The following is a 57,671-nucleotide window of genomic DNA, read 5'->3' as shown; positions in this document are numbered from 1 at the left end:
ATATAACTCTTTGGTTTGGAATAAACGGTTTGGAAATCCCTGGAAGGAAATTTCCAAGGTTTTTCCAAACTCCACAAAGCTTATTTCACTGCAACACCAGATCATAACTTGGGTGCAAGATCCCTCTAGAATGCGTTTCTACCGTAAACTTACCCAAAATGCTTTAGATGCAAATTTTTTCCATTGCAAACTGACTTTTCTGGAAAATTCAGAGGACATTTCTAGAAAATGGATTAAAGAACAGTCAAAGGAAGCTGAAACAACAGACTTTGACTTGATGGATAAGCTTATCCGCGTATTTAAACAAATAACTTTGGGGCAGCTTTTACACTTTAATCATCAACCTCTGCAAACCGGTGAAGCCTTTAAGAAAGGATTGTTTGCATTTCTTTTACAGAAACAAGCGGAAAGGGACACTAAAGTACAGAATAGAGCTCTTTGGGTTTTGCAGAAATTTTCCCAAACAGACGTCACGGTTGAAAGTATACTTAGGTATCGCATTGTACATGAAAGTGGACCAAGCAAAATCAGCTCCTTGGTCAACTCTTATGCGGTAAGCCATTTTGCAAGGAGGCCATTTTTCCAACCTGAAAGTATTTCCATCAGTGCTAAAATGCTTTTTCATCCCCTAATTTCACAACAGACTGTGGTTGAAAAAAGACCTTTTGCAGAATGGAATAAAAGGACTCTAATCGCTTGGGGGCAACAAAATACTTCTGTAGTCTGTTTCAGGGCCCAAGAAACAGGTTGTATTCCAAAATCGGATGAAGGGGATTTTTCGAACCACATTTTCCTTGACTCTGCAGTATCTGTAAGGGCACGTTCACCTTTGGCATATATAGCTGAAGTAGATTCGTTCTTTAAGACAGATTATAAAGATGAACTAGCGTCATGCTTTTCAGAAAGTCATTCAACTGAGGTAGACGGAACGGAATCTGTTATTTCCTCTCAGTTTGCCTTTTTTAGGCGGAATATTTGTAAAGCCGTCAACAAGGCCGGAGAATCCATCTTCCTTTGCGGAGGATATAATATCGCAACAGCCTACTTCTCTGTCCTTCAAGGGGAATTCAGGGAAACTTATAAAAATGCAATTCAAGATAAATTGGATCTGCTTGAGAAAAATCGCTCTATAAGCTGCGAATGTCTTTTTAGAAATAAACCTCTTCGAAGCTATATAAAAGCCATTTTTCCCGCTTTTCTAGATGACAATTACATTAGAAAAGAAATAGCTTTTATCGAGGTGGTGAAAGATATGCTGCGTGCGGAATTCAAAAATAGCCTGCATTTTCTTAGAGGTGCGTATGGAATAGATCAAAGCCAGCTGGACAGATATATTACAGGTTATTTAAGCCCCCTTCCTAATGGTGTAATTATCCTCCACTCTCATACAGAGGCAATCCAAGTCCTGGAAATTGCCCTTAATGAAATAGCGCTCAATCCTCTCGAACGAGATCAAATGAGTGATTTCCTTGGATACGCAAAAAAATTCCAAGAGGATGAAGAGAGTGAATTAGATGAACTAGAAAAAGAGCTCACAGCTTTGAATTTTAATGTAATTCGTGTTCCGGGATACTATATTTCTAATGAGGAAGAAGTAAACTATTTCCCCGGTCATGCCGGTACACAAGCTGAAAAAGATTACTATGAATGTGAATGCTTTGATTGGGTGCCAGCAGAAGCTGTTCTTAGGGATGCCTTCACCCTCTATCTCAAAAAGCTTTGCCGCATCGATAAGATATTCTTCTTAAAAGATAAGGGCTTAACAAATTCCGTGAGAACATAGAAGACGAAGCTAGCCTCGTCTTCTCAATAATTCTTTGCTAAAGAAAACGCCAAAAATTGCCGTGGCCCCAGACTGTTTTGCCTAAATGATTGGCAGCGCGGATGACTCCTCTTTGGACGCTAACCCATCCCCAGTCGTCTCCACACATGACACCACCTTCTTTAACGTGCGGATACCAAGCTAAAATATCGTTATAGACGTTTGTTTCATCATGGGATGCATCGATATAAATAAAATCAGCCTGAACATTCATGGCTTTTGATGCTTCTAAGGACTCCATGCGGACCGGAATGATAACATTCGTCAGGTTTGCATGTTTTACATTGGAGAGGAATAGCTGGTAGAGGTAGGGCATCCTCGGATCACGCAAATGCAAAGGCTCATTAGGCGATCCGCGCCAGGTATCGATAGCATAGAGCTTCCCTCCTGCCGGCAGCCTTTCTGCGATAAAACGGGTAGAAGAGCCTAACCAAGCCCCCACTTCAATAGCGATCACAGGATTGTACAGGGACATCGTTGCTGCAATATAATCGCCATTCATAAACCAACCATGACCATCGAAGGGGAGGTCATTAGTAGAGGCATAAGGTTCCGGAATCTCCTCGGCAGTCAGTGAACCTAATACAACCATTAAACCTAAGAGATGTGCAAATAATTTCATTTTCAATACCTCGGTAATCGTTCGTTCAGTCATCTTAGGTAATAAAAATATTTTAAATCAACGAGCTTGACATAAGTGACTGGCAAGCTTACACTTTCCAACATGAAAAACGGTACATTTATCACATTCGAGGGGGGCGAAGGAGCCGGTAAAAGCTCTGTTATCGCCCATATTGCCGCGGCATTACGTCTGGAAGGCTTTGAAGTTCTGTGCACTCGCGAGCCGGGCGGCACTCCCTTAGGTGAGCAGATACGGCATTGGCTGCTTGACAACAAGCAAACCGTGCAAATAGGGGATACCTCAGAGTTATTTCTTTTTCTCGCTGCCCGTGCCCAGCACCTGGCCGAACTTATTCGTCCGGCCCTAAAACGGGGCTATATCGTTCTTTGCGACCGGTTCAACGACTCTACTATTGCTTATCAAGGTGCTGCTAGGGGGTTAGGAGTAGAATATGTTGAGAAACTTTGCCGCCTAGCCTGCCACGATACGCTGCCTGATATTACCCTACTTTTGGATGTACCGACTGAGGCAGGGCTGCAAAGAACACGTGCAGCATCAAAAGAAAATGCTAAGGCAGGCGAAGTCGACCGTATCGAATCAGAGAAAAAAGAATTCCACGAAAAAGTCCGCCAAGCTTTGCTTGCTTTGGCCGCAAAAGAACCGGACCGCTATCTCGTGATCGATGCAAGCCAAACACTGCACCACGTACAGCAGGAAGCTAAAGATAAAATATTCAAATCACTCTCTAGATATGTTTGACCACCTTATAGGCAACGCTCCCATAAAAAATTATCTGATAAGTCTGCTGGATACTCAGGAGGTGCCGCACGCACTCCTTTTTGCAGGCCCTTCAGGGATTGGTAAAAGCCAATTCGCTCAACAATTCGCCCTGGCTTTAATCCAAGGAGGGGGGGCTTCCGTCCATCCCGATATTCACGAGTACTATCCGGAAGGCAAAAGCGGCCTCCACAGTATGGAAACGATGCGCAGCTTCTGTGACGAAGTCACCCTTGCCCCATACAAGTCCCCTTGGAAGGTATTTATTATTCATCACGCCGAAAGAATGCAGTCTTACAGCGCTAACGCACTACTCAAAACCTTTGAAGAACCTACCCCGCGCACAGTCATCATTTTGGTGACCGAATCCCCCGAAAGCCTGATTCCTACCATCCTTTCCCGCTGCAGAACACTACCTTTCAAAGGTGTAAGCGTATCCGAACTCTCTGACTGGATCCAAAATAAATACTCCATGACGCCGCAAGATGCATTAACTGTCGCACGCCAAGCTAAAGGCTCTGTCGCGTATGCAATGCAGTTGGCAGAAAATGGAGAGAGCCTTTTTGAAGAGCATTTACTACCCGTCTTAATCCAAGGACGCTTTAGAACATATAGCGAATTAGTGAAGACCGCTCAATCTATCGCTTCGGAGATCGATGCCCTGAAAACAGAAACAGAAGAATCTTCCGCTGATAGCGACCTTTCCGCCGCGCAGCGTGCGCGCCTAGAAAAGTCTTTGGCAGGGACAGGAACCATGCTGTATCTACGCCAAGTGCAAAAATTCCTGGAGGCAATAAGCGGCTGGTACCGAGATATTGTCCTGTTGAAATGCGGCGGGGATCCGGAAGCCCTCTGGCATGCAAAATGCCAACAAGTGCTAGAAAAGAATGCACAGCAAAAACTTCCTATGCATTTAGACCATGTTTTGGCCGCAATTAAAGAGGCCCTTGTTTCTATTCAGAGAGCTTCGCCTCTTCAGAGTGTTTTAGAGACATTATTCCTTAGGCTTAAGCTTCTTTGATTTAATTGCCTTTGCGGTTTAAACTTGTGCGAAACGGAGAGATCTTATGAAAAATGCTAAACTTGTCATCATCGGCTCAGGTCCTGCAGGTTATACCGCAGCGATATATGCTGCCAGAGCCAACCTTGAACCTATCTTATATGAAGGGTTCCTTAACGGTCCTGCAGGCGGCCAGTTGATGACAACGACAGAAGTAGAAAATTACCCCGGTTTCCCTGAAGGGATTACGGGGCCAGAATTAATGAATAATTTTAGAATGCAGGCAGAGCGTTTCGGCACCAAATTCCTTACCGAAGATGTCGTCGCTGTAGATTTCTCGCAAAGGCCCTACAAAGTTATAGGACGCGAAACAGAAATGTTTGCTGAATCTGTCATTATTTCAACAGGTGCGAGAGCCCGCCGAATAGATATCCCCGGAACTTTGGATGGTGAATTCTGGCAGAGGGGTGTAACAGCTTGCGCAGTTTGTGATGGAGCTATACCCATCTTTAGAAATAGACCCCTCTTTGTCATTGGCGGCGGAGATTCTGCTGTGGAAGAAGCTACTTTCTTAACAAAATATGGCAGCCATGTATATATAGTGCATCGCCGCAACGAGTTGAGAGCGTCAAAAATCATGCAGGAAAGAGCATTGCACCATCCCAAAATTACTATCCTTTGGGATAGCGAGATCATGCGTGTGGAAGGGGATAGTATAGTCCGCAGCGTAATAATAAGGAACTTTGTTACAGAAGAGGAAAAAGAAATGGAAGCCGGCGGCGTGTTTTTTGCTGTAGGCCATACTCCAAACACATCTTTTCTAAATGGCCAGATCGATCTGCACGATAACGGATATATCCGCGTGAAACCAGGTTCTTGCAAAACGAATAAACCCCTGGTTTTTGCGTGCGGCGACGCTCAAGACTTTGAGTATCGTCAAGCTATTACCGCAGCAGGGACGGGTTGTATGGCTGCAATAGAAGTTGAACGTGCATTGGCTGCTGAAGGAATTCAATAATGTTTAAGTGGTGGTGGAGTTTTCTACTGATCTGGACCGCAACCCTGCAAGGATTAGATTATGCTCCTTGGTATAAAAGTCCTGTATTGGAACTAGATACTTACTTTGAATACCTCCACCAACACTATCAAAGGTTAGATGCCGATACCGATTGCCGTAATCATGGAGAAACCTCTCACTTCTTTACCTTTGGGGCCGACATCTCTCCTTGGATGCCTTGGAATGCACAGGCTGAATTCAGCCTTGCTGATACAACCGAGCAGCGTTCATTCTATGCAAAAGATTTTCAGCTGATGGGACGCTACCTACTGTTAGATGATGTGATCGGAGATCCCGTCAGCCTTTCCGCAGGAGTAACCTATATGCAGTTTTCCAAACCGGCACGAGAAGATGTTGGTGTATTCGCGCATGGAGCTATGGCAGGTGAAGCCCATCTAGCTGTGGGTAAAGAATTTGCGCCGAACCAATTTTGGCTAGCCCGGGGTTGGGCTTTAGGTGGAATAGGGGTAGGCGATAGAGGCGCACCCTGGCTACGTGCGGATGCAGCCTTTGAAACAAATTATTGCGACTTCTGGTCTAATGCCTTTGTAATAAATTCACAGTGGGGATTAGGACACAGCCTTCTCTGTCCGGAGGATTTCTCAGGATATGGCAAACTGCGATATCAATTTGTAGATATGGGATGGAAATCAGAATCACGCTTCTTTACGAGCACATTTAAAGTGGGTGTCCTTTACCGCGTATATGCCCGGAATTGCCCCAAAAATAATTTGCAACTATCATTTGCTCTTGAACGCACTCTTTACTAAGAGAGGTGAAGTTTTGAGTAGAAGAATTAATCTAACTTCTCGATGACAGCAACAGCTGTAGCATAATCTGCAGAGTGGCTTATGCTAAGGTGAACAGTGATATTATCACCTAGAATATTTTGTAACTTACCTGAAAGGCGCACAGCCGGACGGCCCAGTTCATCATTGTAGATATCCATATCTTGCCAGGAAATTCCATCACGCAACCCTGTTCCAGTCGCTTTTAAAATAGCTTCTTTAGCAGCAAATCTACCCGCGTAATTTCTTAGGTAGGCCTGATGCCTAGAACAATAGGCCCTTTCATTGGCAGTAAATACTTGGTTTAGAAAAGGATCGCCCTGTCTTTCGATAGCTTTTTCTATGCGAGCGATTTCAATGATGTCAGTTCCGACTCCAAGGATCATGAATAGTAACGTTTGGAATTATCCCCATCTTTTAGTGCGGGGATGGAAGCCGTTTCCAATGAAAGGTCATCTAGATCAACATCCAAGGCATTACAGAAAATCATTCTACCGGATGAGGTATGTTTGACAGAAAGAACTTGGGTGCGAATAGTGTCGCCAATAAATGCTGCGCCGCCATTGACTACAACCATGGTTCCATCGTCTAAGTAGCCAACCCCTTGGCGTGCTTCTTTTCCATAACGTTGGATTTTGATGCCCATGTATTCGCCGGTTTGCGTCAGAGGCTTCAATGCATTGGAGAGGGAATGGATATTTACAATGCGCAAGCCTTCGATATTTGCCTGCTGTACACGGTTAATATCAGCAGTTAGAATATTGCAGTCCAAATGGCGCGCCACACGTGCAAGGTGGGTGATCGGGTCTTTAATTTCATGGAAGTCAACATCGGTATAGCGAAGATTTAAATGGGGGAGAGCCTCCAACTTATCAATAACTTCTAAACTACGGCGTGCTCTAGTACGGACAATGTCATCCTCGTTATCTTCACATTGCTCTTGAAGTTCTTTTACGATGAAATTAGGCAACAAGACAAGATTGTCCAATAAACCCGACGCAGCTAAATCGATAAGGCGTGGATCATGTAAGACAGAAATATCTAAGAGTAGGTCTTTTTTTGCCGGTGTGGTGGGCTTGAACTTTAAAAAGGGGATAGAAATGTAAAGTTCCTGAGAGGCTTGGGCAGTTAAAATCACCGCAAAATAGCAGCTTGCGAGGTAGATGACGGCGTGAAGTACTGCTGTAATTTGTGGGGATAGAGCGAAGTTGGTTGATGTGAGTATTACACCTAGAAGGCCTTGAATGGTAGTACCCAAAAGGATACCGAACAGAAGACCGATGGTAAGGACATTATATCCTCTTAGGGTAGCCGTTTTCTTTACTAGGATTTCAAGCCCTATGAGCAAGAGGGCGAAAAAGAGTCCGCTGATCCCCCCTATTAAGATGTACGCTGGAAGTTCGTTAGATGAAGCAATGGATGCACTGACAGAAGATCCGATCAAAATGGATATAAATACCAGCGATGCTCTTAAAAATGGCAGGGAAATGTTCATTGTAGCTCTCAATATCAAATAACTATATTCCGAATATAAAGTATATATTTTTACTCTCTATTTTTGTCTAGTTAAAACCCAACTTACACATTAAATCTCAGTATTGGAGTCTTATTATTTGAACCCCGATGGATCATTTAAATCTAAACGAGATGCGCCATGACAGACTAAACCTGTTCTAGTGCAGGAGTGCAGTGACTTGTTACTGCACTCCTATACTAGGACGTTTCATTTCCCCTTGAACATGCTAAACCATGTCCAAGGCATTCAATAGCCACGGGTTAAAATTAAGCTCTAACATAACCATGGTGTGCGTATGAAAGATGCGAAGATTGAAAGTGCCCTAATAAATCATGCTTTGATTTTTCAGAATGTAAGGTTGAAGTATTAATTGTGGAGGCAGCTTTTCCATTAATGCTAAGCCCTATGACAGTGTCGAATATCTCTGAATGGAAGAATATGCAGCTTTCTTCATCCTGATAACGAAAACTGTTTGCGCCCACTTCTACATTTTTATCCGGTCTATGATATGTAAATGTATCGTGGCCTGGGGGGCACCAATAGAGTAAATTTTCATTATTTGTATTGTGGGCATTCTTGGCCACAATCACAATCCCATGATCGTTATAAGCAGCCAATAATATTTCTAGCTGCGGGTTTCCGGCTCTAAAATAGATACACTTCTCTTCAGGGTTATACACAGGTTGAGGTATGTGGCGCAGTATGGGTAAATACTCTTTTCCCTCTTGATACACAACATTACTGGGGTCCACATAGAAAACATCTTTCTCATCGCTGAATTTGATATGTGGTCCTTCAAATTCGATCAGTATTTCCGCAGAATCAAAACGAAGAGTAGTGCTTCGTGGAGTCAATGGGTTCCTCACCAAAGGTTTTTTATCAATATTCACTAAATGCAATTTAGTGGAGCCAGTCTCTAATATAGGAGTTGTGAGACGAAAGCCGATATTATTTATTAGCAGCACATTTTCTTCGAGTTTTAGCTTTCTATATCCAGTAGACTTTGGTCCTTCAAACACACTTGTGTTAGGTCCGTACACATTATTATAAAATGAATCGCACAAATCCAATAAGACTTTAAGGCACATCAAAATCCTTCCTTCTACAAATTTATAGGATAGAGACCTTTAAGGGGTCTCCATAGTCACAGTTTATGCAATAGATCCGTCTATTATTAGTAACTAATATAAATTCCGCACTTGGGAAATCTTAGCATATTTCATTAAAATACCTAACACTCAAGTTTTCCTGCGAAATTCTTTCACTTTCAAGGCTACTATTACGCCAAGTTCTTTCATTTTGGGAAAGGATTTGTTAATCTAAAGTGAAAAAAATGGAGACACCATGAAATTATCGCATAAACAACTGATCATTCTTTCCGGCACAATTTGGTTTCTAGTCGGTGTTTTTCTACTCAACATCGGATTGAAACTCCTTCTCAACCCATTGGCTGAACCATACCTCGCAAATAAGGAAGCATTTATGTCTTCTTTTGGGCAAATGATCGGGGGAAATGAAACTGCGGTGATAGTGACTATCGTTCTGGCTTTAGTCATAGGATTTATGAAAGGAAGGTTTGTTTTAGGCAAATCGGCAAGACAAGGCGTATCGAGGATATTAAGTTTTCCTAACCCTACATCCATAAGTAATGTATACGGCTATAAATATTACATTTTGCTCGGATTTATGATCGGGCTAGGCGTACTGATTAAAGTGTTGGATATTCCGACGGATATTCGTGGATGGATCGATACGGCCATCGGCGCAGCCCTTATCAATGGAGCGATGATTTATTATAATTATGCATGGCAATTGAAATCGCAAAAGTCTTAATACCCAACCAGAGGGTATTTCGCAAGAAGTCTATTTATGGATGACTAAGCAGATAGACTGCTTAGTCTCCCTGTCCCTGCTATTTATGGTAGGGTGAGCCGCGCGCGATCTCAAAAGCGCGATAAAGCTGCTCTAAAAGCAAAAGACGGATACATTGATGTGTAAATGTCATTTTTGAGAAGCTGACAAGAGAATTTGAAGTCTTAAGCACAGCAGGAAGTCCTTCAGGGCCTCCGATAACTATTCCTAGCCTTGCCCCGCCTTGTTCCATTTTCTTCATGAGCAGAGCAGAGAAATCCTCACTGGTATATTGTTCTCCGGCAGGATCCAAACACAGCAGTAAACGTTCTTTCTGTGTTATCTTAATCAACTGCGCATCATCTTTAGCCCATTCGGCAGAGAACTTCACATAAGGGGACAGTCTTTTGATGTATTCAGCGCAAGCTTCTTCGAGCCATTGTTCCTTGGTTTTACCTACGGAATAGAGCGTAATCTGCATTAATTTATCTTTGCTTTACGTCTTTCATGGCTTTCTGCATGCGTCTATTCTCATCACGACTCTTTATCGCATCTCTTTTGTCGACAAGTTTTTTTCCACGTGCTGTGGCAATACGCAGTTTTACAAGCCCCTTTTTCATATATAGAGCTAAAGGAACGACTGTCAGCCCCTTTTCTTGGGTCGCCCGCTGTAGTTTATCAATCTCACGAAAGTGCAGCAAGAGCTTGCGATCCCTCTTTTCTTCATGATTATGGACATTTCCGAATTTGTAGGGCGGTATGCTGAAGCCTACCAGCCACACTTCACCTTTAATTACGCGTACATAAGCTTCTTGCAAGCTTCCTCCGCCAATCTTAAGCGACTTGATTTCTGTTCCCTGCAACACAATCCCGGCCTCAAATTGTTCCAAGATCTCGAATTCGTGCAGTGCCTTACGATTCGTCATAAGGTCTTTATTTGCTTCGTTCATAAACTTACCTATTATTGCTAATAGTATAGCTTGATAGGCATTTATCCCCAACTATGTTAAAGTTCCTGCTGTCCTTTATCCCACGACAGCGTTCTAAACGTATTGCAAAAAATTCAAGAATGGTATATACTAATAGCTATGATTATCAATAAAGCTCTACCTACTACCTATTTAGTCCTAGTCGTCGTGCGCTAGCGCGCACTCTACCCCTCTTGCCTCCGCAACTTTCAAATCAACGTTAATCAAATAAAGGTAATAGACTAATGACTAGGACATCTATAGGTAAAACAATCACATTGAGCTTTGCTCTCTTCTCCATGTTTTTTGGAGCAGGCAATGTGGTTTTCCCTCTCGCTGTGGGACAGGTAACAGGCGCCTATATTTACTATGCACTCTTCGGCTTGTTTTTCACTGCTGTTTTAGTACCCTTCATCGGCCTTCATGCCGCCACCCTCTTAGATGGGTGCCATAAAAGTTTTTTCTCTCCCCTAGGTAGATACGGAGGTTTTCTTTTAGCCGCTGCCATCCTCTGTCTTTTAGGGCCCTTTGGCGTTATCCCTCGCTGCATAGCGCTTTCGCAGGAGACTTTTCATATGTACTTCCCTTATGGAAATGCCCTCACTTTTAATATTATTTCTTGTGTGCTTATTCTGATTCTTACACTGAAAAAAAATCGTATTGTCAGCCTATTGGGCAATCTTATGACCCCTATTCTTATCGGCGTACTTTATTGCATTATTTTTGTAGGCCTTTTCTATGTTCCCGATACAGCTCCTCTCCCAGCCATTTCAGCAGGAAAATCTTTCATGCTAGGACTGACTGAAGGCTATCAAACAATGGACCTTTTAGCCGGGCTTTTCTTCGCATCGTTTATTACGATATGGATGCGTGAACATATGCCTGCCCAAGCATCACCCACCGAAAAGAAGCAGTGGATGAAAATTTCTGCGATGTCAATCACCATTGCTGCAATCCTTATCGCCAGTGTTTATGTTGGATTTGGAATCCTGGCTGCGCGCTTTACCTATGCGCTGGAAGGTGTTCCTCAAGCGCAACTTTTGGGGACGATTGCAGGGGAAGTCCTCGGAATGAATGCAGGATTGATCGTTTGTGTTGCTGTCTGTTTGGCTTGTCTAACGACAGCAATTTCTCTGGCAGGCATCTTTGCAGAGTTTGTGCGTAAAGATGTAGCAAAAAATAAGATATCCTATGAAGCGGCTTTGGTATTCACCGTCGTCGTGACTTTCGGATTTTCTATGCTTGAATTCAATGGGATTGTAGCTTTCCTACAACCTATCCTTTCAGTGTGCTATCCAGGTCTTATCCTATTAACAGGGTATAACTTGTTTAGATACTATCGTAAGCCAAAAATGAGCCTTACTACCCAAGAAAGCGTTCTCTAGTAAGACAACTATCTTTTAAAACATTGTGTAGGATACCAGGACAGGCTTATTCTGGAGATAATTTGATTTTGCGAAGCAAAAGCGTTTTCTAGCATAGGACTTGTCACCGCATTCCTATGCTAGGACAGGCTTATTCTGTAAGGGCACTTCAAGCAAATGATTGGAGAGTTTTTAATTTTTCTCTTATGAAGTTGCGTATTACAATAGCTGCAACACTTACTGTGATCGCCACTGATATCACGGGGTGAGTAGGAGCAAAGAAAATAATAGCTACAGCAGAAACTACATATGCAGTTATGGATGCTTTACGATTGTTCAACCAGGTCCAGACGGACGTATTACTACTTCTCTGAATGGGTCTATCGCGAATAAGAGATAACTCTTCATGTTGGATATCTTCAATTTGCTGGGCGTGTTGCGGAAGTTCTACAGGTGCTTGAGTTTGAATGAAAATAGGTGCAGGAGCTTTTATAGATGGCTCTATAGCTTCTGGTGCTTTTCTGATTTGTTCATCAGTCGGAGGGATCATTGTCGTTATTTGAGGAATAGCCGGCTCTTTACCGTGGCTTTGTTCTGTGGAGCTAGAAGAAGGTGAAGCTGGGGAAGAATGATTTTCTTCGGCTGATGTTCTCGCTTTTTCTGTAGAAGAGGACGCAAGCACGGATGCTTCATTTTTGACATCTTTCAAAACGGCTAAGATAACATTCTCAGTCAAGCAGTAATTAGATATTCCAAGGGAGTTTGTAGTATCTTGTGGATCACCTATATCTCCGTTTTTATGCTGGTATCCAAAGCAGGCGGTGGTAGCATATTGATCCACAGGGAATTGCTGTTGAAAAGCTGATTTTGAGACGAAAGGCATGTTAGCTGTTTTAAATGTAGATTCCGTCTCCACATAATGTCCCACGATGATATGTCCCAGAACGTCATTATTTTCGCCTTTAAATTCCTTAAAGTCATTAGTAAGTTGAGTGAAGTCAGGAGTATCATTATCAAGATTAATCGTTTGAATATAAAGGTGAGTTTTCTGTGAAGTGTCTGTCAAAGAGCTTGGAGTGGAAGTAAAATTATATTTTACTGGGTATAAAACCTGATTGATAGTCATTTTACCAAAAAAGGTTTGAAAATGCTCTTGTGTTCTCTCAGAATTCTCTTTTGTAGCTAAAAATACATTTAAAGATAGTGGGGTTGTAGTCATTTACATTCCTTCTTTTAATTAATGTTGTTAATAATAAATAAAAGATTGTTATTAAACAATAACAATCTACATATTGTTCTCTAAATTTGAAATCCAGAGTCCAAAACTGGCATCTAAACCTTTGAAAGGTTATCTTGCGGAATGTCTAAAAAATTAGGAGCTGCATGCTGACCCGCTATAGGATGAATTTTATTTGTCTGTTTCTATTTTTCGTTTCTTTAAACGGAGCTGAGCCCTATGGATCTGCCCAAGCTGAGTTGATCGAGCATTTGCAGCAGCACATCAAATATTCATCTACTTCACCCAATACGGTGGGATATATTGTTATAGAAGATCATGCCGAGCAGATCTCGCAGTCTACCTATTTGTATGTAAAAAAAGCCTTGGATTATTACAAGAAGACTAAGCCCGCATTCATTATTCTTAAACTCAATACACCAGGGGGCCAGATCTACCCCGCGCAGCAGATCTCGTCTGCCTTAAGAGAGATGGACCTAGTAGAAAAAATTCCCATCGTTGCGTTTATTGATGATTGGGCTATGTCTGCAGGGGCTATGATTGCTTATTCTTCACGATTTATTGCTACAGTCTCTGATGGAAGTATGGGAGCAGCAGAGCCTGTCATCCAATCCTCGGAAGGGGAACTAAAAACTGCTTCCGAAAAAATTACATCCGCCATACGTACCGACTTTGCCAATAAGGCCCGCTATTTTGGACGCAACCCGGACATAGCGGAGGCAATGGTAGATAAGGATATTATTCTTGTTTGGCGTAATGGCAAAGTCGTTAGAGTAGATAACACGGATCAAATCAATTATAAAGGTGCGGACCCGGATGTTGTGATTTCACCCTACGGCAAGCTGCTGACGCTCGATGCAGAGCAAATGCTGAAATATGGTGTGGCGGACTTACTCCTTACGCCTAAAGCAATGCCGCCCATCAGCATATCAGAAATAGAACAGGGACGTTGGCCTGCAGATAAGTTACTGTTATTTCAGTACCCGTTTTTTAAGGAGATGCCCCAAACGACCATTGACGCATATGTCATGGACTGGAAAACCCGTTTTTTTGTTTGGATAACATCTCCGGTAGTATCCTCACTACTCTTTATGGCAATGCTGCTAGGTTTTTATATCGAAATGAATACACCGGGCTTTGGCCTGGCCGGTACTGTGGCAGTGACAAGTTTATTACTTGTCATTCTATCTACATTTTCCTTGGAGCTTGCGAATTGGTTGGAGTTGATCCTTGTCCTAACGGGAATCGGTTTTATTTTGGCGGAGGTTTTCCTAATACCTGCTGCAGGTTTGCTAGGTGTGATTGGCCTAATCCTGTTCCTTGCAGGTTTATTTGGCATGCTTATACCGGCGATAGATTTCAGAAATATCCACTTCGATTGGGATTCAAATACCTTTAACGCCGCAGGGCAGGCTTTTTTGGAACGTCTTACGTGGCTTTGCGGAGCATTTCTCTTAGCGCTGGCACTGATGGCGCTTTTCAGCAGGTATGTTGCCCCTAATGTGGTGTGGCTGAATCGCTTTGTATTAAAGGGGGGCGAACAGGATGCATCCGAGGGATATTTTTCAGGGCCGTCGAGTAAAACGTTGCCGCCTATAGGTACAGTCTGCAATGTCGTCAGTGCGTTGCGTCCTGCCGGGAAAGTGTCAATTCAGGATGATGTTTATCAGGCAATATCTTATGGTACATTTTTGAGTGAAGGTTCCCATGCGAAAATTGTTGGATACCAAGGGGGAACATTAGTGGTGGAAGAAGTTTATACCAAGGAAAATCCTTTATGAATCCGTTTATCTTGCTAGCGTTAGGATTAGTCCTGATCTTTTTCGAATTTTTTCTTCCGGGTGCAGTTTTAGGCATAGCCGGATCATTGTTCGTTATTGCTAGTTTGTTGATCTTTTCCTATGAGGCGTCCTCAGCGTGGGTTTTTGCCCTTTATTTTATTTTTGTGCTGGTCCTTATTTACCTCTTATTTAAGTTCGCTCTGTGGCGTATACGATCCACTAAAAAAGACAACTCTTTCTATTTAGGGACTGACCAGGAAGGATATAAGGCCGATGTTTTTAATACCGCAGTTGTGGGAAAAAGGGGGACTGCTACGACAGATCTAAGGCCGGCGGGGCGTATTCTCGTCGACGGAACAACTTACCAAGCTATTTCGCAGGGAGATTTCATCCCTAAAGACACTCAAATTATTGTGACAGGGGGCGAAGGCCCTACACTTATCGTCAAAATTTACCATTCCAAGGATACATCCTATGAAATTCCTTCTTCTTGATGCAGGTTCGGGTTATGAGATATATTTCTTTATCATCGTCATAGCAATAGCAGCGCTATTTTTTCTTAGTGTCGTCGGAAAATACATCAGCTTATGGTTTCAAGCTTTTGTATCGGGTACGCCGATATCCTTCTTTAATATTATTGGAATGAGTTTGCGTAAGATCCCTCCTAAGATCATCGTTAACGCGCGCATCATCTCCTTTAAAGCAGGCCTTAAAGATATTTCAGTGTCTGACCTGGAGACGCACTACCTTGCCGGCGGACATGTCAGCGAAGTCGTCTTGGCCCTAATTGCTGCTGACAAGGCCAATATCTCACTGGATTGGAAGAAAGCTACCGCTATAGACCTCGCAGGGCGTAACCTTTATGATGCTGTGCAAACGTCTGTCAATCCTAAAGTCATTGATTGCCCGGAAAAGGGGGGAGCTATTACAGGTGTCGCTAAGGATGGAATTCAGATCAATGTGAAAGCCCGCGTAACGGTCCGTACAAACATCGAGCAGCTTGTCGGTGGAGCGACGGAGGAAACGATTATCGCACGTGTAGGGGAGGGTATTGTAAGTGCCATTGGCGGAGCCGACACTCACTTGCAGGTTTTGGAGGCACCCCAGCGTATTTCAAAAGTTGTTCTAGATAAGGGATTGGATGCATCCACTGCCTTCCTTATTCTTTCCATTGATATTGTCGAGATGAACCTGGGCGAAAATATCGGTGCAAAATTACGTGCTGCTAAAGCGCAGTCCGAAATGTTGATTTTCCAAGCCGAGGCCGAGAAACGCCGGGCAATGGCGGTGGCGCAAGAGCAAGAAAATATTGCTAAAGTTAAGGATATGGATGCTAAACTTGTAGAAGCTAAAGCCGCAGTCCCCTTAGCAATGGCTGAAGCCTTGCGTTCCGGAAAATTGGGGGTTATGGACTACCAAAGGCTGATCAATATACAGGCAGATACAGATATGCGTGAGCGTTTAGCCGGACCGCAAGAACCTGAGAAAGGGCGCTAAAGATGGATATTTTCCAACTGGTGGGTTTTGGCATTGGTATTGTTTCGCTTATCTATATGTATAGAAAAAAGAAGCGTGACGAAAGGCTGAAGCAGGAAGATCCTAAGGCATGGGAACGGCAGCAGGAAGAACGGGGCAGCGACCTGAAAAAGCTACTGCGCACGATGGATTTGGATATTTTTGATGATGAAGAGGAAATGGAAGAAGAACATACTCCTTCTCAGAAGATCCTGCATACAGAATCTCCGAAGGCTGTGCCGAGGATGCAACAGCCTACGGTCAAGTCTGTAGCCTCTTTGCCACCGCCCAAGACAGCTCTTTTAATAAAGAGGCCTACACCTTATCAAACGAGAGCCCTAGTCAGAAATCCCCAACGTGTACGCGAGGGGATGATCTTGCGCGAAATTCTCTCGGCCCCTCGTTCTCTTAACCCTTATGATTTTCCAAACCCATGAAACTAGAAAATAAGTACGCACAGATTCTTGAAGAAGTGGACCTGACAGCTCGGACTGTAGGTCGTTCTCCGCAGGAGATCACGCTGATCGCGGTGTGCAAAAACCATACTGTCGAAGAAATTTCTGCAGTACATCAGGCCGGATGCCTTAATTTCGGTGAAAACCGTCTCCAAGAAGCATTGCCAAAGATGGATGCGTTACCGCAAGAGATCCAATGGCATCTTATCGGTACTTTGCAAAAAAATAAGGTTAACAAAGCCTTAGGGCGATTTGCCCTGATTCATTCTGTAGATTCCTTTGAGCTTGCGGAAAAAATTTCGGAAGCTAGTCAAAAGCAGGAACTTAGGACGAAGATTTTGATTCAGGTCAACACCTCTGGAGAATCGACGAAGCATGGATTCACACCGCAATCGTTTGCAGAAATCGTAGAGGAGCTAGCAGTCCTACCTCATTTAGATTTGGAAGGTCTGATGACGATGGCACCTTTGGATGCAACGGAGAAAGAAATTCACACGTATTTCAGCCGATTGCGCAAACTCAGAGATGAAACTCAACTTCGGTTAGGCGCATCGCATCATTTTCACCATCTCTCGATGGGTATGAGCCACGACTTTAAGATTGCTATCGAGGAGGGGGCCACTCTTTTACGTGTCGGTACCGCTATCTTTTCAGATCGGTAGTAAGGTTGGAGATTGTATAATTATTATTTTATTGACTTTAGCAGTATACTTATGTTACAATTAATGAAAAATACGATTTAATTATGTCATACTTCATAAGCTATTTGTGTTGTCTCTAGCCCCCTTCCCCAGCTTTCGTCAATAATCGTTTCAACAAAAAAAATATTTTCATAGGTAACAAACATGTGCGCAGCACACCCACGTAAGACGACTTGGTACAAACCCAATCTTTTTCTAGCGCTGGCAGTCTTGCTCGGCATCGTCGCCGGACTCTGGCCTACGCAAGCAACCACAGTAGCAGCAGAAACAATTTCAGATATTTTTATGAATCTTCTGAGACTTGTCAGCTTGCCCATTATTTTCCTCTCGATCGTCGCGACAGCTTCCAGCATGGAAAGTTTATCGGAGATGAAACTTCTCGGTGGAAAAACAGTCAAATACACTGTGTTGACGACTGTATTAGCTGCTACTCTAGCCCTTATCTTTTATGTCCTCATCGATCCTGTCCGCACGATTCCGGATAATATCATTCAAATGAGTGAAGCAGCCACGGAAGGGAAAGGATATCTTAAGCATTTAATGGGGGTTATACCGTCCAACTTTCTTAAGCCCTTTGTCGAAAATAATGTGATCGGCGTCCTCATTCTAGCGATCCTAATCAGCTTTGCAGTCATCAGCTTACCTCAAGAAAATAGACAAACTTTGCATAAATTTTTCCATAGTCTTTTTCTTGCAATTATGCAGCTAACTAAATGGATTGTGATGTTAATGCCCATCGCTATCTGGGGTTTTGTCGTCCTTTTTATCCAGGAACTAAGCAGCGGATTGGAGATGGAAAGCTTAATGCTTTACCTGCTCGTTGTGGTTTTGGCGAATGTTGTCCAAGCGACAGTCGTTTTACCTATCATACTAAAGATGAAAGGGATAAATCCACTTAAGTTAGCAAAAGCTATGTTTCCTGCTCTATCGCTCGCATTCTTCACTAAATCCTCCGGCGCCACATTACCTACCGCGATGCAGTGCGCTACTGAAAGAGCGGGAATTTCCCGTAAAGTGGCAAGCTTTAGCCTACCGCTTTGCACCTCCATTAATATGAATGGATGCGCAGCTTTTATCCTGACAACTGTCCTTTTTGTCTCCATGAGCCATGGGATGACATACACTCCGATTGAACTCGTGGGTTGGATTTTTATCGCGACAGTTGCTGCCGTTGGAAATGCCGGTGTTCCGATGGGATGCTACTTCCTGGCGACAGCTTTCCTTGCCGCTATGAATGTTCCTCTCTATATCATGGGGATCATCCTTCCCTTCTATACATTTATCGACATGTTGGAGACTTCCATCAATGTTTGGTCTGATGCCACCGTTACAGCTATCGTCGATAAAGAGCTCAAAACAGCGGAATTCACACCTTCCGATACAATTCCTAATAAGGAAGTCGTTGCAGCATTGCATTAATTGATCGCTCGGCTACAATAGGGGCATACTAAAATTTAAGTGTGCCCCTATGCGAGCCAATAAAAAAGCTATCGAATACCACCTTTTTAAAGCAGATAAACCCAAGCTCATCCAAGAGTTGGGGAAAGAAGCGCTACAACAAACTTTGTGGCAGATGCTGCTTATCCGTCATTTCGAAACTCGTGCTGAATCCGCTTATCAACAAGGCAAAATCGGCGGGTTTTTTCATGCCTATTCCGGTCAGGAAGCAATACAAACAGCAGCAGTCAATGCCATCGGAGTGAATAATTGGTGGGTCACCTCTTATCGCTGCCACGCCTTAGCTCTCTTATTAGGAGCTACTCCTAATGAATTAATGGCGGAACTTTATGGACGTACCACAGGTAATGCTCTTGGCCGCGGAGGTTCCATGCACCTCTATACCGAACGTTTACTCGGCGGTTTTGGGATTGTTACAGGACAAGTGCCTATTGCTACAGGCGCGGCTTTCACGATCAAATACAAAAAAATACCCGGCGAAGTCGCCGTTTGTTTTATGGGCGATGGCGCTGTGCCACAAGGTGCATTCCATGAGTCCTTAAACTTGGCCTCCCTGTGGGATTTACCGTGTATTTATGTCATAGAAAATAACCAGTGGGGGATGGGAACGGCTGTCGAACGTGCGAATAGTGTCGACCGCCTAGCCGAAGACAAAGCTCCGGGCTATAACATGAAGGCCTATACTTTAGATGGAATGGATTACTTGGACTGCTACGCCGGATTTAGACACATTGCGCAAGAAGTCCTCGCGACAAATCGTCCCGTCTTAGTGGAAGCAATCACTGAACGCTTCCGCGGCCACTCCATCTCAGACCCCGCCCTTTACAGGACAAAAGAATCTCTGAAAGTATGCATGGAACGCGATCCAATTATACTACTCGAGAAAGCACTGACAGAAGCAGGTATGCTGGATCCGGAAGAATTTAAGCAAAAAGACAAAGAAATAAAAGACCTAGTCGTCGCAGCGATGCAATTTGCCGATGAAAGCCCCTGGCCTTCTCCTGCAACACTAGAAGAAGATGTCTTTGCACCCTAATATTAAGGAAAGAACATTCATATGGGCACACAGACGATAGATTTTAGAGAAGCCTTGCGTCAAGCCATCGATGAAGAGATGGAACGGGATCCCAACGTCTTTATTTTGGGTGAGGAAGTAGGGGAGTACAACGGAGCTTACAAAGTTACCAAAGGCTTATTGGATAAATGGGGCCCTATGAGGGTCTTGGATACTCCCATTTCCGAACTGGGATTTGCAGGCTTAGGCATCGGAGCCGCCATGACAGGCTTGCGGCCAATTGTCGAATTCATGAGTTTTAACTTCTCTTTTGTCGCTGCAGATCAGATAATCTCCAATGCGATAAAAATGTATTACATGTCAGGCAACCGCTTCAAAGTGCCGATTGTCTTCCGCGGACCCAATGGAGCAGCAGCACAAGTTTCCAGCCAGCATTCCCACTGCGTAGAAGCGATTTATGGCAACCTGCCCGGATTGATTATCGTTGCACCCAGCAACGCTTATGACGCAAAAGGCCTGCTTAAATCGTCCATCCGCAATAACAATCCCGTCCTCTTTTTAGAATCGGAACTCCAATACAATGACAAAATGGATCTTCCGACGGAAGAATACTTGGTTCCGATTGGAAAAGCGAAAATCGTGATTCCTGGAACAGACCTAACGATTGTTTCCCACGGGAAAATGGCTGCAGTTGCACAATCCGCAGCAAAAGAGCTGAAAAAAATCGGCATCAGTTGCGAAGTCATCGACTTGCGTACAATTAAGCCGCTCGACATGCCCTTGATTGCAGCTTCAGTGCGGAAAACCGGCAAGTGCCTCTGCGTCGAAGAAGGGCATATCTTTACCGGGATCAGCGCCGAGGTAGGTTTCCAGATCCAAGAGCAATGCTTTGACTATCTGGATGCTCCTGTAGCCCGCGTGTGCCAGCGTGAAACGCCTATGCCTTATTCCAAGGAAATAGAAAAACATACCATTCCTAACGTAGAACGCATCGTGGAGCAAGCCCGACGCGTCGTTAATATTTAAAATCAGTCTATAGCAAGGGTTAACCATGCCTTTTACACTTACCATGCCAAAACTCTCCCCCACAATGGAACAAGGGACTATCGTCAAATGGCATAAAAAAGAGGGCGAATTCGTCGAAGCAGGAGACCTGCTTTTTGAAGTAGCAACCGATAAAGCAACGGTCGAGCATAATGCTCTCGATGCAGGGTGGTTACGTAAAGTAATCCTTCCGGAAAACTCTGAAGCCTCCGTCAACCAAGCCGTTGCCATCTTCACCGAAAATAAAGACGAGTCTATCGAAGGCTATAAGCCCGAAGGGGTCCAACCCCCGGCTGCTATACCTGCAGCACAGCAAAATGAACCCGCCGCTCCGACATCTTCAGGAGAGCCTGCCACTCCACAGCCACAGCAGCAGCAAACCGGTGGGGCAAGCACCTTCAAACAACCAGCCTTCGCTCCGGAGCCGCCCCTTGTAAACTACCAATTTGCTTTGCCTACTCAAGCTGTTGAAGGAAGAATTAAAGCATCTCCTCTAGCCCGATCGCTGGCAAAAGAGCAGAACCTCGACTTGTCTTCTATCAAAGGTTCCGGCCCCGGTGGAAGAATCATGAGAAAAGATTTGTCCGCAGCTCTGCCCAAATCAACCTTAGGGCCTTCTTTGCGTGAAGCTCCCAGCATTGCTCCCGGAACATACGTGGAAGAACCGCTCAATCCCGTACGTAAAGTGATCGCACAGCGTCTGCAAGAAGCTAAAACATTTATCCCACACTTCTATGTGACCCTTACCATCGATGCCGAGCCAATGGTGGCCCTGCGCGAACAGCTTGCACAGGCAAATGCCAAGGTCAGCTTTAATGATATCGTCGTACGTGGCAGCGCTCTGGCATTGCGCAACCATCCGGTCATCAATAGCGGTTTTAATACAGTCAACAACACGATTACCCGCTATCAAACCATTGACATCTCTATTGCAGTGAGTATCCCCGACGGTTTGATCACACCGGTCGTTCACCATGCCGACTACAAAAGTGTTAGCGAGCTTTCAGTCGAGATAAAGAACCTTGTCAAGAAAGCACGCGATGGAAAACTACAGCCTCAGGAATATAAAGGTGGCTCCTTACCATCTCCAACTTGGGGATGTTCGGCGTCAATGAATTCCAAGCAATCATCAACCCTCCCCAAGCAGCCATCCTTGCCGTTAGTGGGATCTTAGATACACCTGTGGTGAAAAAAGGAGCCGTGGTTGCCGGTAAAACGATGAATCTAACTCTTTCCGTCGATCATCGCGTCATTGATGGTGTTGCAGCAGCAGAATTCCTCAATACTCTTAAGAAGTATCTTGAAAATCCGGCTATTCTCCTTTTTTAAGCAGAAAGATATGGAATAAACGGTGGACAATAGGGCTGAAAATCACGCCCATAATAAATAGGAATAGTATGCCGCTAAATAGGGCATACGTTCCTGCAAAGATCTTCCCGCCATAGGTGACGGGGTTGTGAAGCGGCCCCATACCTGACAGCAGCATTGCAGCATTGACATAAGCATCTATCCAGTCCAAATGTTCGAAATGACGATATCCCCACATCCCCATAAAAAGAGATATTCCAATAATGACTAAAGCGAAAAGAAAATTGCGTAATACACGTAAAATGAAGTGGGCTTGAGGAAGAAGGGGCTGATGCGGTTTCTCGAACATTTCAACGGTTTCCCCTAGTTAAATATATTTATTAAATCTTAATGTTTCCTCAATTTTTAATATACATTCATTTTATATAATGAGATCATTAATAATTAAACTAACCAAAAAGGTTTTATCATGACAACCTGTAACAATGCTTATGCAGATCCACAGTACCAAGCTTATCAAGGCTATCCACAGTATTCAGAAAATCAAGGTGGAGTATATCCAGGATATGCAGATTTATCTAATCAAGGTAATAATCAACCCGCAGCACAGCCGGGTTATTATCAACTGAATGTTTTGCCGGCAAGCACTCTGAACCAACAAGAAATTCAGGATCAACTTGAAGACACACTAAATACATTAGATGTTTATCAGGGCAATCCTCAAGTACGTTTTCCACAGCGTATTCAGGTCCTTCAACCAGGTTTTTTTGATAAAGTTATTAAATTTTGTTCTGAAAACGGATTAGAGTTATTGTTCATCTTTGGTCATGTAGTCGCTAATCGCAATGGTGGCGGAACACAAATTCAGACAGGTGCATTCAGTAATAATTCTATTAGTGTAAATGATAACAACAGCGAAAATAATTCCGGTAAAATCCTTCTTGCAGGTGCTGCAGCAGGTGGGGGAATGTTCGCCTTGGGCGCTTTTTACCGTAAGTATACTAATTTAACTCAACAATTGAGTGTTGCATGCTCATTTAAATCTAGGCTGGCAGCGAATTGGGGAAGTTATACACACCAAAGCGACACATATGATAAAATAGTGAGGATTAACGATTTGTATATCAAATCCTTGGAAAATATCATAAGCAATCACCGCTTTGTTGTTGCTGTGGTCGCAGGTATTGCCTTCGGTGGTAGCGTTGCATTATTCGGTTATATTTTCGCAGCCAAAACAGCAGTTACATTTGGTGCTGCCTTAGGTGCAGGTGCTTCTCTTGCCGGATTATTCAAATTAGGATATGGCGATGATTCTGCACAGCATACTAGCAAAAATATTGGAACTATTAATAGGTTATATGAAGAGATTAAAGATACCCTTGCATTTTTGAGTCATCCGCAGCAATCCTACTATACTGTACCTGCAGCTTTTGCCTCTCCTCAACCACAATATCATCAACAACAATATCCACAACATGCGTATGGACAACCATATTATTCACAACAATATCAACATCAACAATAAGCTTAGCATAACTAACCCTATCCAAGGATAGGGTTAGTGTATTTATAAACTTATTTTAGCTTTCTTGAAGAATTTTCTGCTTAAGCTGTTTGAGCTCTTCTACAAACTCACTCATCTTACGTAAATAGACAGCATTTTTATTGTATTCTTGGATAGGCTGTACGGGAATACCACTATAATCACCGGTAGGCAGTGATTTACTCACTCCCGATTTCCCTGCAATACGTGTCTTGGGTCCTATCTTTAAATGCCCGGCGATGGCGACTTGGCCTGCGATAGTGCAGTGATCTCCGATCGTGGTAGAACCTGCAACGCCTGTTTGTGCCACAAGCAGCACATGTTTGCCTATTTCTACCCCGTGTCCGATCATCACAAGATTGTCTATTTTAGAGCCTGTCCCGATACGCGTGCATTTAAAGCGTGAGCGGTCAACGGTAGTATTGGCGCCGATTTCAACATCATCTTCAATAATGACATTGCCGATCTGTTCGAGTTTTGTGTGTTCACCTTGAGCCGAAGTTGTAAAGCCGAACCCGCAGGAACCGATGACAACACCTGGCTGAAGAACGACGTGATTGCCGATCTCGCATCCTTCGCGAATGGTAACGCGGGGATGGATTTTGCAGTTTTCACCAATAACTGTCTCCGGGCCAATATAGCATTGCGCTCCGATATAGGTTCCTTTGCCGATAATTGCTTTCTGGTCGATCACAGCATAAGGTCCAATGGTCACGTTTTCCCCAATGATAGCTTCTGAATGAATGACCGCAGTAGGGTGTATTCCATCAAATCCTGTAAGAGGGGGCCTGCTTTGGGCAACGGTTTCTGCCACTTTTTGGAAGGCACGGGATGGGTCGGGGTGGATGAGGAAGTTAAATTGAGAAAGCTCCTCGGGAACTTGGGAAACAAAGACTGCGCCTGCATGGGATTTTGCAAGCTGCCCGGCATAGCGGGGATTGGAAAAAAACGAAACATCCTCAGCAGTAGCATGATAAAGGTCTGCTACATTGAGGATGATGTGTTCGGGATTTCCTTTGAGGGTGCTACCCGTGAGCTCGCAGAGCTCACGGAGAGTAAAGGATTTCTTAGCCACCTGCTTTTCTTCCTTCGCTGGAGCCGTTCTTGAGTTGTTCTTCAAACATGCGATCAAGTTCACCTACAACGAGGTTGGTCACATCTGTGGAAGGAGCATAGAAGTAGACAGCTTCTTCATTCAGAATGAAGGTCAGGTTTTGTTTTTTAGCGACTTGCTCAGCAGCTTTGGCCACGATTTCAGTGATCATTTGCACGATCTTAGTGTTTGCTTGGCTTAGCGCTTGGTAATATTGCTGCTGTTGTCCGGAAAGTTCTTGGGAGGCAGCGCGGAATTTGTGTTTCAGCTCTGCTTCAGCTTCTTGGGAAAGGCTGTCTAAGTAGTCGGGGTCATTGAACTTCGCTGCAATTTCGTTGATTTCTTTTTCTTTCTTTTCCAATACAACATCCATCTGCTTCTTTAGGTTTTCAAAAGAAGCTTGTTCTCTTTTGCCTAACTTGGATTTTTCGACGCAGGATTTGAAGTTAACCACACCGATTTTTGGTGCAGGCGCTTCCGCTGCGTTGATAGAAGATGAAAGGGGCAATGCTAACACAAGTGTTGCAAGGACGATGCGGATATTTTTTCCTAACAGTTTCATTATATTCTCCCAATGAGAGGGTTTGAATTCTATTTTAAAACTTTCCACCGATTGTAAAGAAAAATCTCTTTACATCGCTACGGTTTCTTGCGTTAACAGGAAAACCGAGCCCTAAGGTCACAGGAGGCATACTTGCCATGACTTTGACGCGAGCGCCAAAACCTGCGGAGGCGTAAAGGTGGCCAAAAGCAAAGCGGCGTGAAGACAATTGTCCGAAGTCTGTAAAGGCAAACCCTTCAAACTTGGGTGAAAAGGGATGAGCGTACTCTAAGGAGTAGTATTGTAGCGAGAGACCGCCTGTAGGGTCGTTATCGGAGACCGGAGACCAATAATCATATTGAGTTTTTTCGTTTATGACCAGATTGATTTCCTTCCCATTTTCATCTTTGGTCTTTTGTGGTTTTCTTCGCAATTTATGGTGTGTTTTAAGTTTATGGGTGTGCCCCTGGTGTTTAGCAGTGCAATCTATGGCGTTATCCTGGTTTAAATCCACCTTAAATTGCGGACCTAGGAAGTAGGGTCTAAAGCCACGGACGATTTCATCGCCGCCCAAGAAAAAGCGCTCTTCGATAGGGACTTCGTCAGCATTTGTATGACCATAAGGAAGGATGAAACGGAAGTCGGCACGAAAGATCAGTCTTCCCAGGGGATCCAGGGGGCCGATAGGCAGGTAGTAGTTGTTGATATAGGCAGCACTCAAGAAGCTTTGCTTACCGCCCACACCCGCGCATTCGCCTTCAAGCTTGGATCGGAATCCTTCCGTAGGGAACTGGGGGTGGTTGGTACTGTCATACATCCAGGATGCACCGACGGCAGAGGTAAGACCGCTATTTTTAGCCTCGTGGATGAGTTCTTCTGACGCGCATGAATTTGTTTGAATGCTGGTATATCCGATACGATAGTGGACGCCTGTTTTAACAAACGCGTTAACGTCGTAGGTTGCATGCAGGGTTAAAGCGACCGTATTGATATTGTAATCATCGGATACGTAGCGGTTGTTGTTACCTTCCAAGTCAAAGCCGACGCTCCACAGAGTGTCATTATAAAAAGGTTTGGTCCAAGACAAAATGGCTTTGCGGCTTTTAGCGCCTACGGATATTGTCGTATGGGCATATTCGCCCCCGCCGCGCAGGCCGCGGCATTCGCCATGGAGCAAGTTGCATAGTCCGCGGTGATTGAAGTTTCTCTCCGTAATATTCAAGCCAATGAATAAGCTTTCCATAGTGCTATAGCCGCCGAAAGCGCTGATGTTGCCGGTGCTATCTTCTTCTACTTCGACATGAACGTTGCGGTAGTTGCTAGGGAGGATGCCATTTTCTTCAGGGCGGACGGCATAGACGTTGACGCGTTTGAAATACCCGATGTTGCGTAGTCTTTGTTCTGTTTTGCAGAGGCCTTCGCTGTCGAAGAGTTGACCCGGGATCAGTAGAACTTCGTTAAGTATGACGTTTGTATCTGTGACGCAGTTGCCGATGACTTTGATCATACCGACGCGGTATTGGCATGCTTCTTCGATGGTAAAGCGGATATCATAGACGTCTTCATCACAGCGCAGGCTGGATTCGAAGTTGACGAAAGCATCGATATAGCCTTTACGTCCATAAACGCGGGTTAAGCGTTGGACGGCGTCATGGATGTCTTCAGGAGCGTAAGGGTCGCCGGAGCATAGGCCGATGACTTCGCGAACAATGTCATTGTCAAAAACGGTATTGCCTTTGAAAGATACGCTGCCGATTGTGTAGGGATCGCCTTTTAGGGCTGTGATGCGGAGGATGATCTTGTTGGAGCAGTTGAGTTCATTCATTTCGATGTTGACATCGGCGTCCGCATACCCTCTATTTTGCAGATAGTTGAGGATGATCATTTTATCATGCTGGATAGCTTCTTCGTGATAGATGCCTTCACCTGTGAGCCAGCCGCTCAATAAGAAGTATCTTTTGGTGACCATCATGGCCGAGAGTTCTTCTTTTTCGCATTTAGTGAAGTTGCAGAAGACGATGTCTTTGATGCGTCCGGAGCGTCCTTCACAGATTTTAACGGTGATATCGACTTGATTGGTGCAGTCATCAAAGCTTACTTCATAATCTAGCTGGGATTCGAAGTATCCCTTCTTTATGTAGTAGGCTTGAAGTTTATGGAAGGCTTTGTTGAATGCCTGCCTGTCGAAGGGAGTGCAGGCGTTAATAGCTAGTTCGCTTTTTAAGTCGGCTGAGGAGATGTTGCAGTTGCCTTCCCAGGAAATAGAGCGGATGAGGGGCTTAGGCCATACTTTAATGACAATACCTAGATTGTTATCGCCGCAGGGAGTTAGTGTCGGTTCAATGCGGTCATATTCGGCCGAGAGCAATTTAAGGTCGCAGTCAAAGTTCAATTGCATGAAGGTGTCACCGGCGCGCGTCTTTAATTTGCCGGACATCGCCTTGGTATCTTTGACATCTTTTCCGGAAGGGGAGACGATAATGACTTCTAAAGTATCCACAAAACAGTTTTCATACTGTAATGGGGCAGCAATAACCGGTATAAAATAACCGCAGATCAAAACTATTAAGCTTACTATATATCTTGAATAACTATTACACATAAGAAACACTCCAAGCGAGAGGGTTACATCATAGGTAATGATCCCCAATATTGCAAGCAGTAGAGATAGAAATAGTAATTTTTTTTAGAAGAAAAGGTCTTTGCTCTAGAAGTGGTTTCTTCCTGCTAGGGCACGGGCAAGGGTGCTTCCGTCGATAAAATCGAAAGCGCTGCCCATGGGCAAGCCGAAAGCTAAACGCGATAATTTGACCCCTTGCGGGGCTAAGCGGTCTTTTAGATAGAGGGCAGTGGTGTCGCCTTCTAAAGTGGCATCGAGCGCAAGGATAATCTCTTCGATTCCCTGGCTTTGGATCCTATCGCAGAGCATATTAATACGCAGCTGGGTAGAATCAATGCCTTCGATAGGGTTGAGCAGTCCTCCTAAGACGTGGTACATGCCGCGGAAGGTTCCCGTTTCTTCAATGGAAAAAGCATCTTTGGGCTCTGCAATCACACAGATAAGTTTTGACGCGTTCCGTTCAGCCGAGCAGTAAGGGCACGCTTCAACATCGCAAAGGCATCCGCAGAGATCGCATTGGCGGATGTGCTGGTCCATACTGTCGATGACTTGGGCAAATTCTTTTTGTTTTTGATTTGACCATGTCAACATATGAAAGGCAAAACGTTCCGCTGTGCGTCTTCCTACACCGGGAAGGCGGTTTAATACCGCGATCATTTTATTCAAATGTTTAGGGTAGCTCATGCCATTGAGTATAGCCGAATGGCGAGTTAATCCCTATCTGAAAAAAAAGCAAAACACTACTTCCTTCTTAAGCAACTCTTTGATATCCTAATTCTTTTAAAATGTAGTGTTTGGGAGAAAATTGGGCATGTCAAAGCCAAGGGGCGCTCGCATTATAGGACTAGGGGCATATCTTCCGGAAAAAGTCATGAGCAATGCCGACTTCGAGAAGATCGTCGATACTTCCGATGAATGGATCTATTCACGGACGGGTATTCGCCAGCGCAGGATTGCTGCTGAAAATGAATTTCCCTCCACAATGGGTACCGAAGCTGCAAAAGCGGCCCTTCTTAACGCAAAGCTCTCTCCTGATGACATTGACCTGATCCTTGTTGCCACGATGAGCGGCGACTACCCCTCCCCCAGCACTGCTGCTCTAGTCCAGCACCAGCTCAAAGCAGGCAAAGCTGCAGCAATGGATATTCAAGCCGCATGCACCGGATTTGTCTATGCTCTGGCTACAGCTAAAGCTTACATAGAATCGGGCATGGCTAAAAATATCCTTGTCATCGCGGCCGAAAAAATGATGCCTTTAATGGACTATGCCGACCGCACCACATGCGTCCTTTTTGGTGACGGCGCCTCCGCAGCAGTTGTCTCTTCCGCTGGTCCCGGCCTTTCTATCGGTCCTGTGGTCATGGGATCCGACGGCAGCCTGGCCGACCTAGTCATCATCAAAGGGGGAGGATCCCGCCACCCTGCGACCAACAAAACACTGGAAGAAGGGCTGCAATACTTCCGCATGAACGGCAAAGAAGTCTACAAATTCGCCATCCGCAAAGCTGCCAGTATAGCCCAAGAGTGTTTGACTGCTGCCGGCATCTCTGCGCAAGAGCTATCTTGGGTGGTCCCTCACCAAGCCAACCAACGCATGATGGATGCTATCGCCAAAGAAATCCACTTACCTGAATCCAAAGTCTACTCTGTCATCGAAAAGTATGGCAATACATCCGCTGCCGGCATTGGCATAGCCCTCACTGAATTGAATCAAAAGGAAAAGCTTTCCCCGGGCGAAAATATCCTGCTTAATGCCTTTGGCGGAGGGATGACCTGGGCTGCTATTTTACTCACAAAGGAAGAGTAATCTGCTATGAACAAACGATACGTATTTATTTTTCCCGGACAAGGAGCCCAATATGTGGGGATGGGAAAGGACTTTATCCAGGAATTCCCAATCGTCCGTCAAACAATGGAAGAAGCTAACGACCTGCTAGGAAAAGATATACAGAAAATCATTCTGGAAGGCCCTGAAGAACTTCTCACTGAAACAGCCAATAGCCAAGTCGCCATCTACATCCTAAGTCTTGCCTACCTGCGTGCTTTAAAACAGCTAGCTCCACACCTGACCCCCACTTTCACTGCAGGCTTAAGCCTAGGCGAATATACTGCTTTGACTGCCGCCGGCTACCTACCCTTCGAACAAGGCCTGGCTTTGGTACACTTACGCGGACAAGCGATGAATGACGCCTGCGCGCAAAATCCCGGAACAATGGCAGTCGTCCTTGGGTTGAACGCTTCTCAAGTGGAAGAGGCTGTCCGCGAAACTGCTCTCCCCCATGATCTATGGGCAGCTAATTTCAATAGCCCAGGACAAATCGTTATTTCCGGTACCCTGAAAGGTATCGAAGCCGGAACAGCAGTCCTTACCCGTAAGGGAGCCAAGCGCATCCTGCCCCTTAAAGTTCATGGAGCATTCCATAGCGGTCTTATGAGCTCGGCTGCGGCCAGGCTTAAAGAGGCTATTGCTGAAACCCAATGGAAGCAAGGCTCAATACCGGTAGCAATGAATACCACAGGCCGCCTTTCCGAAAATCTCGAAGAAATTAAACAGCTTCTGACTGAACAAGTCACTTCACCTGTACGTTGGGAACAATCTATCCTTACTCTTGAAGAGCAAGGTGTCGATGCTTATATCGAAATAGGGTGCGGCAAAGCTCTCAGTGGATTTAATAAACGCATCGGTGTAAAAGCCCCTACCTATTCCATAGAGAAGACTACCGATCTTGCCGGTCTGGAAGAACTATTTGCAACAAGGAACTAACGAGATGCAATCCCCACAACTTTTGAAAGGACAAGATGCCATTATTACCGGGGGTACTAGCGGCATTGGAAAAGCAATTGCGGAAACTTTTCTACAGCAAGGGGCTCGTGTAGCCATCGTGGGCAGCAACAAGGAAAAAGGCGAGCTCGCTGCCAAAGAGCTAGCTCAGAATTGTCACGAAGGTCAGATCTATTTCTATCAGATCGATGTCTCCAATAAAGAAAGTGTTGACCAAGGCATCAAAGATATCCTAGCTAAATTCGGTAAAGTCGATATCCTCGTCAATAATGCAGGTATTACCCGCGACCAGCTTCTCATGAAAATGACCGAAGAAGACTGGGATATTATTATGGATGTGAATGCGAAATCGTGTTTTTTCCTCTCCCAAGCTCTCATCCGTCCCATGTTGAAAGCTCGTCAAGGGCGCATCATTAATATGAGCTCTATCGTGGGTATCTCAGGTAATGCCGGACAAGCCAATTATGCTGCATCCAAAGCCGCTATTATAGGCTTTACCCGCGCACTCGCTAAAGAGGTCGCTTCAAGGAATATTCTCGTGAACTGTATCGCGCCGGGATTTATCCAAACTCCCATGACACACGAGTTGAATGATTTACAAAAAGAAACTATCCTTGCTAAAATTCCACTCGGAAGAATGGGCGAGGCATCCGACATTGCACAAATGGCTCTCTTTTTAGCCAGTCCCATGGCCAAATACATCACAGGCCAAGTATTTGTGGTTGATGGCGGCATGACAATTACATAAATAACCGTTGAGGTAGACACATGTCTTTAGAACAAGAAGTTATCGATATCGTGGCAGAACAGCTAGGTGTTGATAAGGAAGAAGTAACGTTATCAAAGTCTTTCGTAGAAGATCTAAATGCTGATTCATTAGATCTAACTGAACTTATGATGACTTTTGAATCCCGTTTTGACTGCGAGATCGCAGAAGATGAAGCAAGCAAGCTACGTACAGTAGGCGATGTGGTTGCTTACATCCAAAAACGCCGCGCAGAGACCGGCGCTCAATAAGTTAATAGGTGCGGCAACAAGTGCCGCACCTATCTATTCATTATTCGGATATAGCCATCTTTGGGCTTGGACTCCATAAAGCTCTAACAATATTCCATACTGTAAAAGCAATAAGAAATGGGTATGACGTCTCTAATATAGGGGCTAAGAATTCTGCAATTCCAGAAAAGTCCAAGGTAGAGATTGCAAAGGCGCATACCAGTGTCAACAATAAAGTGGACCATTCAGGTACCTTATTATTAACGAATTCTTTGCGTATAAAATCAGAAAATAAGACAGTCAGTACTAAGGCTGTGGTATAGCAGGCCAAGGCAAAAGCTACACAGACAACAGCACCGCCCCAGGTCCCTAAGACATGCAAAACTATCGTGGCCAACATGCTTTGCGGACTCACTTCCGTCAAAAGAGCGGAATATTGAAATCCTAAGAAGACTAATCCGGCATATACTGTAGCTAGTAATAATCCTGCTACAATAACGGCCCGGAAAAATACTCTCATCATCACAGAAGAATTTTCAGTCTGCGTTCTAAGCTGGGCGATGACAAACCCTGAAAAGAAGAGCGAAGCCATCAGATCCATGGTTTGATAACCTTGCGAGGATCCCATAGCAAAAGCTTCCCAAACCGTTGTTTCAATGGTAGTCTTGACAGCGGCGTTCAATAAGCAAAAAACAAAAATTCCTCCTAAGGAAAGCAAAAGTAAAGGCGTTAGCCAATTTCCAAGTAATTTCATAATTTGATCGCGGAACAACGCAGCGCCAAAAAGTAAAATGCAAGATACTAGGCTAAAAGTTGCGAGCGATACATCCGGCATAACATAGATGAATGTCCCATGAGCTACAGTTAAGCACCGTGCTAATACACCAAATGGGCCCATCAATGCTAAACATGCAAAGGAGAATAGTAGAAATCCTTTGCGACCTAGAGGCTTGAAAAATTCTGACGGTTCGCCCTTATATAAAAGAATGCCGATGCAACCTAGCAAGGGCATAAAGACAGCTGTTAAAATTAAGCCTAGCGTGGCCCAAAAAGTATTTGCCCCAGCAAAAGTTCCTACAATCAAAGGAAAGACTAGATTACCCGAACCGAAAAACATACAAAAAAGCGCTAAACCGGTAGTAAGCGCAAGAGTTCTCTCTTTATTCATTTTTACCTTAATAATTAGTGATTAGATTTTGTAGCAAAGCGGGGGTGTGATGGCAGCTTAGCTGCCAATAATAATGGAGATAATTACAGAATAAGAGTGGGCTGTCGTAATCATAATTAATATTATAGCATAAAGCTTAATAAATTTCAACCCAAGAATTCCCTTAGCAATCTAGCTCCTAGTAAAAATCCACTATCGTATATAAAAGGTAACTTTAATCGAGAGGATGTATGAAGAATATCCCCCTAATTGGCCCTATGCCTGCTATAGGATTGGGAACATGGCGCCTTAATGGCAAGCAGTGCGAAGAGACAATTAAAATAGCTCTAGATTTGGGCTATCGTCATATTGACACAGCGGATGTTTATGAGAATCACGCAGCTGTCGGCGCGGGTATCCAAAAATTTCCGCGCGAAAAACTTTTCCTTGTTTCAAAGATCATCAACGATGAGCTGCAACCGCAAAATGTCAAACGTGCGTGTGAGCGGATACTTAAAGAGTTGAATACGCCCTATCTCGACTTATTGTTGATCCACTGGCCTTCTAAGGATATCCCCATAAATGATACCCTAGAGGCAATGTCGGAGCTAATCCCAGCCCATTTGGTAAAATACATAGGAATTAGCAATTTTATGAAGTCCCACTTGGAGTCCATCCAGCGGGATAGATTTCATATTTTAACTAACCAGATTGAAATGCACCCCTTCCTCCAAGAAAAAGAACTCGTCGACTACTGTCAAAAGATCGGAGTGATTGTTACAGCTTACAGACCCATAGCCAAAGGCATTATTAGCGAAAATGACACATTGCTCGAGATCGGTGAGCGTTATCATAAAACTCCTGTTCAAGTGGCATTGCGATGGTTTTATCAGAAAGGGGTGGTCACTATCCCTAAAGCAGGCTCTGAAAATCATCTTTTGGAGAATATTTCCATTTTTGATTTTGAGCTTTCAGAGAGTGATATGAAATCTATCAGCGGCTTGGAAACAGGGATGCGACTAGTAAATAGATAATTTAAGATTTTGCAATAAGTGTTTGTAGAGTTATTATTACCCATTGCTGAATAGGATGAATATACAATGAGTAATATAAAATTATTTATAGTATCTTTTGCATTACTGTTTTGTTCAATATTAAATGGGCATTCCATTGAACATCAAAGGTTGGTGACCATTCACGGATTCCTCGGCGATACTTGGAATATGAAATATATGGCCAGCGGCTATTCCGATAAGCATGTATATGTAAAGCACTGGGCATACCCTAGTAGAGATAAACTTATTCAAGAGCATGGCGCTGATCTAGCTCATTACTTACAGAAGCTCGCGAGGAAAAAACCGGGCGTACCTATCAACTTTATTACTCATTCCATGGGCGGATTGGTGTTACGTTCTGCTATGAATCATCCTGAATGCCCGCCCGAAGCCAAAATTGGCCGTGCTGCCCTTTTAGCACCACCAAACCAAGGTGCAGGCTGGGGTAGATTCCTGGATCAATATTATTTTTCTCATTTGATTGGAAAAGAGAAGGCCGGAAAGCAATTAAGGTCGCAGGCGGATTTCGAATTCTTGGGACAATTTCCTGACACTGTTCAAGTGTTAGTGATTGCAGGGACTAAAAATATTAATCCCTGGATTAAGGGAAAAAGCGATAGTACCGTCACTGTGGATGAAACACGTTTAAATACACCTCACCAACACAAAACGGTGCATGCCGAGCATACAATGATATTGTTTAGCAAGCGTGCTTATAGATATATAAAAGAGTTTTTCAAGCAAGACTTATAGTCTTTGTCACATGGCGTGGGCGATGATAAGGTCTGTGTCGCGTTTTATTTGAACGCAAAGATGCTTCGCTCAGCATCACGTGGGCGATGTTGAGGTCTGTGTCGCGTTTTATTTGAACGCAAAGACGCAGAGAACGCAGAGAAACTCCGCCCCACATTAGGTTGTCACTTGCACGATTGTTTCATACCGATCTTACTTCGCTGCGATCCCCCGCGGGACCGCAGCACCGACGTTGACATGCCCGCTACGCGGTCACGTCAAGCATTTACACGACACCGAATTTAGTCAGGATTTTTGCAGGATAAACCCAAATGGAAACAGCTCATTTTGGTCATGCGATCTGGCATTAAGTTTACAAACATGTTTCTGCTGTGAAAACTGCGATTTTGTTTATTCTATGAAGTGTTTTGAAATCCTTGACATGATCGCGTCAGCGAGCATGTCAACGTCGGCGCTGCGGTCCCGCGGGGGACCGCAGCGATGTGAGATCGGTACGAAAATAGCCATGCCAGTGACAACCTAATGTGGGGCGGAGTTTCTCTGCGTTCTCTGCGTCTTTGCGTTCAAATAAAACGCTACACAGACCTCAACATCGCCCACGTCACGCTGAGCAGAGCCTCTACTCTAATCCAAAACTACGCAAACTCTCTCTCTCACGTCATCAACAGGCACTTCCACTTCCTGCTCAAAACGAATCTGATGTCTAAGCATGTATATGCCTACCAAGTTTACCGACAGCAAAATTGCCCCTGAAATGGACATTATGATCAATGCTTGAGTCTGGTCGAAAAATGAGAAGAACACCAAGGAGCATACTCCATAAATGATATAAGCCATTTTGCCATATTTTGGATGGACGAAGCGTGCACATTTGATTCCTACACAAAAGTAGGCGATCATTGTGGTATAGCCTGCAATGAAAATAAATACGGGCATGAATACATGCATGTAGGGAAAGTAGTTGCTCAACGCTGTTTGGATAAGCTGGGAGCTTTCGATAGGGGTCTCAACTTTCCATACCCCTGTCAACAATACAATCAGGATGCTTACTGTGCAGACGATTGTGTCAATGCAGATTCCAAGTACAGCCAAACGTGCTTGACGTTCGGGATAGACTGTGCTGGACTCACTTTGGATGATGGAATCATAGCCGATACCTATATCGCCGGAATACGCTGCACGGGCAATACCATGTTGTATTGCAAGTAACACACTGCTACCGGCAAAGCCTCCCACAGCAGCATGACCTGAGAAGGCAGCGACAAAGACATCCTTCAGGATTCCTGGCAGAAGCGTAATTTCTTGCAGCAGCACCCATCCTCCCATAACTAAGTATAGGACAACAAAGCTGGGCATGACCAAGCTGCAGATTTTCCCTACGCGTGGAATGCCGCCTACACTAGCATAAACGACCATACAGATAATTGCAGCAATGACGCCATAACGGTTCAAGTCAAAATTTGTCGCTACGCTATCGGAAATGACTGCAAACTGATAGATCTCCACTCCGTAGATGCAAAGCATGATCGCAATCAGAAAGGGAACCCAGGTATTGTTGAAGGCTGCGCGTAGGAAATACATGGGGCCACCGTCGTAGCCGCCGCGGTCATTTTTCACTCTGTTTTTAAGGCCAAGGTAGATCTCGGAGTATTTTATGACTCCGCCGATAAGGGCTGCAACCCATACCCAAACTAGGGCACCGGGTCCGCCTATTTGGATGGCGGTGACGATACCGACCATATTACCGATGCCGATCATTCCCCCTACTGAGGCGAAAAATGCTTTAAGCGGGTGGACGCCGCGCTCGTCGCTTGTGGATGTTTTCATCAACTGGACAAAGGTCTTGAAAATGGAGGGCAGAGCGCGTAGTTGGAAGAAACGTGCTTGGATAGTCAACAAGCAGCCTAGAAACATAATCAAAATAAAAGCAACGTAACTCCAAAAGAAACTATCTATAATAGATAGGAGATCAAAAAAAGATTCTAACATAATTAACACCACAAAATAAAATTTATTATTCTATTGGATATTCCAACAGGTAAAAGCAGTAAATTAGAATGAATAAGGATTATTTTCGTTTAGAAGAAACGAAAGTGGGCTTGCGTTTCAATGAAGCAAAGAGGGAGGAGGGGATTAAAGTGGACATAGACGGCTGAACTGTCAGCGATCTTGGAAAGATGGTACGCATAAAAGTACTTTGCTCCAATTGCAAGGTTTATAAACTAAATAATATTGATTATTACTTATTTAAGTCAATTGATTATATTAATCTTTGACTTGTCTTCAGTTTAGCAGCTTCAGTACGTTATCATAGACTGTCGTAGAGACGGTTAGATTTCCGGAAAAGGGCGTATCCAGCGAGTAAATTAAAAAAAGTAGGAAGGCTGTTACAGCTGCAAGTATCGAAGCCATCATAATATGCGAGGTTAGGTTTTCTAAGCCAAAGAAGCCCATAAATCCTGTCAAAACAAAGCCTCCGATCAACAGTAAGGACCACATTTCTCCACCTAGGGATTCTTTGCTTCCCAATATGCGTGTTAAGCGGGTTGTCATTAAGTTGTTAAGTTTATCTATGGATTGATTATACCAGGCAATTTCACGGTTAGTTTTAGGTTCTATTGCATAGTAGGCTTTCCATACGTTATGCAAGTTTTGATTGACTAAGATACTGAAATTTTTTTGATTCATAGTGACCCACTCATCTGTGAGCACACTCTTACCATAGTTTCTTAGTGCGGTACGGATTTCAATTTTATTAGCCTCGGGAAAGACTTCAGAGTCGCGGAAAAGTTCGGCTAAATAGGAGGCTTCCAAGTGCGCAGTTTCTTTTATTTTATCAAATCGTGTCTGCACATTCACTACGGTGAATCCCAGTAAAACAGCATAGAGGACACCCACATTGGCAAAAACAACAGCGGCTACATCGTGATGGGACCGCAGTGTTTTTTGATTAATGGTTTTACGTACGATCAACACTCCTGCGATGGCGAACAATACCAAGCCTACCACCATGATAAGTGCGCCTAACGACCAAGGCAGCGATTCCAGATAATCCCAAAGCATATGCATTCCGTAGAGTAAAAAGAGTTTATTTCATACCACTTCTGATGTTATGCATAAAATAATTATTTACAATATGGGATTAGTATGTTTTCCAGTTTATTACCTTATAAAACAGATTATTTCGAATTTTTCGCTAAACATGCTGCCATAGTTGTTGAAGCTGCAGAGAAATTCAAAGAGATGGTTTCCCACGAAAGGTTATCATGCAGTAATCATAAGGTCATTAAGCAATATGAACATGAGGCTGACATTATTGTTCATGCTTGCTTAGAGTCTTTACATAAGACGTTCATTACTCCTATCGATAGAGATGATATCTATAGGTTGATGACTAGAATGGACGATATTATCGACTGTATTGACGAGGCTTTTGAACGGATTATCATTTACAAAATAGAGACTTTAACCGAGGAAACACGCCTTTTTGCAGATGTGATCTGCCGTGCTGCTGTACAAGTGCAGAAAGCTGTAAATAGGTTGCATGAAATAGGGGATGGAGTGGAAATCGCGGCGATTTGCGCATCGATACACGTCTTGGAAAACGAGGCTGACGATATTCTTAGAAGCTCTTTAGGGAAATTATTCGAGGAAGAGCCTGATACACGCATGGTCATCAAATGGAAGGAAATCTACGATAACTTAGAAAAGGCGACAGATAGCTGCGTTCACGCATCAGACGTCATTCAAGGTATTATTCTGGAGTACGTCTAATAATGGAAATGACCCTAGCACTGGTTGTTATCACAGTTGTAGTAGCCCTTATTTTTGATTTTGTCAACGGCTTTCATGATTCTGCCAATTCTATAGCGACGATTGTATCTACACAAGTTCTTAAACCTCAAGCTGCGGTGGTCTGGGCTGCCTTTTTTAATTTTATCGCTATGTTTATTTTTGCTCCGCGTGTCGCTGATACTATTGCACGGATTGTGAAAATCAATCCGCAGGATTCAATGTATGTGAATGTTATTTTGTATGGTCTTTTAGGCGCTACTATTTGGGACCTTGTTACATGGTGGTGGAAACTACCGACAAGCTCATCCCACGCATTAATAGGGGGCTTATCAGGGGCAGGTGCAGCACACGGTGGCTGGGAAGTGTTAAATTGGCCCAGTTTATTTGAAATCAGTATTTTTATCTTCATCGCTCCTCTAATGGGATTTGCTTTAGGCATGTTTTTTATGGTGGCGATCTCTTGGATTTTTCAGAATTGGGGGCCCGCGCGTGTCAACAACATTTTCCGTAAAGGGCAGTTTGTTTCGGCCGCATTATATTCAATTGGGCACGGCGCAAACGACGCACAAAAAACAATGGGCATTATTGTGGCTGTTTTATTCGCTGCAAAACTTGTTCCGCGCGATCTCGAGCTTTCTCTTTATGATCCTGATACCTTATGGATTATTCTTTCCTGCCAAATTGCGATGGCATTAGGGACCGCTTTTGGCGGCTGGCGTATTGTCAAAACGATGGCGATGAAAGTCACTAAACTTCGTCCTGTCGGTGGTTTCTGTGCCGAATCTGCCGGTACAGTGACTTTATATTTGGCGACGTATTTGGGTGTCCCTGTCTCCACAACACATACAATTGTGGGTTCTATCATTGGAGTAGGGTCGCTGGGAAATAAGGTATCTGCTGTCAAATGGGGAATTGCCCAAAAAATTGCCTGGGCTTGGATATTAACAATTCCTGCTTCTGCCGGAATTGCATCTCTTATCTATTTGTTGACTTCATATATAAAATAAATTATAGTTAATAACAATTTATATTAAAAATATTTCGGTATTGTTTTAGCAATGTGCTTTTTTTATCAATTTTCGTTTCTAATTGCAACTCTATTGATGCTAAATTTGTGCATTCACCACCTAAAAGGTTAATTTATGACTCAATTTCTAAACTATACGCAAATCGCATCCTTTGCCGGCGGGTTTGGGTTTGGGTATCAAATTGCGACTGCACATAACAACGAGAAAACGGTTCGACAAGGCAACGATTATTGGGGGGCTGGATGGCATATTTCATCCTTAATGAATTTAGTCGCTTTAGATGCCCTAAACGTTATTTCTAGATGTAATATAAGTCTTGTCGCCAAAGCCCCTATGGTGCTTACAGTTGCCTTATCTAAATTTATTTTATCTATAGGGATAAACTTAGGATCGTATGTGCAGGGCTCAGAAGAAAGCCAGAGTTCAACATTTTTCCATCTAATATACAAATATAACAGAGAAATGATCGGTGAAGAAAAATATGCAATTGTTAGTAAATTTTCAAAATATGTAGTTAAGAAATTGAGTGATGATTTCATCATCGCTGAGATAGCCCTATGCGCTTTCAAGCTGTACCTAGGGTTCTATTTTGAAGCTGCAGGCGCATTAATGATGATATCCGTGAATGTACTGGAACAAAATGATAAGCTTCCACAAAGTGTGAGTATCTTCATGGGAAGGTATTTACCTGCACTTTCAGCAGTAGCATTGATTCTTACTCCCAATGCAGTCTTCTTAAGGCTTTTAGGTGTTTTGCTTTTGGCTAACGAAGTCGCTATGCCTGTACTGAATTTAGTTAAATACCCCTTAGATAGATGGATACAGAAAAGAAATGCAGACATTGAATTGCAATACCCTCCATTGGAAGAGCTGGAAGGAAAACCTACGCTTTCAAAAGGTATTTTGGATTTATCATTAATTCAATCTTTGGAAGCAAATGATCCCCGCCTTCTAGTGAATCCTACCCACATCAATTCTACGATGAATACAGACCTCCGGACGGATCATATAGACATAAGAAAGGACTTGACAAGACATTTTGCGCAATTTTTGGTGCTTGAGGAAGGTGTAGAACCTTCGCCCATCACGGTTAGTACACTCGTAGCAATGAAAGGGAGAATTCTAGATGAAGTTAAAGGGCGGGAGCTTCTGAATGAAATTAGGATGGGGAAATTTCCCGAGTTAAGGGAAGCTCTAGGGAAAGTTACTACTTTTAAAGACTATTTAAACTTACCCCCTAATTACTATATAAAAGAAGAAAATACTGCATCAAATAAAAATTGGAAGCGTGTCCTTAAATTATGGAAAGAAGAAAAATATGCTCACTGGGATTTAAAGAATCAAGAGAATATTAAACTCTTGAAAAACCAGTTATTGGAAGAGGGAGAAGATTTTATCAAGAAAAACTGGAGGCTAGCAGAGGTCCAGGCTATTATTGGTAATGAAGCTGTCCACACATTTCAAGCAAAGAAGATTAGAGATCCAAATAATCAGGTATTGGTAAAAAGAAATCTGGAAAATTGGATAGCCTGCCTCACCTCATTAAATTTCATCACCCGAAAAGACCTGCAGAATCTGGATGACACTGAAAAAGCTTCTTTCATTGAATCGAAAAAAGTTGAGTTATTTCAAACACGGAAAGGAAAAGAAATTCTTTACAGTGCTTGGAATTCGGAAGATGAGAGTGTTAAAGCACCCTTACAAATAGTTATTGAAGATCTAGAAGAACAGGAGGCTTTCCGTTTTCATGAGAAAGATCCTAGCAATTATTTAGATTGGATTCCAATCATCCAACAATTCGCCAAAGCTCAAATGAACAAATTGGTGTCTGATCTATCCGGCGATACGAAAGCACCCGGAAATATGTCGAAATTTGATGAGACAATCGACAAAGCTAAACAAATCATTGCCTATTTAGATTTACTAGATTCCAAGATTACCCAAAGTGAATCCTTAGAGGAAAAAGACCGGTATAAACAACGTAAAGATGAAATCATTATTCCACTGTTTTGTGAAGGTGGCGACTACTGTGTCACAGGGATTGAAGCGGCCATTGAAAACTGCTTTTCAAACTTGTTTATTGAAAAAGAAACTCCTGTAACAAGTTTGCAAACAAGAATTATACACATGCTCTTCCAACAAAGAAAAGGTGTGAACCAGGCAATTTATAGTGAAGTTAGAAAGCTCTCCCCTAGCAATATATTGAATACTGTTGCGTCTAACTTATTACCATCCGTAAAAAAGGATGGTAATATCGATTTGCATGACTATAACACAGCAATGTCTCTCATCGGACCCGATACAGGGACAAGCTCTACCTCTTTGACAACGGACCAAACGGTTCAGATCAATCCAATAAAAGTTTTGGCCGCTCGTATTTTTCTTCCTCAATATCGATATGCGTTTTGGTCAGCAAAATCTGCTATCCATATTGAAGGTTCAAAGCAGTATATTTCTTTCTCAAAAGATCTTTTAGAGGGAATAACTAAACTTGTCGAAGAATTAAAACCTAGTATGACAGTAATAAAAGAGGTTTTTGAAAAGACAATAGTTATTTCAGACCTTACGGGGGGCGATCTTTTAAATAACAGTATTTTATCAAAGATCCAATTTTGTGCCTTGATCGCATTTAAGGCATTGAAGATAGTGTTTATTGTTACTAAAGAAATATTGTACAACTTTAGATCGTATTTTGATCTCTTAAACAGAATCTTATTTATTGGACTGGAAGCGATCTTCAATTCGGCAAATTTACGGTATACAAGTGATAAGATCCTAGCTGAAGTAACAGATGCGATGCACACTTATTACACCCCACAACATTACAGTGATTGGTGGAAGGAATTTATTCAAAGTAAAATTGATGCGAATGAACTAGAAAAAGATTTTTCTTTGAGTGATGCCAACCTGTTTTTAGAGGATGGCAATGGCAAACCTAATCCTAAATATTTAGCTTTAATGCTTATGGAGATGGGAATATTGAAATTCAACTCTGCCTCTAAAGAAATTACTTCAGAAAAGCTCTACTTCCCAATGGAAGAAGGAAGCGTAGCAGAATGGGCGCAGCCTTTAATTCATGGTGTAGGAAGAGATAATGTGGTGACTACTGTTGAGAATATTGTATCTAAAATACCAAAGATGTCTTCTTCAAGTAAAGAAATAGCAAACTTTATTATTCCTCAAGCGGTACCTGTGGACCCACGCAGCTATAGTCCGTCAACTGGGTTGGCTGATTAAAACGTGTCCTCGACAAGTTGCAGCACTCCAATACTAGGAACGTTTCGCTTCGCAAAATAGAATTAGGGTGAATTACAGGCCAAATTTCCATCCCAGGCCTACGCCTAGAATGAAGCCATTCAGATTGGCATTATTACGTGTTACACTAGCTTCTGATGAACTGTGGAAACAAAATTCCTGGAATCTAAAGTCGCCGAAAATATCTAAATACAGGTTGCAGTTGATGTCATAATTTGCACCTAGTTTCACCACACCGCCGAATTCATTTTTGGTGACATTTCTTTGAACAAAGGAGGAGTCGTCATGGATATGCAATAATGAATATACAGCTCCCACACCTAGGTAAGCTTTCCAACAATCATTGATGGTGTAATAGTACTTAATTCCCAAGCTAATGGGAGCCATTTCAAAACGGGTTTTGTTGTCTAACCCAATAGAGTGGCCATTTTTCCATAAATATCCCACGTTGGCCCATATGGACCAGTCACAATAGATGTTCTTATTAATTTCAATTTGGATTTCGGGTAAAACATCACCGTAAACGTTCTTAAATCTATTCGAAAGTGGAATAAAGGCGGCACCACGGCCTTCAATGGACCAGCCGTCAGTCCAAAAGGAATTGCAGGGATCGCAAGCAGGGTTTTCTATGCAGCAGTCTTCATCATAGTTGCCTTGAGCATACACTGTAGAAAAAGTGCAGGCAAAAAATAGAAGTAAAGTTAGTACCTTATGCATAGAGCTCCCATCATTAGTGTTATAGCGCTGGGAGTCTATATATTGTAAAAACTTTATTTTTTAAAGCTTATTTTCTCGTGGGCAAGCAAGGCTTCTTTGACTTCAATGCTTCCTGCAAAACCTGTTAAAAGACCATCCTTTCTGACAATTCTATGGCAGGGAACAATAATAGATAAGGGGTTTTTACCTACGGCTGTTCCCACTGCTCGTACTGCTTTAGGGCGTCCAATTTGGATGGCGATATCTTCATAGGACTGGAGGGTGCCAAAGGGTACTTGGTATAATGTGGACCATACTTGGATTTGGAATTCTGTTCCCATGCATTCGAAGGGTAGGTCGAAGGCTGTCCGTGTGCCGGCAAAGTATTCATTCAATTGCACTTCTGTTTTAAGCAGCATCGGATGTTTTTCATTTTGCGTCATCTCATCCAACTCAACGCGCATGGGATCATCGTTTTCCCAAAGGATGGCGATAAGGGATTGGTCATTTGCCACGAGTTTGAGCGTCCCGACGGGTGAAGGGATTTCTTTGAAATAAAGGTCAGATGAAGTCATGTTAATCTTCCTAGTAAAAGTTTGGAAGTAGTCTAGCTATTATCGTGATAATTTACAAAAGTTTACTTTCCATTTTTTTTTAAGTGTTGATACGCTTATTTGTTAAATTAAATTAATTTTATTTGTTTTAATTTATATTTAGATGTATACTGAATTTGGTTTTTTAATAATTAAAGGAGGTTTGCTATGGCTGCTATTGGTTTTAATATTAGTAATGAAACACAAATTAATATTTTGAATGGGTTCACTTCATCCATTCAAGATAAGAATAAAATTAAAAAATATACTAAACTAGCTAAAGATGCACTGACATTGATTACAGCCCGTCCTGAAGAATATTCTGACGAATATATTTTAGTAAAAAAAACAGGTTTAATCAAAGTATCAAAGTTATACGCACGTTTGAATAAAAAAGAAGATGGTACGCTTGCTTTGGAAATCTTAAAAGTTTCTAATAAAAAAACAACAACACCCCAGTTAGTATTTCATTCCTGCATTGAATTACATAACGGCAGTAAATCTGTTGTTTGTTTAGGTCATGAAAATAAAAGTGAAGTTATTTTAACGAATAGTGGTATTGCTTCGAAGTTGATGGAAAAAATTTCAGATCCAATAAAAGAAGAAATAAAACGTCTTTGTGGCGATCATATTCCCTTTCAACAGCCTAGAGCAGTTCTAACAATTGAAAATAAAGCTGCATTTATTTTTAACAAAGCTGGAGACCCCTTAATTAAACACTTCGATCCTGATGCCCCATTTAATGTTAGTAATCAGGAAGCCTATAAGGTTATTCTCGACTTTTTTGGAGTTCTTTATGCTTTGGAAGCAGCAGAAATTGCCAATGTAACTGTTAATTGTGATAGTTTTGTATTAAATGACCTTCGCCTTCTGCTTGTAGATTTCAGGGGATTAAGACCTTTGCCTCCACAGAATGATGAGTTATGCGAATCGGGGCAAATAAGCTATTCCGGCAATTACCTGCATGCGGGATTAGCTGAAAAAATCAAGTTAGCGAAGACAAATAAAGAACAAAGGCTCTGTTTAAAGCTTTTAACAAGGTATTCCTTCGCTAGCGTTATTTATGAAGTGATGAGCAGAAAAATCGACAGAATAGATTATTATTGTACGAAAGATAAATCGGTGGATAGTTTGGAAGTTGCTGATAGACATCTTACAGAGCGGAAAAGATACAATCAATTAACACCTGTCACAAAAAAACTTATGGATCTTCTAATTGCAGAGAACCCTGAAGATATAGAAACGATTGTGAATCTGGCTCTTAGCAATGAGTTTAAAAAAGAACTGTATAGGTCTTTATCGAATACTAATTACTTATTAGGTTCCTCATTTACCTAAGGAATTATGAAAGTACGGTATTCTACCGTACTTTCATTCTATGATTTAAGTGGGAGATACAAATTCAACTGGAGAGATACCAGACGTTACTTTAGAAGATGCCATCGCTTTTTGTTCTGAATAAAATTCAGAAAAAAACTGCCCATTAAATAGAGTAAAGGTGAGTAAATGGATAGCATACGCTAAAAATAATCGGCATTTCTCAAAAATAAGACCTACACGTAAATGTTGCTGTGCTTCTGCGGGTTCTAATTTCTTAAAATTAAAGTTATCTAATGTGGATTGGCGGCAATGCGGGCCCGGAAAAGATTTAAAAAATCTAAAGATTCTACTAAAGATACCCATCTCTAGAGGTAAAACGTCAACCTGTTCGCCTTCTTGACCCTGTTGGAGATAAACGACACTGACATTACATTTGTTTTGCGGTGCATCAGCCCCTAGGTGGAGTCCTCCCACAATAGGAACATTGTCTGTTTCGTTTTCTTTACCGCCGTTTCTTAGGACGACGATTTGAAAGGGATCCTGTTCAGTGCGCTTGCCTAAGATTTCGCGATTGAAAATTTCTACAGCATAGCCTGCTTGTACGGAACAGTAAGTTGTAAGACAGTCCACATGAACGTTTAGAACACCTTCAAGCAAGACACTTAAGGCCAGTGCTTGGGCGCCGCCCATACTTTTCCCATAGAGTTCAACAGACTTTATCTCGTTAGCGTTAAGGTATTCCACCAGCTCAGGCCAGACAGCCTTCACACCTTTCATACCGATTTCGATCAATAAATCATTGAGTAGGGAATTTATCGCATCGGTAGAACTTGGCCTAGCAGCGGTTCCTCTACAAATAATCTTAGGAGGTTCCGTGCCATCCACATCTTTGAGTATGGAAATGTAAGCTCCTCCTTTAATCAATACCTTATCCACGTAGTAATATTTTGGCTGGGTTGCGGTACCCAATTGGATTAGTGACTTTTCCTGCCATTCGCGGTCTGCTAATTGCGAGGTGATGGTTTCTGCAATAATGTAGTCGTTTTTTTGCAGGTTGTCCTGGTTTCTGTTTAAGTTTAACTGGAGATTTAACGAAAGGAATATCCTTTCAATGAGGCCTTTAATGCCTTTTCCAGAAGAACTAGCCCTATCGATGAAGAAATCGCTGATCTTAGGGGCTGCTCCTAGCAGAGCATCTGTAAGTGATTTCATAGAGGATGCAAAAGGAAATAAGCGTTGATGTCTTTCTGTGGGTGGCAACTGTGCAACTTCATCATAATCCGCTTTTTGAACATCGCCCACTCCGATGAGGATATTACGCATCACCGTTTTAGTAAGAATGAGTGTATTAGATTCTATTTCAGAAGCATTTAATGAAATATCGGGTTTCTTGCAGATACGTTGGAGACGTTCTACCCCAAAGCATTCTTTTAAATACTCAATGGACCGTGAGACGCTTTCAGCAGGGGGAGTTGTATCATATCGCTCGACTTTATAGCCGTGGCTGTTCTTTGTAATAGTAATTGCCGCAGTTTCAGGAGCATCCTTCAGTTCAGAGGCGATAGCGGAAATTAGGCTGGAGGGAATCATGTTTTACCTTCGTAATATTCATCAAGATATCCAATTGCAATATGAAAAGGATGTCCACGAATCAGTTTATCTAAGCCATTCTCCTCGCGGATTTCAGATAATTCTTCACATTCAACTTCTAGAAAAATCATCAGGTCAATGCCATTGCGTAAGAATTTCAATTCACCGGGAGTAAAGCGAATCGTCTTTTCGGAAATAACATGATGAAATGTCCTTTCATAGTCATGGATGACAGAGATATGTGCGCCGACGCTTTTTTGATGCTCATAATAAGGAGGGCGCGCTTTTTGAGCCATATGGCTGTCAAAGAGGATGTCTAACAGTACAAAATTAAATGCGTCATGTACTTTAACGCAAGTGAACATGCCGCTATAATTGGCTTGTTGCATTAATTGACCTTCATGCGGTAGGCGATTAATAAAGTTCCGGGCCCTCTTTAATTTATTTCTGTGATGTGAGCTTGGGCGGGCAATGCAAAGGGAGTTGGCAATCTTAAAGATAACATAATCTTTAACGCATTCTTCCCAGTTTGTGTGCTCAAAGGTCTTTTCTGTAAAAGATCTTCCGTAGTGATGGAGCCTGAAAAACCACCTTTCCTGCGATGAAGACTCACTATTTCTTAGAGTTTTTGTAGTCTCAAAGAAAGCATGCATATCCAAGAAGCGAGAAGTAGAATCTGACTTATCTCGAACATGCACGATATAGTAAGGAAGACCTTTTTCCCAGTGCGCATTCGCCGCTTCTTCTTCGATGTCTATAGTGGTTGCTTGAAAAGATTCAGATGATAATTGAACTTTACAATGGATTTTCATGAGATACACCTTACAAAATTTTAAAAATTGTAAGCTATTAAACGATAAAATTCAATTGTTAATACTATTGAAATGAATAAACCATATTTTTAAGTGTAGATGTACTTAATAGTATAATAGTATAAACCGCTGCCGCTGCTAAAAAAGCTCCTAAACTATTAGGGTTTTCTTCGGGAAGCTCATGACGCGTGACATTCATAATCACACCCCCGCCGATAAACGCACTAATAAGGGCGACTGCAGTTTCTGATAAGACAAAATAAATTCCGGTCAGCCAGCCTAAGAAAAGACTAACAATAAGGATCCATCTACCCACATGGCGATAGGCATTTCCATGCGCTTCAGTCAAGGAATAGTCATTCATGAAATAGTGGAGGGCCAGTGCAATGGAAAATAAAAGCAGAGGTTGCACTTCGGGATTGTTTTTATCGACCACTGCGTAACCGACTAAGAAGTTGAACAGTGAATAGGAAGAGAGCGAAAGCCAGAAATAGGCCGACTGATTTTTGATGAGAGTTTTTGATCTATCTACAGTGAAGAATAATAGAAAACCTAGTAATGCCATAATATAGACGTGATGCTCAATATAGGGAAAAAAGGGTTCTATCGACTTTTTAATGAGAACATCACTTTCAGAAAGCTTAGGAAGTAAGTCGATGAATACATAAGCAATAGCAACACCACTGCCGGTAGAAAGCAGGCGGCTGTGTGATAAGAAAGAAAATTGCCTTGTTTTGTCTGCACTTAAATGAACTAAGGCAAATACACAAATACATAGGAAGGCAAGAAAAGAGTAATCCATTGTCCACAAGAGTTTGTTAAATTATTATTTTTTTAACTTAACAAACTAAGAGTTATTCTTGAACAGGTGATTGGGCATATTCGTATAAATGACAATGAAGGATTGTATCTTTTGCAGTAGGAAGGTCTCTTTTACCTATAAGGACAAAGCCTTGCTTTTTCAATATATGCGAGGAGACCTCATTTTCAAAAGCTGCTGTTGCGCGCAGGAAAGAGACTCTCGACAGTCGAAAGGCGAAAGGGATAATGGCTTTAAGCATCTCAGTTGCGCACCCTTGGCCTTGGCAATCCTTAGTTACCATATAACCCACTTCTGCAATATTCGGCTCATTCGTTCCGTGAAGAGAAATGCATCCCACAGGGCGATGATCGCTTTTAGATCGTGCTATGAAAAGAAATTCTTTTTTCTCTGCAAAGCCTCTAATCGATCGTTCGCACCAGCTCTCGGCTTGTTCCATGGTCACAGGCCAGATTAGGAATGAGATAATTTCTGCCGTTTGACGATCGTTCATCACCGTAAAGACATCTTGTGCATCGCTATCATGTATTAGTGTCATTACAAAGCGTTCAGTTTCTAAAGTGTAATCGTGCATTGACTTCATGCCTAATCCTGTCTATAAATTAGGAAAATTTTTGAATAAGATGACATTATATGCCTTTTACAATTGACGGACAATGGATCCCCAAAAAAGAACCTGAGAAAACCTCTTCAAAGCCCGTTAAAGTGCGCTTACAAAAAAGAGGAAATAGCGTGGTTACGGTAGTGCTTAACCTGAATAAATCCTCTAAGGAACTTGCAGAGATAGCTGCGCAGGCCAAAAGAAAACTAGGTTGCGGTGGAGCAGTCAAAGACGGAGTGATTGAAGTCCAGGGTGATAAGGTGGAACTTGTGGTCGCTTTGCTCAAGGAACTAGGGATCAAGGCGGGAGCATGACTAACGAAGATGTAATGAATAAAGACGTTTTATAATGCTTTTGATGAATGCTTTGATAGCATTCCCTTTGGTGAGAAGTTAAAAGGCACTTTGCTAAAGTATTTAAAACCTCATAGTAATATCCTCGAAATAGGGTTTGGACCCGGAGCATTAGCTTTGTGGCTAACGGAGTTAGGGCATAAGGTTACCTGTATTGAACCTGCAGAACGACCAGCAGAAAAAGCAAAAAACAAGGGGCTTACTGTACATACGGTACGTTTTCAAGATTATAGCTTGGTGGAAAAATATGATGCTATCGTCGCTATGACATCTCTGATTCACATCCCAAAAATAGAATTGAAAAATCAAATAGAGCGTATTTTAGCCCATATAAAACCTGAAGGGTTATTTTTTTGTAACAGTTCAGATACCCCTCCTTCGTCGGGCATCTGAATGAAGAGACTTACACAGCGATTGTTTGGAAAACGTTTTCTTGATGAATAGCTAATAGTCTTGGGCAACCTCTAACTGCCTCAGCCAAGGCCTCCCAAATATCCCAGCCCTGCTTGCGAGCAGTAGAAATATAACTACGAATGCGACAAAAAATCTGGCCACCTTTGAATATTCGAAAACAACCTGAAATCTTTTGCTTGAGCTTTACCATGCGGATATCCTGCTCCCCAAGATTATTTGTAAAATTCACTGAAAAATCATACATAAAACGAAGGACACAGCCACGTTTATCTTTAAGACGGTCCAAAAGATTCTTACCATCTCGCTGTTTTTGTCTTCCACGTTTACCCTTGGGTAACGGAGGCAGCAGCGAATGATACTCCAATCCTTCAGCAATGATCTGACCATATGTCTCCTCTATTTGAAGCAAAACCTCTTGAGGAAGTGCTCCCTGCTCTAGGTGTCCCTCAACTTCATTTTTTGCGAAAATGAGAAGATCCTTCATTCGCTTAGCCCAATCTTCTTTTTCTTGTTCGTTGATGAATGTGAATGTGAGTTCACGCAAATGATGGGCATTGCATAATCCATGTGTAATCTGCTGATAAGCGAAGTATGGAAACCAATGATCATGGATCCCGATTCCTTGAAACCGAGGCAAAATACCTGCTTCATCAAAATGTAAAACTCGTGCTGCCAACAAATATGTTTTGAGACTGCTTTCAAATGATTCGAGCTGTCGAAACAGCCTTTCGTCAACATTGGAACAGGTGCCTGGCGAAATGGTAATACCAAAAACATCCTCAAAGATCTGGCATACACGGTCAACAGGTATAAAATGTTGATGGGCAAAGTACGCTGTCAATGCCTGAACACGCTCTCCGTATTGAACAGGTCCTCTAACATGGTCTGGAAAAGCCCCTCTAGTTAGTTCTCCACAGCAAGGACATTTTTTTTCCAGAGCTTGATGTTCTGTCACTTCAATCTTGGGTTGCGGAATATCAAAGACTTGACGTTTTTCAGAGCAAGCACCATCCACCTGACTAAGATTTAACCCACATCCATGACAATTTGTTGGGGTATGGGTAATGATGAAATCAGGGGTGCCTACCTGAGCCAAGCCTTTCCCAACATGTCCCTGTTGAGCTCCTGGTTTTTTATCAGATTTACCCCGAAGGCTTTTTATTTTCTTCTTCAAACCATCGCTCCCAGGAGGCTTACTGCTATTAGAGCTGTCTTTTGATAAACGGGCTTCAAGCTCATGCACACGAGCCTCCAGTTGCTGGATGCTAACCTGCTGGTGCTGGATGGTTGATTCCAGATAACGGATATAAGAACGAATCGATTCAGGTAGAGAATCAAAAAGCTGGCCGGAAAGAATTGGGAAAGAAGGTATCTGATCTGGTTTCATGCCGACAGATTATCACAAGCGGCTATGCAATGTGAATTAAAATTTCACTCTACCAAATTTTTCATTCAGATGCCCCGACGAAGGAGGGGTATCTGAATTGTTACGATAAATAAAATATATTCTTCAAGATCCAAGTCCATTTACACCAGCTTTTCGACAGACACATTTTGCAGGACAGAGAAAATGATGTCGATATCGGAGCCTGCGTATGTATGGCGAGGGAGGCGCGTTGCGATGATATTCATGCCCTTCTTGTTTTTTCTTGATTAAAATTTTAAAGCCTTCCTATATTGCTCTTATTTCCATTTCAAAACGTTCCGCATTTTTATGATTCGTATTTTTTTGCTATTAGCTATTTTTTTTCGCTACCTTTGCGCGCAGATGTAAATTCCGTGAATACCTACGACCCTTCTCATGCTATTTTGGGGTCGGAACCTTCCGCCTTTGTCAAAGGTGTAAACGTCATCTCGGGAACATACTCCAGTTCACAAGTCGATATGGTTGTTCCCGGCGCCTTGCCCATCGTCATCCAGCGTTCCTACATGGGGGCTATTCCACATAAGGAAGCGGGAATACCTGAAATGCGGACAACATTCTTGGAAGAACCCTCCACCGACCCGGAAAAGCGCTTTAATGTATTCGAACCTCAAAACCAATGCGAGATATCCTACAACTGGGAAATCAACCACTCCAGTCGCATTGTCCAGATTAGGAATCAGAAGAAAGAACATTTTGTTTACATGAAAGAAGGTGGGTGGATTAGCTCAAAATACACCAAAGATGCCAATGGATACGCTCTATCCGACGAAGCGCTTGCAATGGGTTTGACCAATGCCAATGGTGAGATTTCGGGACAGACCAACCCTAAGAATGCCAGGGTGGAGAAAAAGAAAGGATGCGCCTTTTCCCATATTGATGGAGCCAAAAACAGGCAGTACTTTGCGTGGCTCGTTTTGGAAGAGAATGGCAAGGTGCCGAATGAAGCCACTTATCTGTTAAGCGATGAAATCTTGCCTAACGGGCAACGCTTCCATATGGATTTGAATAAGGATAATCGCGTTAAAACCATCACTTCCTTTGGTGTAGATAACAGCCCTTTTGCAAAAGCAAAGCTCTCACATGGCAAGAGGAGACAATCTACAAAAATCGCAGGTTCATCCCCTTATACTGTGAATTACCATTACCACAAAAGAGAGGGTGCCCGCTTACTAGCCTCCGTTTTGCGTCCTAATGGACCTGATGAAAACTACTATTATGACGAAAAAAATAGATTGGCAAACCTACGGAGACCTGATGGTCGGGGCTTAGATCTAAGCTACTACCAAAAAGGCAATAACCGTTTGTTTTTTGGAAATGTGGCTGTAGGGGACAAGGACCCCCTACGAGGACGCATCAAGCAAATCGTAGAACCTGCCGGAGTGAATGGAGAATATATTCCCACAGCCACTTTCGAATATTTCCCTAAAGTGCTGTGTACCAAAGTCTATAATGCACTCAACCATCCCACTTCGTATTACTACAATAATTGGCGCCAACTGAACCAAATTGTCCATACACTGGACAAAACGCCCTACTATACCCTCAATATGCAGTGGGGCATACAGGAAAATAAAGGGAACCTCATCTCCCGTTATGCTAAAGATGGTCAAGGCAATGGAATCTACTGTGAGAAATTTACCTATGATGCGTATGGGAATCCTATCGAAGAACGTTTCTACGGTAATTTGAGCGGGGAAAATACAATACCTTTAGTGATTGATAACCAAGGGGTTCCGCAAGATAATGGCAGCGAGTATCTACAGGTTGCGCGGACATATAGCTCGGATGGCATGAACTTGTTATTAAGCGAGAAAACGGATCAGGTCGAAACGCGCTATCAGTATCAACCCGATACAAATGTCATGACAGCCAAATATCTTCTTGTGGATGGAAAGATCCGCGAAAGGAACTTCTACCACTATGATTCCAAAGGAATTTTAATCCGCGAAATTACGGATGATGGCTCGCACCCCGACGAACGCGTCCTTAAAGAGGCTACCGAAAGATATATTAAGGAAACCATCCCGCATCTAGCCACGCCTGTCGGATTGCCTCATCACGTTATTGAAAAAGCGTATGATTTTTCAGCTGGGGTAGAACGCCTCATTAAACGGACCGAATACCTCTATGATCTGGCAGGAAACATCACCACTGAAAACCATTTCAACCGCGATAATGCCTACATTGGCTCCTACATCCGTGAATACGATGCCAAGGGACACTGCATTTCCGAGCTAGATCCTTTAGCGCGAAAGATAATACGCACCTACGACGCCAACGGCAACCTGGTCATCGAACAAGGCCCACGTCAAGATTACCACAAACAATTTGGCTTCGATTACTGCAATCGCCTCGTTTGCACAAGTACCTTTTTATCGACAGGCGAAAAACTAGACGAATCTATCCGCTATGATGAACTAGGCCGTAAAGTCGCCACAGTTGATAGCTACGGCAATGAGACAAACTACTTTTACGATACGCTCAACAGGCTCATCGAAATTCAATCCCCTCCTGTTCAAGACGAAAACGGTCAGTTTTATAGACCTTCCGAAAAACGGGATTATGATGAATTAGGCCATTGCACCCAACTGACAGATGCGCAAGGTAATATCACTAAAACGACTTATAACGTACGTGGACAGCCTCTCAGCAAAACCCATCCCAACGGAGCCACAGAAGCCTGGACATACACCTTAAAAGGTTGGCTTAAAAAGCATACTGATACTTTTGGCTTGACCACCCTCTACACCAACGATTACAAGGGACGTGTGATCAAAACCGAAGTTTATTCCTCCTCAAATAAGCTTTTAAAGACAACTTCCTCTATCTACAACCACAACCATCTTCTTAGCGAAACAGACGCTTCAGGCATTACGACCCATTACACCTACGACTGCTTTGGATACTTAACCTCCACACATACCGAAGATAAATGCACCCTCTTGTCTTATGATGCCTGTGGAAGGGTGAAAGAGAAGCATGAAGGGCCAAGAATCGCCTGCTGTCACTACGACGCCTTAAATAACATCATCTGCAAAGAAGTCAAGGATAGCACCGGAAACATCTATTCCCGCATCTACTATGCCTACGACGCAGATGGCAACTGCATCCTGGAAAAAGAAGAGCAAGCCGATCAGTACGCCACCAAGCTGACTGAATACAACCATCAGGGCAAACCTCTCAAGGTAACCGATGCCGCTGGAAACGAAACGCATTTTATCTATCATACCCAGCATCTCAACGAATATGGACAACGTATCCCCCGCACTGAAACGATCGATGCTTTAGGCCGACGTAAAGTTGTCGAATATGACACCCTCACACGTCCTGTGAGAACGCTAGAAATGAATGCCGCGGGTGCCTACCTGCATGCCGAAACCATCCTCTATGATAAAGCAAGTAATCCTCAGCATATTAAGCAAACCATATTTGCTCCAGGCCAAGCAGAAAGGGAAGTGCTTAATACTCAACTCTTTGATGCCAATGGACACGTCATTGTCAAAATCGAAGCTGCAGGCAAACCAGAAGAAAAACGTACACTCTATAGCTACGATCTTTCAGGAAACCTCCTCGAAGTCACTAAAAATAACGGCATCCATCTTTATTATACCTATGACGACCTAGGCAGAACCTCTTCTCTCTCTTCCTCTGATAGTTCTGTGCACTATCAATACCATTACGACTTGAATGACCACCTCATCAAAGTCGAAGACCTTGTCCATAACGAAATCACCTCTCGCGAATACGACACGCATGGACGGCTCATCAAAGAAAGCGCCGCACACGGTCTCGAAAGTACCTATCAATACGATAGCCTAGATCGCTTTACTTGCATCCATCTACCCGACCAGTCTAACATCGTTTATAACTACAATCCCTGCCATCTTACCCGTATCGATAGGAAAGACTACAACTGTACCTATCAACATGCGCTGTCAGGACAGCTCACAACAGTCACCCTTCCAAAAGGCATTGCAAGCATCCACTATACTACGGATGTCCTGCATAGACCTGTCTCCATCAATTCCCCAGTGCATAATGAAAACCTAACCTACGATGCCCTATCCAATGTTCTTTCTCATCAGATACAGGCCAAAACCACCCAATACAACTATGACGAACTAAACCAACTAACCGCAGAAAACGGGGATTTTTCTCACAACTTTGTCCTAGATTCACTCCACAATCGTTTAGAAGTCGACCAGCACAAACAAGCCTTCAACGATCTTCACCAAGTTCTTCAAAAAGAAGAGGTTACCTGTGGCTACGACCTCAACGGCAACCTCATCCGCTTAGGAAACACCCTCTCTCTGACCTACGACACCTTGGACCGCCTCATCGAAGTCAAAAACGGTGATCAGATCACCCGTTACCACTACGACTCCTTCCATCGACGCCTCCGAAAATCCACTCTCGATAACGACCAGTATTTCATCTACATCGGTGATAACGAAATAGGCTCCTGCAATACCAACAAACACATCACCGAACTACGCATCCTCGGCCTTGGAAAGGGTGCCGAAATTGGTGCTGCCATCGCTTATGAAATAAACGATGCACTCTACATCCCTATCCACGATGCCTTCGGAAATGTCATCCACGTGCTCGACTCCCAAGGAAACAGCGTAGAAAGGACCACCTACAGCGCCTTTCAAGAAGAATCCTCTGAAGGCTCCCTCACAACCCCCTGGCGCTTCAGCACCAAACGCCTCGCCCCTGAAACAGGCTTTCTCTACTTTGGTCAACGCTACTTCGTCCCTCAGCTAGGCTGCTGGCTAACTCCCGACCCCCTCGGCTTCATCGACGGCCCTAACCCCTATGCCTACCTCCACCACAGCCCCCTCGCCTACTGCGATCTCTACGGCCTCTGGACCTTCGCTGGTTGCTGGGATTCCTTCTGCTCAGGTGTTTCTTCCGCCTATGAATCCACAAAATACTATACGAAAGAATCAGCGATAGGCACCTATGAAGGTGCTAAAAACTTAGTCTTCGGAAGCAATCTGCCGGAAGAAAATATCAGCGAAACAAGAGCTAATTTTAGATACGTTGGACAAGGCGGAGTTATCGCTGCCGCTACTTATCCCCCCATCCGTTACGGTGTTTCCATCGTCAGAAACGTCTGTTGGGGCTACAACTTGCTCACCTCCCGCACAAGCTCGTCCTCTGCTGTGCCCACCAACAACGTAAGAACAGTCGCAGCTCCTGCTAAAAAATCTGTAACAGAAAAATTTTAAACCCATATAGAATTAGTTCAACCAGCTACAAAACAAGAGAGTCCCATTTGTTTGGATACGCTATCTAAAGCTGGACAGATGTTAGATCGTAACGGGTTAACAAATGCAGGAAGGGGTTTACAAAAGCATGGATCAAGACCAGGAAGCGTTTTTCCTAAAACGAATGGAAAAGCATCTACAATAAATGAACAAGGACAATTTATTTTGGATGAGATTCTTACAGATCCAAATAGTACTATGAAATTCTCTCACAAAACCAAATTTGGGAATGTATTAGATATTAAAGCTCTCAATGGTCGTGGAGTAAGATACAATCAAAAAAATGAATTTGTTATGTTCTTAGAACCTTAAAAAGTTAAATATATGTCAGAAAATGATTTTACATTCCTCATCGGTAGTCCGGTCGACAAAGAAAATTTGATCTGTGAAATTTATTACAAAGATGAAATGCTAGCCGAAATCTCACATGAATCTCAAGAATTTATCATTGAAATATACCCTCCCGAAATAAATAAATGGTGGACTTTTCCTTTGTTAGAGTTTCAAGAAGCACTTGAATATGCTAAAAATCATTTGATAGGAAAGAAATGAGTTAAAAGTAAGCGTTCACGGGGTGTAGGGGGAGCTGCTGCCAGCGCCGCAAAGCGGCTGGCAGCAGCTCCCCCTACACCCCGTGACGTTTTTTTAAATTTTAACTTGCTATCTAATTTTATATTTTTTACAGTCGCGACATTTAAACGCGATGTACAAAATGCAAACATACGAAGAACTTGTTACCCAGATCCAAAATTTAAACTTGCAACGTAACAATTCAGATACCCCTCCTTCGTCGGGGCATCTGAATGAAAAATTTGGTAGAGTGAAATTTTAATTCACATTGCATAGCCGCTTGTGATAATCTGTCGGCATGAAACCAGATCAGATA

At 43.0% G+C, this 57,671-nt stretch carries 53 protein-coding genes and 1 pseudogene (1 of these 54 running past the window's edge); 32 read left to right on the top strand and 22 right to left on the bottom strand.

Annotated features, from left to right (window positions below; genetic code table 11):
• Positions 1-1,783 carry the end of a hypothetical protein gene (locus WC222_09695; protein ID MFA6916658.1) on the top strand. 3,362 nt of this gene lie to the left of the window's left edge, so 1,783 of the gene's 5,145 nt are visible here — the last part of the coding sequence; the start codon falls outside the window, past its left edge; its stop codon occupies positions 1,781-1,783.
• Between the two features lie 37 nt (positions 1,784-1,820).
• On the opposite strand, the gene WC222_09690 is transcribed toward WC222_09695, so the two are convergent.
• Positions 1,821-2,444: a class I SAM-dependent methyltransferase gene (locus WC222_09690; protein MFA6916657.1), complete on the bottom strand. Its 624-nt coding sequence runs from the start codon at positions 2,442-2,444 to the stop codon at positions 1,821-1,823.
• A gap of 75 nt (positions 2,445-2,519) precedes the next feature.
• On the opposite strand from WC222_09690, the gene tmk reads away from it, so the two are divergent.
• From tmk to WC222_09670, 4 genes are read left to right on the top strand one after another with little or no spacing between them, the layout of a single operon-like run.
• Positions 2,520-3,203, top strand: a complete 684-nt coding sequence (gene tmk / locus WC222_09685; GenBank protein MFA6916656.1) for a dTMP kinase — start codon at positions 2,520-2,522, stop codon at positions 3,201-3,203.
• The gene (locus WC222_09680) at positions 3,196-4,242 is read left to right on the top strand and encodes an AAA family ATPase (protein MFA6916655.1); all 1,047 of its coding nucleotides are present in this window, start codon (positions 3,196-3,198) and stop codon (positions 4,240-4,242) included. Before tmk ends, WC222_09680 begins: the two co-directional genes overlap by 8 nt.
• Positions 4,243-4,288: 46 nt before the next feature.
• The gene (gene trxB / locus WC222_09675; protein ID MFA6916654.1) at positions 4,289-5,239 is read left to right on the top strand and encodes a thioredoxin-disulfide reductase; all 951 of its coding nucleotides are present in this window, start codon (positions 4,289-4,291) and stop codon (positions 5,237-5,239) included.
• Entirely contained in the window at positions 5,239-6,048 is an 810-nt protein-coding gene (locus tag WC222_09670; protein ID MFA6916653.1) for a hypothetical protein, read from the top strand. The genes trxB and WC222_09670 overlap by 1 nt, the downstream gene beginning before the upstream one ends.
• A gap of 26 nt (positions 6,049-6,074) precedes the next feature.
• Here WC222_09670 and acpS read toward each other — a convergent pair whose 3' ends face one another.
• The 3 genes from acpS to WC222_09655 form a co-directional block, all read right to left on the bottom strand.
• Positions 6,075-6,452, bottom strand: a complete 378-nt coding sequence (gene acpS / locus WC222_09665; protein ID MFA6916652.1) for a holo-ACP synthase — start codon at positions 6,450-6,452, stop codon at positions 6,075-6,077.
• Positions 6,449-7,561, bottom strand: a complete 1,113-nt coding sequence (locus WC222_09660) for a hypothetical protein (GenBank protein MFA6916651.1) — start codon at positions 7,559-7,561, stop codon at positions 6,449-6,451. Before WC222_09660 ends, acpS begins: the two co-directional genes overlap by 4 nt.
• Positions 7,562-7,848: 287 nt before the next feature.
• Positions 7,849-8,670, bottom strand: coding sequence for a hypothetical protein (locus WC222_09655; GenBank protein MFA6916650.1), 822 nt, complete (start codon positions 8,668-8,670; stop codon positions 7,849-7,851).
• 256 nt (positions 8,671-8,926) lie between these two features.
• Between WC222_09655 and WC222_09650 the strand changes: the two genes are divergently transcribed.
• On the top strand, positions 8,927-9,415 hold the full coding sequence (locus tag WC222_09650) for a hypothetical protein (GenBank protein MFA6916649.1): 489 nt from the start codon (positions 8,927-8,929) through the stop codon (positions 9,413-9,415).
• 79 nt (positions 9,416-9,494) lie between these two features.
• Here WC222_09650 and WC222_09645 read toward each other — a convergent pair whose 3' ends face one another.
• Both WC222_09645 and smpB read right to left on the bottom strand, forming a co-directional pair.
• Positions 9,495-9,914 carry a 23S rRNA (pseudouridine(1915)-N(3))-methyltransferase RlmH gene (locus WC222_09645; protein ID MFA6916648.1) on the bottom strand — a complete coding sequence of 140 codons (420 nt, stop codon included), beginning with the start codon at positions 9,912-9,914 and terminating at the stop codon, positions 9,495-9,497.
• A 4-nt stretch (positions 9,915-9,918) separates the two neighbouring features.
• A complete protein-coding gene (gene smpB, locus WC222_09640; GenBank protein ID MFA6916647.1) occupies positions 9,919-10,383 on the bottom strand; it encodes an SsrA-binding protein SmpB in 465 nt (154 codons plus the stop codon).
• A 263-nt stretch (positions 10,384-10,646) separates the two neighbouring features.
• Between smpB and WC222_09635 the strand changes: the two genes are divergently transcribed.
• Positions 10,647-11,786, top strand: coding sequence for a branched-chain amino acid transport system II carrier protein (locus tag WC222_09635; protein MFA6916646.1), 1,140 nt, complete (start codon positions 10,647-10,649; stop codon positions 11,784-11,786).
• A gap of 148 nt (positions 11,787-11,934) precedes the next feature.
• Here WC222_09635 and WC222_09630 read toward each other — a convergent pair whose 3' ends face one another.
• On the bottom strand, positions 11,935-12,984 hold the full coding sequence (locus WC222_09630) for a hypothetical protein (GenBank protein ID MFA6916645.1): 1,050 nt from the start codon (positions 12,982-12,984) through the stop codon (positions 11,935-11,937).
• Positions 12,985-13,148: 164 nt separating this feature from the next.
• On the opposite strand from WC222_09630, the gene WC222_09625 reads away from it, so the two are divergent.
• From WC222_09625 to WC222_09585, 9 genes and pseudogenes are all read left to right on the top strand, one after another.
• Entirely contained in the window at positions 13,149-14,783 is a 1,635-nt protein-coding gene (locus WC222_09625) for an NfeD family protein (GenBank protein MFA6916644.1), read from the top strand.
• The gene (locus WC222_09620; protein MFA6916643.1) at positions 14,780-15,277 is read left to right on the top strand and encodes an NfeD family protein; all 498 of its coding nucleotides are present in this window, start codon (positions 14,780-14,782) and stop codon (positions 15,275-15,277) included. The genes WC222_09625 and WC222_09620 overlap by 4 nt, the downstream gene beginning before the upstream one ends.
• Complete coding sequence (gene floA, locus WC222_09615; GenBank protein ID MFA6916642.1) at positions 15,258-16,280, top strand: flotillin-like protein FloA; 1,023 nt, start codon at positions 15,258-15,260, stop codon at positions 16,278-16,280. Before WC222_09620 ends, floA begins: the two co-directional genes overlap by 20 nt.
• A 2-nt stretch (positions 16,281-16,282) precedes the next feature.
• Complete coding sequence (locus WC222_09610) at positions 16,283-16,735, top strand: hypothetical protein (GenBank protein ID MFA6916641.1); 453 nt, start codon at positions 16,283-16,285, stop codon at positions 16,733-16,735.
• Entirely contained in the window at positions 16,732-17,415 is a 684-nt protein-coding gene (locus WC222_09605) for a YggS family pyridoxal phosphate-dependent enzyme (GenBank protein ID MFA6916640.1), read from the top strand. The genes WC222_09610 and WC222_09605 overlap by 4 nt, the downstream gene beginning before the upstream one ends.
• Positions 17,416-17,598: 183 nt before the next feature.
• On the top strand, positions 17,599-18,873 hold the full coding sequence (locus WC222_09600; protein ID MFA6916639.1) for a dicarboxylate/amino acid:cation symporter: 1,275 nt from the start codon (positions 17,599-17,601) through the stop codon (positions 18,871-18,873).
• A 49-nt stretch (positions 18,874-18,922) separates the two neighbouring features.
• Positions 18,923-19,948: a pyruvate dehydrogenase (acetyl-transferring) E1 component subunit alpha gene (pdhA, locus tag WC222_09595; protein MFA6916638.1), complete on the top strand. Its 1,026-nt coding sequence runs from the start codon at positions 18,923-18,925 to the stop codon at positions 19,946-19,948.
• A 21-nt stretch (positions 19,949-19,969) separates the two neighbouring features.
• On the top strand, positions 19,970-20,953 hold the full coding sequence (locus tag WC222_09590) for a pyruvate dehydrogenase complex E1 component subunit beta (GenBank protein MFA6916637.1): 984 nt from the start codon (positions 19,970-19,972) through the stop codon (positions 20,951-20,953).
• Positions 20,954-20,978: 25 nt separating this feature from the next.
• Positions 20,979-22,300 (top strand): annotated as a pseudogene (locus WC222_09585) (pyruvate dehydrogenase complex dihydrolipoamide acetyltransferase).
• Here WC222_09585 and WC222_09580 read toward each other — a convergent pair.
• Complete coding sequence (locus tag WC222_09580; GenBank protein MFA6916636.1) at positions 22,284-22,628, bottom strand: hypothetical protein; 345 nt, start codon at positions 22,626-22,628, stop codon at positions 22,284-22,286. The pseudogene WC222_09585 and the gene WC222_09580 overlap by 17 nt on opposite strands.
• A gap of 120 nt (positions 22,629-22,748) precedes the next feature.
• Between WC222_09580 and WC222_09575 the strand changes: the two genes are divergently transcribed.
• Positions 22,749-23,804 (top strand): hypothetical protein, encoded by a 1,056-nt coding sequence (locus WC222_09575; protein ID MFA6916635.1) that lies wholly within the window; start codon positions 22,749-22,751, stop codon positions 23,802-23,804.
• 55 nt (positions 23,805-23,859) lie between these two features.
• Here WC222_09575 and lpxD read toward each other — a convergent pair whose 3' ends face one another.
• The 4 genes from lpxD to recR all read right to left on the bottom strand — a co-directional run bounded on the left by lpxD (position 23,860) and on the right by recR (position 28,760).
• Positions 23,860-24,897, bottom strand: a complete 1,038-nt coding sequence (gene lpxD, locus WC222_09570; GenBank protein ID MFA6916634.1) for a UDP-3-O-(3-hydroxymyristoyl)glucosamine N-acyltransferase — start codon at positions 24,895-24,897, stop codon at positions 23,860-23,862.
• Positions 24,890-25,477, bottom strand: a complete 588-nt coding sequence (locus tag WC222_09565; GenBank protein ID MFA6916633.1) for an OmpH family outer membrane protein — start codon at positions 25,475-25,477, stop codon at positions 24,890-24,892. The genes lpxD and WC222_09565 overlap by 8 nt, the downstream gene beginning before the upstream one ends.
• Before the next feature lie 34 nt (positions 25,478-25,511).
• Positions 25,512-27,956, bottom strand: coding sequence for an outer membrane protein assembly factor BamA (bamA, locus tag WC222_09560; protein ID MFA6916632.1), 2,445 nt, complete (start codon positions 27,954-27,956; stop codon positions 25,512-25,514).
• Positions 27,957-28,163: 207 nt separating this feature from the next.
• Entirely contained in the window at positions 28,164-28,760 is a 597-nt protein-coding gene (gene recR / locus WC222_09555; protein ID MFA6916631.1) for a recombination mediator RecR, read from the bottom strand.
• Positions 28,761-28,887: 127 nt separating this feature from the next.
• On the opposite strand from recR, the gene WC222_09550 reads away from it, so the two are divergent.
• Genes WC222_09550 through acpP form a run of 4 tightly spaced genes read left to right on the top strand, consistent with a single transcriptional unit; the run spans position 28,888 to position 31,875 of the window.
• The gene (locus tag WC222_09550) at positions 28,888-29,883 is read left to right on the top strand and encodes a beta-ketoacyl-ACP synthase III (protein MFA6916630.1); all 996 of its coding nucleotides are present in this window, start codon (positions 28,888-28,890) and stop codon (positions 29,881-29,883) included.
• A gap of 6 nt (positions 29,884-29,889) precedes the next feature.
• Positions 29,890-30,840 carry an ACP S-malonyltransferase gene (fabD, locus tag WC222_09545; protein MFA6916629.1) on the top strand — a complete coding sequence of 317 codons (951 nt, stop codon included), beginning with the start codon at positions 29,890-29,892 and terminating at the stop codon, positions 30,838-30,840.
• A 4-nt stretch (positions 30,841-30,844) separates the two neighbouring features.
• Positions 30,845-31,606 carry a 3-oxoacyl-ACP reductase FabG gene (fabG, locus tag WC222_09540; protein MFA6916628.1) on the top strand — a complete coding sequence of 254 codons (762 nt, stop codon included), beginning with the start codon at positions 30,845-30,847 and terminating at the stop codon, positions 31,604-31,606.
• Positions 31,607-31,626: 20 nt separating this feature from the next.
• Entirely contained in the window at positions 31,627-31,875 is a 249-nt protein-coding gene (gene acpP, locus WC222_09535; GenBank protein ID MFA6916627.1) for an acyl carrier protein, read from the top strand.
• Between the two features lie 40 nt (positions 31,876-31,915).
• Here the strand turns inward: acpP and WC222_09530 are convergent, their stop codons facing one another.
• The gene (locus tag WC222_09530; protein MFA6916626.1) at positions 31,916-33,022 is read right to left on the bottom strand and encodes a branched-chain amino acid transport system II carrier protein; all 1,107 of its coding nucleotides are present in this window, start codon (positions 33,020-33,022) and stop codon (positions 31,916-31,918) included.
• Between the two features lie 230 nt (positions 33,023-33,252).
• Here WC222_09530 and WC222_09525 point away from each other — a divergent pair, with 230 nt between their 5' ends.
• Both WC222_09525 and WC222_09520 read left to right on the top strand, forming a co-directional pair.
• Entirely contained in the window at positions 33,253-34,035 is a 783-nt protein-coding gene (locus tag WC222_09525; protein MFA6916625.1) for an aldo/keto reductase, read from the top strand.
• 66 nt (positions 34,036-34,101) lie between these two features.
• Positions 34,102-34,809 carry a hypothetical protein gene (locus WC222_09520; protein MFA6916624.1) on the top strand — a complete coding sequence of 236 codons (708 nt, stop codon included), beginning with the start codon at positions 34,102-34,104 and terminating at the stop codon, positions 34,807-34,809.
• 624 nt (positions 34,810-35,433) lie between these two features.
• Here WC222_09520 and WC222_09515 read toward each other — a convergent pair.
• Together WC222_09515 and WC222_09510 are read right to left on the bottom strand one after the other, a co-directional pair.
• A complete protein-coding gene (locus WC222_09515; protein ID MFA6916623.1) occupies positions 35,434-36,798 on the bottom strand; it encodes an amino acid carrier protein in 1,365 nt (454 codons plus the stop codon).
• Positions 36,799-37,092: 294 nt separating this feature from the next.
• Entirely contained in the window at positions 37,093-37,872 is a 780-nt protein-coding gene (locus WC222_09510) for a DUF4239 domain-containing protein (protein ID MFA6916622.1), read from the bottom strand.
• 84 nt (positions 37,873-37,956) lie between these two features.
• On the opposite strand from WC222_09510, the gene WC222_09505 reads away from it, so the two are divergent.
• From WC222_09505 to WC222_09495, 3 genes are all read left to right on the top strand, one after another.
• Positions 37,957-38,583, top strand: coding sequence for a DUF47 family protein (locus WC222_09505; protein ID MFA6916621.1), 627 nt, complete (start codon positions 37,957-37,959; stop codon positions 38,581-38,583).
• A 2-nt stretch (positions 38,584-38,585) separates the two neighbouring features.
• Complete coding sequence (locus tag WC222_09500; protein MFA6916620.1) at positions 38,586-39,611, top strand: inorganic phosphate transporter; 1,026 nt, start codon at positions 38,586-38,588, stop codon at positions 39,609-39,611.
• Positions 39,612-39,746: 135 nt separating this feature from the next.
• Positions 39,747-42,869: a hypothetical protein gene (locus WC222_09495; GenBank protein ID MFA6916619.1), complete on the top strand. Its 3,123-nt coding sequence runs from the start codon at positions 39,747-39,749 to the stop codon at positions 42,867-42,869.
• 72 nt (positions 42,870-42,941) lie between these two features.
• Here the strand turns inward: WC222_09495 and WC222_09490 are convergent, their stop codons facing one another.
• Together WC222_09490 and WC222_09485 are read right to left on the bottom strand one after the other, a co-directional pair.
• Entirely contained in the window at positions 42,942-43,604 is a 663-nt protein-coding gene (locus WC222_09490; protein MFA6916618.1) for an OmpW family outer membrane protein, read from the bottom strand.
• A gap of 53 nt (positions 43,605-43,657) precedes the next feature.
• Entirely contained in the window at positions 43,658-44,158 is a 501-nt protein-coding gene (locus WC222_09485; GenBank protein MFA6916617.1) for a methylated-DNA--[protein]-cysteine S-methyltransferase, read from the bottom strand.
• Between the two features lie 186 nt (positions 44,159-44,344).
• On the opposite strand from WC222_09485, the gene WC222_09480 reads away from it, so the two are divergent.
• Complete coding sequence (locus WC222_09480; GenBank protein MFA6916616.1) at positions 44,345-45,514, top strand: hypothetical protein; 1,170 nt, start codon at positions 44,345-44,347, stop codon at positions 45,512-45,514.
• 45 nt (positions 45,515-45,559) lie between these two features.
• On the opposite strand, the gene WC222_09475 is transcribed toward WC222_09480, so the two are convergent.
• From WC222_09475 to WC222_09460, 4 genes are all read right to left on the bottom strand, one after another.
• Positions 45,560-47,086: a hypothetical protein gene (locus WC222_09475; protein MFA6916615.1), complete on the bottom strand. Its 1,527-nt coding sequence runs from the start codon at positions 47,084-47,086 to the stop codon at positions 45,560-45,562.
• On the bottom strand, positions 47,083-47,898 hold the full coding sequence (locus tag WC222_09470; protein MFA6916614.1) for a hypothetical protein: 816 nt from the start codon (positions 47,896-47,898) through the stop codon (positions 47,083-47,085). Before WC222_09470 ends, WC222_09475 begins: the two co-directional genes overlap by 4 nt.
• A 64-nt stretch (positions 47,899-47,962) precedes the next feature.
• Positions 47,963-48,700: a hypothetical protein gene (locus WC222_09465; GenBank protein ID MFA6916613.1), complete on the bottom strand. Its 738-nt coding sequence runs from the start codon at positions 48,698-48,700 to the stop codon at positions 47,963-47,965.
• Positions 48,701-48,752: 52 nt separating this feature from the next.
• Entirely contained in the window at positions 48,753-49,301 is a 549-nt protein-coding gene (locus tag WC222_09460; protein MFA6916612.1) for a GNAT family N-acetyltransferase, read from the bottom strand.
• Between the two features lie 50 nt (positions 49,302-49,351).
• Between WC222_09460 and WC222_09455 the strand changes: the two genes are divergently transcribed.
• Positions 49,352-49,633 carry a translation initiation factor gene (locus WC222_09455; protein ID MFA6916611.1) on the top strand — a complete coding sequence of 94 codons (282 nt, stop codon included), beginning with the start codon at positions 49,352-49,354 and terminating at the stop codon, positions 49,631-49,633.
• Between the two features lie 90 nt (positions 49,634-49,723).
• Positions 49,724-50,065, top strand: a complete 342-nt coding sequence (locus WC222_09450; protein MFA6916610.1) for a class I SAM-dependent methyltransferase — start codon at positions 49,724-49,726, stop codon at positions 50,063-50,065.
• 10 nt (positions 50,066-50,075) lie between these two features.
• Here WC222_09450 and WC222_09445 read toward each other — a convergent pair whose 3' ends face one another.
• A complete protein-coding gene (locus WC222_09445) occupies positions 50,076-51,473 on the bottom strand; it encodes a transposase (GenBank protein ID MFA6916609.1) in 1,398 nt (465 codons plus the stop codon).
• A 371-nt stretch (positions 51,474-51,844) separates the two neighbouring features.
• Here WC222_09445 and WC222_09440 point away from each other — a divergent pair, with 371 nt between their 5' ends.
• From WC222_09440 to WC222_09430, 3 genes are read left to right on the top strand one after another with little or no spacing between them, the layout of a single operon-like run.
• On the top strand, positions 51,845-56,746 hold the full coding sequence (locus WC222_09440; protein MFA6916608.1) for an RHS repeat-associated core domain-containing protein: 4,902 nt from the start codon (positions 51,845-51,847) through the stop codon (positions 56,744-56,746).
• A gap of 51 nt (positions 56,747-56,797) precedes the next feature.
• The gene (locus WC222_09435; protein MFA6916607.1) at positions 56,798-57,097 is read left to right on the top strand and encodes a hypothetical protein; all 300 of its coding nucleotides are present in this window, start codon (positions 56,798-56,800) and stop codon (positions 57,095-57,097) included.
• Between the two features lie 12 nt (positions 57,098-57,109).
• Positions 57,110-57,337: a hypothetical protein gene (locus tag WC222_09430; GenBank protein ID MFA6916606.1), complete on the top strand. Its 228-nt coding sequence runs from the start codon at positions 57,110-57,112 to the stop codon at positions 57,335-57,337.
• Positions 57,338-57,671: the final 334 nt, after the last annotated feature.

The sequence above is a fragment of the Parachlamydiales bacterium genome (genome assembly GCA_041671045.1).
Taxonomy (GTDB): Bacteria; Chlamydiota; Chlamydiia; order Chlamydiales; family JABDDJ01; genus JABDDJ01.
The sequence above is the reverse complement of the archived record's forward strand: the minus strand, read 5'-3'. Positions and strand labels throughout refer to the sequence as shown.

Coding starts and splice junctions, on each gene's coding strand:
- WC222_09690 (MFA6916657.1), bottom strand. CDS start 2,444: ATGAAATTATTTGCACATCTCTTAGGTTTAATGGTTGTATTAGGTTCA.
- WC222_09680 (MFA6916655.1), top strand. CDS start 3,196: ATGTTTGACCACCTTATAGGCAACGCTCCCATAAAAAATTATCTGATA.
- trxB (MFA6916654.1), top strand. CDS start 4,289: ATGAAAAATGCTAAACTTGTCATCATCGGCTCAGGTCCTGCAGGTTAT.
- WC222_09670 (MFA6916653.1), top strand. CDS start 5,239: ATGTTTAAGTGGTGGTGGAGTTTTCTACTGATCTGGACCGCAACCCTG.
- acpS (MFA6916652.1), bottom strand. CDS start 6,452: ATGATCCTTGGAGTCGGAACTGACATCATTGAAATCGCTCGCATAGAA.
- WC222_09660 (MFA6916651.1), bottom strand. CDS start 7,561: ATGAACATTTCCCTGCCATTTTTAAGAGCATCGCTGGTATTTATATCC.
- WC222_09655 (MFA6916650.1), bottom strand. CDS start 8,670: ATGTGCCTTAAAGTCTTATTGGATTTGTGCGATTCATTTTATAATAAT.
- WC222_09650 (MFA6916649.1), top strand. CDS start 8,927: ATGAAATTATCGCATAAACAACTGATCATTCTTTCCGGCACAATTTGG.
- WC222_09645 (MFA6916648.1), bottom strand. CDS start 9,914: ATGCAGATTACGCTCTATTCCGTAGGTAAAACCAAGGAACAATGGCTC.
- smpB (MFA6916647.1), bottom strand. CDS start 10,383: ATGAACGAAGCAAATAAAGACCTTATGACGAATCGTAAGGCACTGCAC.
- WC222_09635 (MFA6916646.1), top strand. CDS start 10,647: ATGACTAGGACATCTATAGGTAAAACAATCACATTGAGCTTTGCTCTC.
- WC222_09630 (MFA6916645.1), bottom strand. CDS start 12,984: ATGACTACAACCCCACTATCTTTAAATGTATTTTTAGCTACAAAAGAG.
- WC222_09625 (MFA6916644.1), top strand. CDS start 13,149: ATGCTGACCCGCTATAGGATGAATTTTATTTGTCTGTTTCTATTTTTC.
- WC222_09620 (MFA6916643.1), top strand. CDS start 14,780: ATGAATCCGTTTATCTTGCTAGCGTTAGGATTAGTCCTGATCTTTTTC.
- floA (MFA6916642.1), top strand. CDS start 15,258: ATGAAATTCCTTCTTCTTGATGCAGGTTCGGGTTATGAGATATATTTC.
- WC222_09610 (MFA6916641.1), top strand. CDS start 16,283: ATGGATATTTTCCAACTGGTGGGTTTTGGCATTGGTATTGTTTCGCTT.
- WC222_09605 (MFA6916640.1), top strand. CDS start 16,732: ATGAAACTAGAAAATAAGTACGCACAGATTCTTGAAGAAGTGGACCTG.
- WC222_09600 (MFA6916639.1), top strand. CDS start 17,599: ATGTGCGCAGCACACCCACGTAAGACGACTTGGTACAAACCCAATCTT.
- pdhA (MFA6916638.1), top strand. CDS start 18,923: ATGCGAGCCAATAAAAAAGCTATCGAATACCACCTTTTTAAAGCAGAT.
- WC222_09590 (MFA6916637.1), top strand. CDS start 19,970: ATGGGCACACAGACGATAGATTTTAGAGAAGCCTTGCGTCAAGCCATC.
- WC222_09580 (MFA6916636.1), bottom strand. CDS start 22,628: ATGTTCGAGAAACCGCATCAGCCCCTTCTTCCTCAAGCCCACTTCATT.
- WC222_09575 (MFA6916635.1), top strand. CDS start 22,749: ATGACAACCTGTAACAATGCTTATGCAGATCCACAGTACCAAGCTTAT.
- WC222_09565 (MFA6916633.1), bottom strand. CDS start 25,477: ATGAAACTGTTAGGAAAAAATATCCGCATCGTCCTTGCAACACTTGTG.
- recR (MFA6916631.1), bottom strand. CDS start 28,760: ATGAGCTACCCTAAACATTTGAATAAAATGATCGCGGTATTAAACCGC.
- WC222_09550 (MFA6916630.1), top strand. CDS start 28,888: ATGTCAAAGCCAAGGGGCGCTCGCATTATAGGACTAGGGGCATATCTT.
- fabD (MFA6916629.1), top strand. CDS start 29,890: ATGAACAAACGATACGTATTTATTTTTCCCGGACAAGGAGCCCAATAT.
- fabG (MFA6916628.1), top strand. CDS start 30,845: ATGCAATCCCCACAACTTTTGAAAGGACAAGATGCCATTATTACCGGG.
- acpP (MFA6916627.1), top strand. CDS start 31,627: ATGTCTTTAGAACAAGAAGTTATCGATATCGTGGCAGAACAGCTAGGT.
- WC222_09530 (MFA6916626.1), bottom strand. CDS start 33,022: ATGAATAAAGAGAGAACTCTTGCGCTTACTACCGGTTTAGCGCTTTTT.
- WC222_09525 (MFA6916625.1), top strand. CDS start 33,253: ATGAAGAATATCCCCCTAATTGGCCCTATGCCTGCTATAGGATTGGGA.
- WC222_09520 (MFA6916624.1), top strand. CDS start 34,102: ATGAGTAATATAAAATTATTTATAGTATCTTTTGCATTACTGTTTTGT.
- WC222_09515 (MFA6916623.1), bottom strand. CDS start 36,798: ATGTTAGAATCTTTTTTTGATCTCCTATCTATTATAGATAGTTTCTTT.
- WC222_09510 (MFA6916622.1), bottom strand. CDS start 37,872: ATGCTTTGGGATTATCTGGAATCGCTGCCTTGGTCGTTAGGCGCACTT.
- WC222_09505 (MFA6916621.1), top strand. CDS start 37,957: ATGTTTTCCAGTTTATTACCTTATAAAACAGATTATTTCGAATTTTTC.
- WC222_09500 (MFA6916620.1), top strand. CDS start 38,586: ATGGAAATGACCCTAGCACTGGTTGTTATCACAGTTGTAGTAGCCCTT.
- WC222_09495 (MFA6916619.1), top strand. CDS start 39,747: ATGACTCAATTTCTAAACTATACGCAAATCGCATCCTTTGCCGGCGGG.
- WC222_09490 (MFA6916618.1), bottom strand. CDS start 43,604: ATGCATAAGGTACTAACTTTACTTCTATTTTTTGCCTGCACTTTTTCT.
- WC222_09485 (MFA6916617.1), bottom strand. CDS start 44,158: ATGACTTCATCTGACCTTTATTTCAAAGAAATCCCTTCACCCGTCGGG.
- WC222_09480 (MFA6916616.1), top strand. CDS start 44,345: ATGGCTGCTATTGGTTTTAATATTAGTAATGAAACACAAATTAATATT.
- WC222_09475 (MFA6916615.1), bottom strand. CDS start 47,086: ATGATTCCCTCCAGCCTAATTTCCGCTATCGCCTCTGAACTGAAGGAT.
- WC222_09470 (MFA6916614.1), bottom strand. CDS start 47,898: ATGAAAATCCATTGTAAAGTTCAATTATCATCTGAATCTTTTCAAGCA.
- WC222_09465 (MFA6916613.1), bottom strand. CDS start 48,700: ATGGATTACTCTTTTCTTGCCTTCCTATGTATTTGTGTATTTGCCTTA.
- WC222_09460 (MFA6916612.1), bottom strand. CDS start 49,301: ATGAAGTCAATGCACGATTACACTTTAGAAACTGAACGCTTTGTAATG.
- WC222_09455 (MFA6916611.1), top strand. CDS start 49,352: ATGCCTTTTACAATTGACGGACAATGGATCCCCAAAAAAGAACCTGAG.
- WC222_09445 (MFA6916609.1), bottom strand. CDS start 51,473: ATGAAACCAGATCAGATACCTTCTTTCCCAATTCTTTCCGGCCAGCTT.
- WC222_09430 (MFA6916606.1), top strand. CDS start 57,110: ATGTCAGAAAATGATTTTACATTCCTCATCGGTAGTCCGGTCGACAAA.